This window comes from Chryseobacterium sp. SN22 (assembly GCF_008329705.1).
GTDB lineage: Bacteria > Bacteroidota > Bacteroidia > Flavobacteriales > Weeksellaceae > Chryseobacterium.
Genome location: NZ_VTSX01000011.1, coordinates 1 through 57,671, shown reverse-complemented (window position 1 = coordinate 57,671; position 57,671 = coordinate 1). Strand labels below are relative to the sequence as shown.

The window sequence follows — 57,671 nt, the reverse complement described above, 5'->3', positions numbered from 1 at the left end:
TTTCGAAGAAGAAAACAGCCTTAAAAACGGGTTGCCGTCCGTAAAATACATCAGTACGGAACTAAAGCAGTCGCAGCGATACCTGAGTGATATGCTGAGTTCACTTACCGGGCTGAATACCCAGCAATACATTCAGAACGCCATCATAGAAAAGGCTAAAGAAAAATTATCAAGGACCAATCTGTCCGTTTCGGAAATCGCTTATGGGTTGGGCTTTGAGCATTCACAATCTTTCAGCAAGCTTTTCAAGACAAAGACCAATGTTTCTCCCTTGGAATTCAGAAAGTCATTCGGGTAATAACCGGTATTTAAGTTTCCCTTTTGAACAGTTGGGTTATATTTTATAGAAGCGAAACCATACATTAAACCGTTTTTCAAACCACTTCATTTCGGGCCATTCGTATACAATAAAGAGCATGCTGCATATCAGATTTGGTGATATAAGGACTTACCGGATAGACTTTTAAAGCATAAATAACAGCTTCATGATCCGATGGATCTGTATTATATACGGCAGGTCTGAATCCTTTGGTGATACTAAGATAAGGAGTCCGTTTGCCGTCAATCTGTTTTTCCTCCCTGAACCACTTCCATAATAAATCTGCTGTTTTTTCAATAATTGTATTATGTTCAGCCAATGTATTCCGAAAATTTTTATCAGCCAGCTCCTTCTGATATTGCAAAGCGGCATCGGTACCTTCAGGATAAATTCTCAGTAATAGAACAGCACCGTTATCTGCTGTGTTTATACAGGTCATATCAGGATACGGTTCCAACTGTTCAAGCATATAGTGTTTATTTTTCAGCCCATGAGCCAGAACATGCTGGATGCCCTGAATTCCCAAAAATTTTAAGGTGGCCCAGGCAGCCATGGACCCTCCGGCAGAACGGGACACTTCCAAGGTATAATTATGAGGATTATAATCCCCCCGTTCCTGCAGGTAAGCTGAACTTTCGCGCTTCAGCAGGTCTTCAAACTCATACCTGTCTTTGTAAACGAAAACACTGCTTATTAAAGGAGAAAAATTTTTGTGAAAATCAACCCCAAATGCATCGGCATATTGAATTTCCCTGATGGCTTCACCATTTTTTCGGGCTGATTCCAGAACAGTCTCCGGAAAATTCTGAGGGTTGGCTGCGAAATCATAGTCTTTAAATGCCAGCCAGGACCATCCGATGACAGCATCACAGTATAATAAGGCTTTTCCGTATTCGGGATTGTTAGGATAGCGGTCGATCAGTTCCCTTACTTTTTTCACGGGATCAAAAGCGCATGCGTCGGTTGTAGCCATGGTACACACAACCGATGCAATCGGAACGTGGTTGTCCGAACATTCTTTGATCACCTGCTCCAGGTGTGTAATATCCATTGTGTTTGTATCCGGAAGTGTGTTTATTTTAATGATGTTATTCATGCCGAGCCCGGTCCAGTCTGTGCTGTTTAACATGGCGTAATGGGCCTGTTCAGAACATAATACTTTGGCATCTGTTCTGATTCCCTGTTGCCTTGAATCGGGCAGAACCCGGCTTAATGCGTATTTTAACTGATACATCCAACAGCCGGAACCTCCGTAAGTACATATACCCCCCGATTTCTCAGAATTCCAGCCTGCCATATCCGCTAACATAGCAGAAGACTCCAGCTCGGCAATGGATGTGTTCCAGGCATATTCCGCTTCCAGGATATTGGGTGAAAACATCTGAGTGAGCATTGATGCGGCTATGGCCGCATAATTTTCCTGCGGACAGATATTGGTCATGTTCAGAGGATGTCCCCAATTGGGTAAACCTTCGAATGTGGAGATAACATGATTCAATACTTCGGTAAAGGATTCGCCTTCCGGTCTTAAAACTGCTTTCCGGGCGTTCTCCCTTGTAACGGTAAGTTCGGGGTTTTTACCTAAAAATGCACTGCTGTTCCTGCCTGTGGGTTTTAGAGAGTTAATGCCTTTCATGGCTTCTGACATGATGGCAGCGAAAGTATTGTTGCTTTCGTCCTGAATAGGGGAAGCAAAAAACTTTTTAATATTAAAATCTTCAGTTTTGACATCATTTTCAAAATTATGTCTTGTTAGCTTATCCATATTTAAAGTAGGTTCAATAGTATAGCCGGAGGCTATGTTGGTAAAGATGTAGTGGTAAGGAAGAATTTTAAATTCATTTATAGCTTAAAGGTCAATAGTATAGGTAGTTTTTTTTGCATTGATACAATGGATGTGATGTGATGTTTTGATAGTTTCAAACGATATGCCATCCGGCATCGGGTCTTAGGTGTAAGATCATAATTCAGAAAACTAATTTTCCTTACCGGAATGAAAAAATAAGGCTCATTTCAGGGGAAAACTCAATACTGATGCTTAATAATTTTCAATGTTCCGGAGTGTAGAGGTAGGGAGGGTGCGTGGTCGGCGGTTACAACAGGAGATTAAGATCGTTTCACTTGCCGACTTGCTTAACCAAAGGGCTGTTGACTTAGTTTTATACTCCTGAACTGATGCTACTGATTATCGATAATAGATACCCGAATAAGAATAGTAATAATAAAAACGGGTTAAAAATTTTGTGTTTTCCTGACATCAGAATATTTCCATTCATTGTCGTTGTCCGCATCATGCATAATTATCTTTTATTAAAATTGCACTTATACGGTGATGCCAAAAGAATCCAGCGGTACCGATTTTTTGAATTAATATTTTAAGCGGGAAGTATGCGGGATTGATTTCTAAATTTTTAATAATCACAGTTTTATGACTTAAATGTTTATATAAATACTTTCGGCATTTATATTCAGGGATTTACCTGTCCGTATCATTTTCGATAACGGAAAAGTTGAAATATATCAGATTTATTTTAATGTTAAAGCAGTGACAACTCATTTTTTTTTGCATATTTTTGAAAAAAATTTGCAAAAATTACCATAATGAAAAGAAATTTACTACTGGCAGCTGTCCTGTCAGTTACTTTGTCGGTGCCTCGTATTAAAGCTCAAGTAGGGATAAATACGACTTCTCCCAGAGCGACCTTGGATGTTGCGCCCAAGAATACGGATGGCACCACTGCCGAAGGGGTAATCGCTCCAAGGCTTACCGGAAACCAGCTTACAGCTGCCGATTCCAGATATACCTCGGCCCACACCGGAGTAATTGTCTATGCAACCTCGGCACCATCAACATCCACTGCCAAAACAGCAAATATTACCGCACCGGGCTATTATTATTTTGACGGAGGGATATGGCGCGGCATGGGTGCGCAAAGTACGACCACCACATTAAGCATCAGTTCGGTGATCGACCCGAATATTCTTGGGTATGTCCCGAGCAATACCGCTACTGCCGTTAACAATGCACCCTCTACAGTTACCGTAAACGGCGTTACTGCAACCCGGACCGGTACTTATACGTATAACGGGCACAGCTATGCAGCTTATTCTGCGTCTGCAGCAGGGATTACGTGGTACAACGCCTATGATGCCTGCAAAAATATGGGCGGTTACCTGGCTACTTTTACCACCGATGAAGAGTGGAAGCAGGTAGAAACCAACCTTCTTAGTGCAGCAGCATTCGACAGCCAGCAGACATGGATCGGTTTTGCCAAATTTTCCTGGTTTGCCGGGGCAGCCCTTACTCCTGATCCCGAAGAAAAATGGATTACGGGAGAACAGCCGCTTCACGATTACAGTGCAGGCGGTACCAGTGCTGTAAGAAAGTCGAATTGGTTCAATACCGGAGAACCTAACAATTCAGGAGGAACGGAAGGATTCGTCATTACCTTACCAAAGAACAGCGGTACTAAAACATATAACGGTTATACTTCCACCCATACCTGGAATGATGTAGTAGCCAATACGACAGCCACTACCGGATTTATCGTAGAATTTCAACAATAACAAAGCTGAAGATCAAATGAAAAAATGTTTATTATGGGCAGCATTTGTCGGATGCAGCATTCCTGCTTATGCACAGATGGGTATATCGACTAAAAGTGTTCTCGCCACCGTTCAAATAGATCCTGTAAAAACCGACGGAACCACTTCCGAGGGGATAGGAATGCCACGATTGACCGGTGACCAGATCAAAAGTGCCGGATCAAAGTATACTGCTGCACAAACCGGTGCTATCGTCTATGCTACCTCAATTCCTACGGCTGCCGATACGAAAACGGCTAATATCACGTCGGCTGGATGTTACTATTTCGATGGCAGCATATGGAGAAATATGGGGAGTGTTACCAATACGACCGTAATCAGTTATTCAACATCGGTGGATGCCAATATTCTGGGCTATGTTCCGAGCAAGACGGCAACCGCTTCTTCGGCGCCTGTTACCCTTACGATAGGAAGCAATACCTATACGAAAGAAGGAGCCATCACCTATACGGTAAATGGCCACACCTATGCTGCTTATTCCGGAAGCGGAGCGCTCAGCTGGTTTGATGCCTATACTGCAGCAAAAAATATGGGCGGATACCTGGCTACGTATACTACCGATGATGAATGGAAGTATATAGAACAGAACCTTCTTACCAATCATGTCATTTTCGATACACAGAGAACCTGGATGGGCTTTGTGAAATTTTCCTGGGAAGCAGGATCTGCCCTTACGCCGGATCCGGAAGAAAAATGGATCACAGGCGAACAGCCTCTTCATGATTACAGCGCAGGAGGCCTTTCAGCTGTCCGGAAAATAAACTGGTTCTATAACAACGAACCCAATAATACAAATTCCGGCGAAGGCTTCGTCCATACTTATGGGAAAAATGATGGTGTAACTGCAACAAAAAATGGTTATATCTCGATCCATCCCTGGAATGACCTGCCGGCTGACAATGGCAGTATCAGCGGTTTTATCGTGGAATTTCAGCAGTAGCAGTACCTGCCTGATACAGAGAAATAAGGCGACTCTCAAAAGGGGGTCGCTTATTTTATGGTTTTTTCGTGAAACTATATAAATATAATAGGGCCATTTAAACATAAGTGAAGCCGTTTAGCTTTCTGTGAAAGACACGCTGACCCTAACCCAAATTATTTAGCAGGATATAGATAATATTTTAAAGGTATTATATGAGATGTAAGGTTATTTAAAATAGAAAGAGCAAATGCCCGGCTGGGTAATTTACTGATAAAGTTTGAAAGAATCAATAAAACTTGGATAAGCCTTCATCATCTTACTTTTTCTATTTTTTCCCAGAGAATAAAAGTTTAAACAGCTTTTCTAATAAAGCAAAAATTATAACCTTATCCACCTCTGTACACTATGATTTCATATATCATGTGGGACGAGATCATATTAACCTTAATTTAAAATAACCATATTATATTCAATATACACTTGATCAGTATAATTTAAAAGTTATCTTTGCGGGATTATTCTATCAAAAGGTTTCTATAATCTATAATTATACAATAATTTTCAAAATACAATTTTTACAGACATGAAAAAAAAATTATCTGTTGGAGCTGCGTTATTATTTTCAGCTGCGATATATTCACAGGTAGGCATTAATAACCAGGGCCCCAAAGCTACTTTAGACGTCACGGCCAAAAGCACAGATGGCAGCAAACCGGAAGGAATTCTAGTACCAAGGCTGACCGGAGATCAGATCAAAGCCGGAAATGCACAATATGGTTCAGACCAGAAAGGGACTATCCTTTATGCTACAGCAGCAGTTACCCTATCAGATAGCAAAACAGCTAATATTACTGCTGAGGGCTATTATTATTTTGACGGAAGCCTTTGGCAGAAAATGGGCAACGCTGCGGCAGCCACTAACTGGAACATGGCAGGTAACGCAGGTACGGATCCTGCTACCAACTTTATCGGGACCACAGATGCCCATCCGTTTGTTATCAGAACCAACAATAATTTAGCCGGTTACATCGGGACAACGGTTTTCGATAACCTTACCCTGGGGATTAATTCCGGAAAAACAAATACCACCGGTAACCTGAACGTATTTGTAGGTACTAATGCGGGGTTTGCCAATACACAGGGAAGTTCCAACATATTTATGGGACCTTATTCGGGGACTGCCAATACCACCGGAAACTCCAACGTATTTATGGGCTACAATTCCGGAAGCAGCAGCACAACCGGTGATGCCAATGCTTTTGTAGGAACGTGGGCAGGGAACACAAACACGACCGGAGGGTATAATGCTTTTATGGGCTATCAGGCGGGAAACAGCAATACGGCGGGAAGCGGCAATACTTTCCTGGGCTACAGCTCAGGAAGGAACAGTACTACGGCAAACAATAATGTCGCTGTAGGAAATATGGCAGGACAGGCCATTACTACGGGCGGAAACAATACCTTTATAGGAACCGGTGCAGATGCGGATACTAATAATCTTACCAATGCCACGGCAATCGGGTACGGCGCTAAGGTAGGTGCCAGCAACAGCCTTGTTTTGGGGGGGACAGGGGCTTCAGCAGTGAATGTGGGAATAGGAACGATTAATCCCAGTACCAAATTAGAAATCAATAATGGCTCTACTGCCGGAGCAATTAAAATTGTAGACGGTACACAAGGAGCCGATAAAGTACTTACTTCTGATGCTGACGGGGTTGGAACTTGGAAAACTAAGGGGATCGTCCCGGGTAATGCGGTTATAAATACGGTAAATATAACAAATGGTTCAACCTTTTATTATACCGGATCCTCCATTACTATTCCTGCAAATACTAAAAGCTGTGTAATATATGTACTGGCCCAGTTTACATTTCCGAACACAGGACAGCCAGCTATGCTTCTGGCTTTATCTGCATCTAATTCATCTTTTACCAATTATTCACCTTCTGGCCAAAATATTTTTAATCGGAATTACACACTCGCCGGAGCAAGCTTAACCTGTTCAGGATCAATCTATGATATTTCCAATACATCCGGAAGTCCGATAACTCTTTATTTGTGGGCATCATCTGATACATCCGGAGCAAAATATGATCCTAATAACACTACAAATGATCTCAGGTTTTACTGCGTTATCAATTAATCGCTTATTTGTACTGTTGATATTTAGCAATCCGGTAATATAATTATCTTCTCAGTTCCTGAGTATAGGTTGGCAGGCCATGGTTTCAAATATACAATTTGTATTTCTGCTAACATTATAGATGTTTTGTAGTTATCTATACCAGTCTGCTGATAACAATTCTATGTTAATCATATAAGCAACTATAGAATATGAATTTTCAAGAATATTCTTGTCGGAAATCTTATGGAAAAAAAGTTTCAGAAAGCGGGATCAAGCTATCCCGCATCTGCAACTTCATTCGCTGTACAGAGGAAGAAATATTTAACATGTATCATGCCTCATCCCATCTCTGGACACTGATATCCTGCTCCTGTACTTTTAAATTCATGTGCTTACCTATTTTAATTCCATTGTTATAATTTAAAACCATTTATTCTTGAACCTTATTATACTGTAGAATTAAGTTTTAAGAGAATAATTAGAGCAGATACCGTCTTTAAATTAACAAAACATTTAAATATTATTACCTGACCGCTAGCTTAATGAAACTCAATGTAACTGTTAAAAAGAGCTGATAGACGAAAACAGGAGTATTATTTTGGAAAATATGACAGGCGGCATTGTTAAGTAAAATGCACTTTCAATTCTTTCCGGCAAGGCATAAGGAAATGCGATAACGGGAGAATGAGAATCCGGTCCGGAACTGAAAATTTTTCCGGGCACAAAACCTGGGAGAATTCCTATTTATTCATCTTATTGATGATCAGACCAGGAAACACGATTGCCTGAGGCATAAAAAAATCCTCAGCTAAAAGCCAAGGATTTTATTTTCATATTAAGTGGTGTGATTGGTATTATACAATATACAATTAATATGCCACGCATAAATTATTTTTAATAAATCCGAAATTAATTTTCAATTGTCTATTGAAATTGTAGACTAATTTCTTATCTTTGCACCCGATTCTCATGTTTAATTGAGTTTTCATGGTTATTAGTTTTTATCCTCAGCTGCGGCTGGGGATTTTTATTTTAAACCTGATCCGTGCATAAGAATCTCCAATCAAATAATTAAAGTGGGTTATTTTATCAGTCATTTTGTAGAGGTTAAGCCCAAAACTTTTCTTTCATCGATGGATACTGCAGACTTTATATCGGCTATATACAGGGTCCAGATAAATGCAGAAGGATGTTGAATTTTAGAAACTGCTAAAGGCAGCATTCTGAAATGAATTTACCTTAATGCTTATCGGAAGGCATAAGGAAATAAGACAGCCGGCAACTGAAAATCCGGTTTGGAGCGGAGTCTTCACGGAAGCAGAACCGGAAAGAAATCCGGTTTAACCCATCTGATCTGTGACCATGAACTTGGCCACCTTTCAATCTTCGTTTTAAAAGTAAACCTTTTTTACCGCAGGTCCTCAATCAGTTCAGCAGATAAAAAATACTGTAGATCATACCCAGGTTAAATGCGGCATGACAGACGGTGGCTCCCCATAACGAACCTGTATTTTTCCGGCAGAAGTAGAAAATTATACTTACAGCAAACATACCGGAAACCCAGAGCAATGCCGGGATCGGTAAAAATTTCCATTTTCCGTTGATGAAAATCAACCCGAAGTGGGAGAGGTGGGTTATGGCAAAAGCAGTACCGTCAATAAAGGAAGCTTTTAAATTCCCAAAGGATTTCGCAAAGCTGGAATGGACGATGCCCCTGAAGAATAGTTCTTCCCCAATAGGGCTGAAGATCATCCCCGTAATGGCCATGATCATAAACATGATGAGCTTCTCATTCCCGATGATCCCGTCCCGGATATTGTAGGATTTCCCGATATAGACATACCAGTTCTCAAAGGAATGGCCGTACAGCGACACTCCCGCTATATACATCACCATACTTGAAATCAGTCCTAAAATAAAAGCGCATAATAGCAGGAATTTTTTTGTAGGTTTTGTCAGCCCTATTGTTTTTCTTCCGTGCTTACTGAGAAAAACAAACGGGGCCACAGCAGATATAAGCATAATCAGACCGATAAACCTATAATTTGCCGTTTCATTGGCATCAAGAACCAGCATGAATCTTGGGATACAGATTAACACGATCAGGAAGAGCCCGAACTTCCAGTTAAAGCCGAAAAATTTTTGCCAGAAGGGTTTTAATTCGTTTTCCATGTTCCTCAGTTTAAGAGAGCGAATATAAAACTTATTCTCTATTGTAAATCAAAACCGGGTGGAAAGTTTAAATTTCAACTACTTATGGCAGGGTTCATGGGTATCATATCATTCATATTTAATCTGATTCAATAAACAATTTAAGAATATTTTTGTCAGAAATTCCCTCGGCTATAATTAATACTTTTTGCCGGTTGAAATGCTTTCCCAAAAGAATGCGCAAAGCCGGCAGATAAATATAAAAGCCTTTCCTGAAATTTTGGCAACCGTTTCATTCCAATGTCTCCGGGCTGCAAAAATACATACAACCTTAAAATCTTCCTTTGTCTATCGGATAACTAATAATGTATGCGGAAAACGCCGTTAGGTATCGAATAAAAAAGGGGTATTTTTAAGATAGATTTGTTATTGCTATCATTACAGGAATATGAGTAAAAAGACATATTCAGGAATCTTATAATACATTTAAATTTTTATGAGGTTTTCAACTCATTTATAATTTCCGGACCGTATTCCTACTTTACAAACCGTCCGTATGAAGGCACGGCCAGTGTATCGAAATCATCAGCTAGCTTATCAAGGCCAAGTCTCAATTCTTCACCTTCCATATATTGCCCGTGTCCTGAAATCACAATGGATGGGGATAAATCCCTTAGTTTGGCTACGGTATCCCTGGCGGCGGCCCAGTCTGTGGTTAAGTATCGGGGAGGGCCCTGAACTTCACGTTTCTGAACCAGGACTTTGTAGAATGAATCCTGTTTTACCGTTACAAAAGCATCGGCTGAGATAAGGATGCGGTCTTTCTCGCGGAAGAACACCACCTGGCCGGGAGAATGGCCGGGCGCATGAATCCAGTGCCATTCGCTGAGGCCCGGCAATTCACCATGGTCCGGATAATTCGATACCCGTTCGGAAATATCTATAGGTTGGTGCGGATAAATGAAAGACAGTTTGGCCAGCAAGCCGCCTTCAACAGAAGTGTCAGGTTCAGGATATTCCTGTTTTCCGGTAATGAAAGGTATTTCCAGAGGATGGGCATACACTGGGACATCCCATTTTTCCAAAACCGTTACAATTCCACCGACATGGTCAAAATGGCCGTGGCTCAGGAATATAGCTACTGGCGGCCTGTCTTTGCCGTAGCGGTCTTCAGCAGCAGCGATAATTTCCTCCCCGCATCCCGGCATTCCACAGTCTATTAAAAACCAATCTTCACCGGGCTTCCCCAGCATTACCACATTCACGATCTGATTGGTATAATAATACACATCATCTGTTACCGATTTGCCGTTTCCGCTGGAAAAAGAAGTCATCGGAATCATTCTGTTGTCATCACTCTGCTTCATATTAATATTTTTTATGGTTTATATAATTTTATCCCTTAATAGATGTGGTGTGCATTCAGAGTGCTGTATGCACAAAAGGAGTGCTTATAACACATTCTGCATAAGTAACTGAATGACTATATGTTTTACAAACAAAAACCATACCTGAATGCGGCTTTCGATTGTCCTTATTTTAGCATAAAGTTGTAAAATTAGATCATGATTGCAAAGATTGTTGTATTGATAAGCGGTCTATTTACGTAACTTTATTTCTTTTGGTTGACGCAGTTTATACATTTGATATTAAAATAGCCCTATATGGGATCCTATAATACTTACGTTAAGATTTCTCTCCATATCGATTGTATGTGTCAGTGATTTATGAAAACTTCCGTTTGCTTGAATCAGTTTCAGATCCGCTGCAGATTGTTTTCTTATGTTGCAATTTTACCCAGCTGGCTGCTATCCCCAATTAATATAACCGGACTAAAATTAATTTACAGAAAGAAATAAATTTTATTGATGTTGAGTTTAGAAAACGATAGATTTGTGTAATATCCAATTGGTGCTAATTTCTGAAACAAAACACAGGTTCTATGAAACAGATAAAAATAGGTTTAGGATTTTTCTTTATTTTCCTTTTGTATGGCTGCTCGATTTCTACAGGATTTTTTATCCAAAATTTAACGTCATCGCAACAAATCATAACGATTAACTATCAAAAGAAGATTTCCGGGGATCTGGATGAAAAAAATGAGTATTTACGTTTCAATTACCAAGAGGGAATTGTAAAGCCCGGATATTTCAGGAAGAATAGAAACAATCTGAAATGTTTAGCTAAAACGGTTATTAACGACAGCAGCATAACGGTAGAACTTCCGGCTCATTCGACGACAAGGATTGACTATACATTCAACTTCAACTGGATACGGACCATCAGAAGTGTCAAGATCCTTAACCAGGAATATTCTGTTGAAGACCTCAATAATAAAGCTGAAAAGAAAGGGGCTAATTATATTTACAAAATCCAGGAACCCTAAAACATATGGGCGCATTACAATGAATAAAGAATTGAATTCCTTCTATTTAAATTCAATGGATCATGAGGATGGGTGTGGAATATCCGTTGCAAGAATAAATTTTAAAAAAAATAATTTCCCGGATGCCCATCGCGATGAAGGGCACACTTTTCATATTCTGGAGAAAGGGACCGTTGATCTGGAGATTGATTTTAAGCAGTACCGGATCTGTGCACCGTCTGTGATATACATGCATCCTGCCCAGGTTCATCGCATCATTCATTTTGAAGATATTACGATCTGTTCTTTATCAGTAAAAGATGAAAATCTGGATCCTGATTCAATCAGATTGCTCGAAGACATCACACCGACAGAGCCTTTGGTTCTTACTGCTGAAAAAAGTAATACACTTTTCAATGTTTTTGAAATCTGTCTGAATTTTTCTGTGCAAAAAAACAATAAGCTTCATGATGTTTTATTACGGCACAGCTGCAATACTGTGGTTGCATTTGTGATCTCGCAATTTTTGGATCAGCATAAGCCTGAAGCTGCGCTGTCAAGATCCGAAACCATTACGAAAGCATTCAGAAGGCTGCTGGAGAAAAATCACCGCATGACCAAAAGTCCGGGTGAATATGCGGACCAATTACATATTTCCACCGCTTATCTGAACGAATGTGTAAAAAATACGACAGGCGTTCCGGTTTCCCGACACATCCGGGACCGGATTATTCTGGAAGCAAAACGGCGTTTATACCATACTGACCGGTCTGTAAAGGAAATTGCTTTTGAGCTGGGATTCGACGATTATCCTTATTTTTCAAGGCTGTTTAAAAGGGCCACCGGCATGTCTGCCCTTTCTTTCCGGAATAAAAACCGCGATTAATCCAATATTTACCCTGCTTTCTGCTTTCCGGGTTCCGTTTTGTTGAAGAATTTTGCAACATAATTTAAATGACAGAAAAATGGAACCTAATCAAAAGGTGCTGGTATGCGGCGCCAGCTTTGCCGGACTTACAACGGCCTACCGCATGAAAGAAATGGGATATGAAGTTACGGTAATAGAAGTGGCTGGCCATCTTAAACCGGGAGGTACCCCCGTGGACATTAAGGATGAAACCGTCGGGATTATGGAAAGGATGGGGCTTCTTGACAAGCTGAAAGCCCAAAGGATCAGCCCTGAAAAATGGGAGTTTAAAAATGCTGACGATGTCAGCGGGCATACCGTTTTGCTAGGCGAACCTCCGGAAAATGAGTTTGAAATCGAAAGGGATGTGCTGCTCCATATGCTGTTTGATCTTGTAAAAGATACCGCAACTTTTATCTTTAACAATACCGTTGTGACCCTGGACGAGAACGGAGATGGGATAAAAGTCCGCTTCAGGGACGGTACTGAACATCTGTTTCAATTTGTATTTGGCTGCGACGGAGTCCATTCTGCGGTGCGGAACATCTGGTTCGGAGAAGAAACCCGATATGCCCGATTTCCGGGTCCCTATTTCTGCATTGCAGTTGCCGAGAGGTTGTTAATCGAAGAGGGAACGTATCAATGGTATGCCGAGCCGGATAAAAGCCTTTCCATGTACGCGTACCATAATAAAACCGATATCATTTTCATCTTCAGGCCGCAAAAAGAAATTCCCTATGATTTCCGTAACCGGGAGCAGATGAAGGAGATCGTGAATGCTCAGATGCAGGGGGTAGGCTGGAGAGCCGCCGAATTAACGGAAGAACTGTTAAATTCCGGTTCCTTTTACTTTGACCGCTTTTGCCAGATCAACATGCCTTCCTGGACCAAAGGGCGGGTAGCCCTGGTGGGCGATGCGGGATACTGCGCTTCACCGGCCGCAGGAATGGGCGGTTCGCTGGCGATCATCGGTGCCGATGCCCTGGCCGATGCTTTTGAAAAAAACCGTCACGACTTTCAGCAGGCTTTCCAAATGTATAATAGGGACTTGCGTCCTTTTGTTGAAGAAGTGCAGGCAAGGGCATTGCTGATGCTCGAAAAGCTGCTTCCGGCCACACAAGAGGAAATTGAGCGGCGGCATAAAAACGGCTTTGAATTTTAGCTTTAATCTGAACATGAATATTTATTAAAAATAGACAGACTTGTTCATTTTTTGAATTATTTGTTTAACTTTGCCGCATGGATACAAGAAAGAGGATAATAGATACAGCTGATTCACTCTTCTATTACAAAGGATATCAGTCAACAGGTATTAATCAGATTATAGCGGAAGCGAATGTTGCAAAAGGCAGTCTTTACAATCATTTCAAATCAAAAAGCGAACTTGGTCTGGCATACGTTGAAAATGCGAGTCATATATGGTTTGAAGAAGTTAGGCAGGAAATCAGCAACCATACAGGCCCAAAAGAAAAGTTATTAGCCATATTCACTTTTCTTTCTGGGCACGCAAAAAAAAATCACTACAATGGTTGCCGTATAATCAACATTATCACAGAAATTACTGATCAGGATGAGAAGATAACTAGGGGCGCAGTTGCTCACAAACAAAAATTCAGAGAGCTTCTTTACACTTTTACTTCACAAATTTATTCTGATATGCATAAAGCATCTGAAAAAGCAGACAGTATATATCTCCTTTATGAAGCTGCCAGTGTGGAAAGTAAAATTTTTAAAAAAAACTGGCCGATTGAAATAGCCATGAAAAACGCTGCTATATTATTACAGAACTAACGTATTTACAATAAATTATGAACATTAAAAAACAAACTGACCTGATTTTTGAACCTGTTAAGTTAGACCAGGATTACCCTTTTACACTGCCAGATCAATCGGAAAAAGTAATTATAAATATTGAATCAGGCATAAATCTACATGGTATCCATTTTACATATAGCAGCGAACCAACCCTGCTTCTGTATTTTCAGGGAAATGCTAAAAATTTACAGAATTTTCTTGATAACCATTCCGAAATACTTCATTGGAATTATAACGTGCTGACATTTGATTACAGAGGGTTTGGTAAATCAACGGGGCATATAGAAAGTGAAGAAAGCATGTATGCGGATTCGGAGAAAATATTTGATTATGCTCTGAGTCTGGGATATACCCCCGGGAATATAATTTTATATGGGTACTCAATGGGAACTTCACAAGCTGCGTATCTTTCAACTAAGCGAGAAGCAAAAGCGCTCATACTGGAAAGCCCGTATTCTTCAATTGCCGAGATCGGGATATTTGGTGACAATGCCCCGGATTTCATACTGAACACAGGACAGAGAGCAAAAGAGATTGATATCCCTACTTTAATTATCCACGGGGCATCCGATGATATCATAACTGTTGATCATGCGGAAAGAATACACTCAAATTTAAAAACGGCAAATAAGGAATTAGTAATTATAACCGATGGCGGTCACGGAAATCTAAAAAATAGAGATGAATATTCAAGTCATGTAAATAAATTTATAGCCGGTTTGATATAAAATAGGAAATGATAAACTCGTGACACAGACTGTTTATGAACGTTTCTTCATAAGGGGCAGGCAAATACCGTGATGCTGCCTTTACGAAAGTTAAAAAGCCAGATTGATGCAATGCGTAAATCTGAACTGCAGCGCATTTAAAAAAGACCGTTCATGACACAAAATATATTACGGAAATTAAAATGACAATAAGATTACTTATGGAAGAGGCTGTATGTTCATTTAACAATCACAAATACGCAAATGCAGTGAAAAGATTGTGATTTATCTTGAAGGACATAAAAATTCTCCTTCAACTTTTGTTTCGGGGATAGGATAATTTAGCTCTTAAGTCCAATACGGAAAAAGAAAAATGGTGCGTAGGTTGTCCGGATGATGGTAATTGGGTTGTATAAGTATAAATCTCCTTCACCTGATCATCAGCCATACCCGGTTAATGAGCAGCAAACTGTTGATATTAAATTGAATCGGCCGGCTGTTATGGCCGAGCTGATTCGATATTTTCTTTATAAAGATCGGAAACCGGAAGAAAGTACAAGTCCATACATTATTGAAGATGCATTGAGATTCCTTGAGATAATTGCATTGCCTAAATATAACATGAGTATGGAACCTTATTCATACTATATTACGGTAAGCTGGACAAGAGCATCAAAACACCCTGTCACAAGGTATTTCCAAAAGCAGGGCTGAAGGGCTTCAAATTGGGAATTTGTATAAGGCTCAGCATTGTATTCTCCTATTAAACTTTGGTGCCGGAAATTCCCGCCTTCGGCAATAGCCAACCGTTAAGGATGAAATCCATTCTCAAAAAACGATGAATGGGAAAATTATCCCCGCTAAATTACTTGTTGATTATTAGACAGATACCTAGTTGTCTTTCAACCGGTGCTGAGCGCTCCATTTCTTAGGTTTCATTCCGAAATGCTGCTCAAACAATTTCCCGAAATAACTCAGATTAGTAAAACCTAACTGATATCCGGTTTCAGAAACTGAAAGATGTTTTTCCTGCATCAAGCGGGCTGCTTCCTGCATTCTTAGGTATTGACCATACTCGTAGATGCCCTTCCCGAAGATTTGCGTGAAAAGCTTTCTGAGTTTAAGGATATTCATCCCGCTTATTTTTACAAGTTCATCCTGTGTCAGGGGATTGTCAAGAGAAAATGAAATCGCATCCCTGACACGGTAAACAGCTGCTATCTCATCACTACGGAGACTTTGATATTTGATATGCTGTCGCCGGGAAAGGTTTTTAAAGAGAAGATACAACAGTTCCAGTGCTTTTAATTTGTAATAAGCCTCAGAAAGTGTACCTGACGCCGGAGTTCCGGCAATCTCATTAACAAGGTCGGCCACCTCTGGTGACATAAACTCTTCGATCAATAATGTCTTTTCATCATTGAAAAGATAGCCGAATGTCTCCTGATCTTTGCCGATAAAATTTTTGAGAAAATCGAGCTCGATCAGTATCGTAATCTGGGTAATGGTAAGTCCTTTAGGAAATACGACTTCACTTTCCAGGTGAAAAGGTGTGATACGGATGTGAGGCCTTGCCTGGAGGGATTTTTCAGGATATTGATATACATGATCGTCGGAAGAATGACTAAATATATTCTGGAAAGAAAAAAGCAGGCCTCTTCCAAGATCATCAACAGGTTTTCTTCTGTATACAAATGTTTCTTCTGCAATCACAGACCGGATCATCAGCAGCATTTCCGGAAGCATATCGACGATATGGATCTCGTTCAGCCGTAACAGATCCAGAGTATCACTAAATTCGGATGCCGGCATTCCCAATTTCTCTGCCAGGTCAAGCATCTGCTTCTTGTTATCGGTTAAATTCATTTTTTTTTCTGGACTATTTTTATGACGAAAAGGACTATTTTATCCTTAAATGTAAAACTAATTTTGCAATAAGAATTTAAAAGTTAATAAAAATGAAAAAAAATATTTTGGTATCAGGCGGAGGAATTGCAGGACTGACTGCCGCAAAATTATTATCAGCACAAGGGCATCATGTGGTGGTGATCGACAGAGCTCCATCCTTTACGAAGGCAGGTTTTCTGATTTCCCTGAAAAGTTTCGGCGTCCGGATCATGGGAGAGCTCGGCTTGACGGAAGAACTGCAGGCGGCATCTTCTCCATCCGAGTCGGTAAGTTTTTTAGAAAGAGATGAGCAGGTTATCCAGCGGATCAGCTATGAGAAAATGAATCGGAATATTGAACGTTCGGTACTGATTTCCCGGGGCCGTCTTCATAACGTTTTATATGGCTGCTTAAAAGATCAGGTAAATGTACTTTTCAACACAACGATTTCCGACATCACTACAACAGGTGATACAAGCGAAGTAACATTCTCTGACGGGCGCAGGATGGAAGCTGATCTTATTATTGTTTCTGAAGGCTTACGTTCTCCAACACGGAAACGTTATTTCACAAATTCACAAATAGAAGATTTTAATACGCTCTATATGGGTGGAAGACTCCGGACTGCACACTCCTATAATGTGGGCGATTTTAAAATTTATATCGACGTGGATAAGATGCTCTCTGTTTACCCGATTGCAAACAATGAAATTGCCGTCCAGTGCTATATTCACCATACTGGTGATCTTGCGACAATGAAAGAAAAACCGGCGGAACTGTTGCGACGTTCTTTCAGTCATTATAGCGCAGAGGTAAAGGATCTGCTCAATCGTTTTGCTGAAGAAGGCATCATGTTCGTCGATAAGATGGGCATGGTAGAAGCTCCTGACCTGGTCAATGGAAATATGGTTCTGCTGGGTGACGCAGGATATTGTCCCACTGCACTGTCCGGAATGGGGGCATCGCTTTCAATCTATGGAGCGAAGGCATTGTCGCATTTTATCGGCCAAACACCTGATGGCCTGAGAGCCGCCTGCAACAATTACAATATACTGATGCAGCCTATCATCCATAAATTTCAGGATAATGCCAGAAATAATGCCTCCTCTTTTATCCCTGCTGATGCGCAGCGGCTTGATCAGTTTGTCCATACTTTCAGGGCAGCCTCTGACATCGAACTTAAGAAGATAATGACTGATCCGATCGTACTCACCGAAGATCAGCTGAATTTTAAAATCAGCTAAGTGATGAACTTCAAAAAAATATTTTCCATCATCATCGGATTTGGAACCATTGGTCTTTTAAGTTCGGTATTTGCCAAAATACAGGGCATTTTCTTTCCAGCTTCGATGCAGCTGTTTGACCGGGCTACCTGGACTTCTTACGATATCATTCAGCTTATCATCAAATTGGGGTGCGTTTACCTTAGCTGTATCGCAGGAGGTATTGTAATATCATTATGCGGCGGGGAAAAAAGGGAGCAGTATATAACGGGAACCAGCTTAATCCTGATCGTAACATGGCTGTGGATAAGCACTATTCATCCTTCATGGTTCTGGGTATCGCTGCTGGTTGGAATTCTCCCCTTTGTTCTGACCGGAAGTAAAATTAAAAGTATAGTAGCCGATACAATGAAACATAAAGACCGATGATGCCCATTATAAGATGTAAGAACTGGTCAAACTTTTGATGCTGTGCTTTTTATGACCTTAGAAACAGCAGGATTTATTTTAACGAAGATCGACAATCTCACCGGAGCAGGAGAGTGCGGTATTATCACTGAGGTATATTGCATCATTTCTCCTGATGTGAAATATAATCATGACCTACAAGGTGCTTAATGTGTAAAACTGATATTACTTATTTCTAATCAATAATATCTTCTAATACTTCTGCTTTATTTGACCTACGTAATTTTCTATTGAATTTTGTTGCATAGGGATACTTCATGATTAAATTTGCAATTCATAACTGGACCGGATTGAATGAAAGAACACAATAATATAAAATGGCATACCATGGCTCACGCAAGCAGAGAACGAATGGATACGCTAATTGGAAACGGAACTCCGGATACCGGCATAATGATAAATATCAAGTACTCTCATAAACAATAGTAGCAGGCTTTAGCTGTTCATAAGCATTATTTAAGATGGGCGACCAGGATACGAAACGTCTTTCAAGACTTACCGCAATTATTACACAACTGCAGTCAAAGCGGCTTATCACTGCAGCGGATCTTGCTGAAAGGTTCAACGTTAGTGTAAGGACGATATACCGGGATATCAGAGCGCTGGAACAGGCGGGTGTCCCTGTTTTGACTGAGGAAGGGAGAGGGTATACCATGATGGAAGGTTACAGAATCCCTCCGCTGATGTTTACGGAAAAGCAGGCCAATGCACTGGTTCTCGCAGAACAATTGGTTTTAAAGAACAGAGACCGGTCTTTTGTGCAGGATTATTGTGAAGCGATCGATAAAATCAAGGCAATCTTACGGGAGTCCGGCAAAGACAAGGCTAATCTGCTGAGCGACCGGACCCGTTTTAACCAAAATATAAACCGAGAAAGAAACAGCAGCTACATCTCTGAATTACAATATGCATTGACCAACTTTTTTCAGGTACGCATTAACTATGTAAACAAAGATGATTCTTTTTCAGATCGTATTGTTGAGCCGTTTGCATTGATCAGTACAACAGAAAACTGGCTTCTGATAGCCTGGTGCCGTTTGAGAAAAGAATTCAGGTATTTTCGGTTAGACAGGATGTTAAGGATACAGGTTCTGACAGAGAAATTTGAACCGCATAAAATGACCTTACAGCAATATTTCGATAAATTTTATTAGAGGTTTTACCCCTGACATAGGGCTGTCACAACTGCATTTTACCTTTGCTGCTCACAAATAAAAATAGCAAAATGCAAAAGACAACATTCGACCCTTGGGCTTGGGGTAAAAACACAAATTCTGTACAGGCCGTAGAAGTTAAACAGCCGGAAGGTACCTTGTACTGTTCAGGACAGGCAGCCATTGATGCTAACGGTGTCCCTAGTTCAGCGGATATGAGAAGTCAGCTAATACAGGCTATCGCCAATCTTGAACAACTCGTTAAAGAATCGGGGTATGAATGTAAAAACATGGTCAGATTAAATATTTATACAACTGACACCAACGGTTTTTTTAATACCTGTATGGACGTTTATGTGCCGTTTCTAATGAAATATGGCATACAGCAGGCAACCACATTGCTTGAAGTTAAAGGACTCTTTGCAACATTAACCATCGAGCTTGAAGCAACGGTCGTAAAATAACATTCGTAAAGCAGGCATCAAGCCAGGAGACTTTATGTCTGCTTTATTTTATTTACTTTTTTGTCTGCATGAGCCCGCAAGGTGACTTTAATACTTCCTTGACTTTTGGATCCTGAGCAATAACTTTTTCCAGAAAGTCCCGATTATCATCACCCCAGGCATTCATGGCATCAATAATCGGCATTAGAGACCAGCCTATCTCGGTAAGTGAATATTCAACCTTGGGAGGCAACTGTGGATAGGTTTTCTTTCTGATGATCCCATGGTCCTCAAGTTCTTTCAGTTGTACGTTTAAGACACGGCGGGTCGCCCCCGGAAGCATTCTCAACATTTCACTGGGCCTCTTAATATCTAATGAAATGGCATTGAGCAATGCCGGTTTCCATTTGCCGTTAAGGATTTCCCTCGTCAAATGTAGGCCGCAGTCAATCGTAAGCGGAATTTTTCTTTCGTACATAAAATGACATTTGTACAAAAATACGTCATATATCCGAAAGCTATATAGGGATAAATTTATCCCCAGGGTATTAATTTCCCCTATATTGTTATTTTATCGTTATTGGACGAATTTTGCCGCTGTTTAATAAATATAGAAACAGATGGAAAATACCTCACAACCTCTTCTGGAGGCATATCATTTAGGAGATCTCAAATTAAAAAACAGAGTGGTTATGGCTTCTTTAACCCGTGGAAGGGCTACCAATCCGGACCTGATCCCAACGGCCATGATGGCGGAATATTATGCGCAACGTGCTTCTGCCGGATTGATCGTATCCGAAGGCACCTGGGTAAATCCGCAATCAATCGGCTTTATTAACGTTCCGGGTATTTATACAGGAGAGCAGGTGGAAGGTTGGAAAACAGTCACCAAAGCCGTCCATGACAAAGGTGGCTTGATTTTTTTACAGCTGGGTCATATCGGTGCGGGAGCGCATCCCGATTTACAGGAAGGTAAACCTCCTGTCGGGCCATCGGCAGTTAATATAGAATCACAGTCATTTACTCCGGAAGGCTTTAAAGCAACCGTAACACCCCGTGAAATGACGGTCGCTGAGATCCATCAGACGATAGAGGATTATAAGCATGCTGCCATGAATGCAAAAGATGCAGGTTTTGACGGTATTGAAATCCATGCTATCGCAGGGATGCTTATTCCACAGTTTCTCAGTACTGCCACCAACAAGCGTACGGATGAATATGGCGGAACTATTGAAAACCGTGCCCGCATCATTTTTGAAATATTGGAGGCAGTCACTCAAGTTTGGGACAGTACCCGTATTGCGATAAAGTTCAGCCCCGTGATGCTGAGCAGTGTAGGGATTGTGAAACCCGACGAAGAAACCATTCCTTTATTCCGGTATATTTTACATCAACTGGACCATTATAATTTGGCTTTTGTACATATCGTAGGACCATCAGAAGATTTGACGGGTACACCTGTGGAAGCATTGCAGGATAATTATTTTGCTCATTTCCGCAGGCATTATCATGGAAGGATTCTGGCCAACTCAGGTTTCTCCAAGGATAGTGCCGATGCAATTCTAAGAGAGGGTAATGCGGATCTGGTATCTTTCGGAGAGCCTTTTATTGCCAACCCGGATCTGGTTGAAAGATTTAAACAGGGGGTACCTTTGTCAGAAAGTGACAGGGATACCTATTATTCAGGGGAGGAAAACGGATACATTACTTATCCTGAGGCAACCATTTGAAGCATCTTAATAGCTGTATCAGATATATAAAATGCCCGGAAGTATCATCATTTTACTTCCGGGCATTTATATATAGAATATCAAGAGACGGCATAAACTTTTAAGTCGCAAACCAACCATACATCTTAATATTTCCACAAATGAAAAATATCATACTGTCTTATTTTTACTTCTTCTAAATAAAAATTATTTTTGCGGAAATTTGCTGATTTAAGATGAAGAAATATTTTACTCCGGTCGTTTTGCTGATCTCAGGTGTTGTGTTTTCCCAAACCACTACAGACTCACTGGCTTCAGGAAATATTGAAGATGTAGTCATTGTAGCCTCCAGGAAACCTACGAAAATTTCGGAAATCCCCGGAACAGTCTGGGTCGTTCAGAAAGAGAAAATCCAGGAACAGGTCAAGAGCGGGCTTCCTATTAAAGAAATGTTATCTATTCTGGTTCCCGGTATCGATATCGGTCCTCAGGGCAGGACCAATTACGGGCAGAATATGCGCGGGCGGTCTGCTTTAATCATGATTGATGGGGTGTCCCTGAACAGCATCCGTACCATCAGCCGCCAACTGGATGCAATCGACCCTTTCAACATCGAAAGAATTGAGGTGCTTTCCGGTGCAAGTTCCATTTATGGAGGAAATGCGACAGGGGGAATCATCAATATCATTACTAAAATCCCTTCGAAAAGCGGGATCAGCGGAGAAACGGAGGTGGGTCTCCGCAGCGGCTTTATAAGCGGTGAGGACCATGATTTGCGTGCAGCGCAGTCCCTGGCCGTAAAAGGGAAGAAACTTTTTGGAAGACTGGGTATTGCTTACCAGCAGAATGGAGGGGCGTACGGAGCAGACCGGAAACAGATTTTTACGGATATTACCCAAACCGATCTTCAGTACAATCAATCATTGGACATACTTGCCACCGGAGGGTATAAATTTAATCATCATCATACGGTTACAGCTTCCGTTCAATACTATAATTCTAAATTTAACGGAGACCGGAGCTTATACTTAGGTCAGGACATTGCCGCTTTCAAAACGAAAAATGCAGGCCTGCTGGAAATGAGAGACGGTTTCTCTTCCGATAAAAATATCGGTACGGAACGGTATATGGGAACGGTAACATATAGGGGGAGCAACATTCTGGGGAATCAGGATCTGTATATTCAGTTTGCGGCAAGAGGTGAAAAATTAGGCTTTTATCCTTTTCCCGGAACAGTAAAGCTGCCCGCTAATACTTCTTACATGTCTTCTTCCCAGCAGAATACCTATTATTCAGGGGTAAAGGCATTATTGTCCAAATCCTGGAAAAGCCTGAACTTTACATATGGGGTGGACGTTGATCTTGAGCGGTTTGAAGGAAATCAGTCCGTATATGACCCGGATCTCACCATGTCCAGCGGCGGCCTGGTCAATCAGACGAAATACAGCCTCGGAAGATATCCTACGAACCATTCTGAAAGTTACGCAGGATATATTCAGGCAAAATATAATATATTACCGAAATTACAGTGGAACGGAGGAATCAGGTACCAGAATATTGACGTTAAAGTGGATGATTTTGTGGGGTCCCAGCAGCAGACTCAGGTCGCTATGGGATACGGCACATCTGCCTCTGCCATTCCGGGAGGAGAAAGTTCCTATAAGGTAACCTTATTTAATGCAGGGCTGCTGTATAGATTCAACGAAAAGCATCAGGCCTGGGGAACCTTTTCCCAAGGGGTAAGCTTAGCCGATCCTTCCAAATACTATGGAATCGGGGTGTATAAGCTTAACACCGCTACCGGAAACTGGGATATCACGTCAAGCATCAATGTACAGGAACAGCCTTTACAGGCGGTAAAGACGAATCAGTTTGAGCTGGGATACCGGATCAGCAGCGGTGGGTTAAAGGCACAGGTTGCCGGCTTCCTGAGTACTTCCGATAAAAATATTACCGTAGACCGAACTACATTACAGATCCTCGTCAGTGATCTGAAATTAAGGAATACCGGAATCGAGGCAGAAATTTCCTACAGCATGAATAACGGCGTCTATTTCGGTGCCAGCGGATTGCTGATTCAATCCCAGGTATATAATAAGGAAGAGTGGCAGAAACAGGAGATCTACAATGCGTCCCCTTCTAAATTGGTATCCTTTATCGGCTACAATATCAGCAGGTGGTCATTACGCTTCCAGTCCCTGCAGAACTTCAAGTTAAGGGATGACATCAATAATGAAATTGAAGGTTATAATACTTCTGATGTATTGGTGGGATATCAGTTCCATTGGGGAAAAATTAACCTTGGAATCCAGAACGTGTTCAACACGGATTATCAGACCATCTGGAGCAAGCGTTCGCAGGTACTGTACTCTTCGTACGGCCTTCCGGAATTATTCAGCTATAAAGGAAGAGGAAGGACATTCAATATCTTCTATACCTTTAATTTTTAATTTGAATGTTCTAAAAATGATGTACTAGCATGGCGCTCGCGTAAGCTGATTAAGTACAACTACGCTACATAAATAACAAAATTGAAAAGAGGGCTGATTCAGTCCTCTTCTATTTTGTGGTAAAAATATTTGAGGACAGGGCTGGTGAAATATGATTAGAAAAAGCAACTGATGCTTTAGAAAAGAATGTCATATTGCAAAAAAATGCACGGGCGGGACGCTCGGGCAAGCGGGGAGCATCTCAGAAAACGCTCAGAGGATAATAAGAAAAGCACCGGATTATCCGATGCTGTGTTTTAAATACCGTAAGCAGATATCAGCAAATATTCTTTTTTAACAGCTGACCGGTAAGTATACATCAGTGGCTTCCAATATACTCCCTGTTTTCGACTTTCAGATTTACCAATTCTTACCACGGACATTCATTGGTGCCGGAACCGTGATCCTCACTTATAAATTTCCCTGTCGGGACATTTTTATCCAGCACCGTATGGACGATCGTCGTTGCCGCTTGCTCAGGCGTACCGGTGCCCTGATTATTGGTAAGGTCAGTCTTTATGAATCCCGGGTCAATCAGATGAACCCTAAACTTTGGAAGTTGGTTGGCCAGCGAAATGGAGTACATATTAAGTGCGGCCTTTGAAACAGCATATACCATAAAGAGATTGGCGTTTTCATAATATTTCCAACGGGTATCGTTATGAAGCGTCAATGATCCAATACTTGAGCTGATATTAATAATATGTGGTTCCTGCGATCTTTCCAGCAAATCGGTAAAAGACTGAATGACCCTCAAGGTTCCGTATAAATTGGTATTGAATACTTCTTCAAATTCTGAAACTGTTGCACGGAGGGCGTCTTGCGGCATATTTCCGGTGATGCCTACATTATTGATTAGCACATCCAGCTTATCTGTCTTTTTCCCAAGCCGGATCCGGGCATCTTTTACAGACTCATCCTGGGTAATATCAATTTGTACAATTTCACTATGGGTCAGTCCTTCGGACTGTAACAGCTGCAAGGCCTCTAAGCCCCGTTCCTGGCTCCGGCAGCCGAGATATACGTAAAATCCTCTTTGCAGAAGCTGTCTTGCCGTAGCAAATCCGATTCCTTTATTGGCTCCTGTAATCAATACTTTTTTCATTTTTTATATTTAAAAGTTTAACATTACAAATCTGCCCCGATAAAAAATAAAATTTTTTCACATTTGTGAAAAAGTAATCACCGTATATTTTTTCTCACTCTGCTTAAAGACTGCTGTTTCATGCCCAGGTAAGATGCCACATAGGAAAGAGGAATGCGATTAACCATATTTGGATATTGTTCCAGAAAAGACAGGTATCGCTGAGTGTTGTCTTCTGAAATAAGGGAACTTCTTCTTTCCAGCTTTTTGGATTTATGTTTTATAATTATTTTTTGAATGATGGTATTTAATTCAGCGACAGCATCTAATAGTTCGCTCCAGTCTTTTTTTAAGAAAACGATACATGAACAGTCTGTAATGGCTTGCAGGTTGGCTATGGGGTGAACACTTTTATCCGGATGATCCCAATCTGAAAGCCAGTGATTTTCTTCAACAAAGTAATGGGTAAATTCATTACCCTCCTCATTGCAGTAATACACCCGGAGAATTCCGCTTGTCACAAACCCGACATATTTTGAATTTTTCCCCGTTTCCCAAAAATAAGTTCCTTTTTCAAGGTCTAAATTTGTTGATTTACTTTTGATCAAGTCAATGTGCTGTTGGGTAAGATGTCCAAATTGCAACAGGAAATTTATAAATTCATTCATTCTGCAAAGCTATCAAATCTCAGTAGACTACCCATAGGTATGGGCTGTAAACCTACACAATAATAAGCACAATAAGAGTTTCAACAATCTTCTTTTTTCAAAGTATTAAAGATTTTTATTTAAGCATCGGATGGTAAACTGAAGGTTAAAAGATAGCTTTTACTTTGATCTCAAATGACCATCATAAATACATTCTGAAAGAACGACAGGCATAATAACAAAGTTATTTTTTTATTTAAACCGTTCGGTTTAATATCGTGCCTTTGCAGGATCATGCCGAGAAAAAAAATTTGACTACGAAGAGAAGCTAGAGATCGCCATGCATCTTTTTTCCGATCAGGGTGGGGTTATATGATTTCCGCGGCACCCCATGCAAAAAAAATTGCCGACAGTCTCCAGACCTCATCCGGGAATTCAGGGGTGTCTTCAGGAACAGCCTTCGGGGGATTTTTATTAGCCGGTACGGAATATCAATTGCTCCCTGGATAGGAATAATATCCGGTGTTTTAGCTGTCCTTGCCCTGCTCTGGCGTTCTTATTTAGATAGATTTCACAAAAAATAAAGTATATTGATGCATATCATGTCCATTTTTTTAAATTAATTTGTTACTCATTATAAAATGACCTACTTTTAATCCCTGACCCTTAAACTGCTATTCAATGCCGAAAAAAATTATAAGAAATCTTCAGATAGGTGTGTTAATTTCTTTGATACTGCTGATTGCCAGTTCTGTAGCATCTTATATAAGCATCCGTAAGCAGATGGAGAACAGGGAAAGTTTATTAAAGAGTAAGGAATCGATCAGTTTGGTAAAAGATGTCTTAAATACCCTGTTAGATGCAGAAACCGGCAATCGGGGATATCAGCTCACCGGCCGGAACAATTTTCTTGAACCTTTCAATGAAGGCAGGAATGAATATCCGCTGCTTGCTTCTAGGATCACCAGGCTTAATCTCAGCGATAAACATCAGACTAAGGTCCTGCATGAACTGCTGCGTACTTCAGAAATGATGATGAAAGGGTATGCACTGCTTATCGGGAACCGTAAAAAGGGAATCCTGATAACCCCGGATAGACTTATACAGGACAAGAGAGCTATGGACAGATGCCGCCTGCTGGTTGAGAAATTCGTAAAATACGAGGAGGCTCAGCTTACCATAAAAAATAAATATCTGAACAGGTCTTCCAACTGGACTGTTTTATTCATCATCTTTTCTGCCTTAGCAGCCATTGGTACAACCGTTTTTGTCTATATACAACTAAAATCCGACCTTATCCGGCGGGCTAAGCTGGAAAAAGATCTGTCTTACACGAAGGAAATGCTTGAGGAAACAAGCTCGGTCGCCCAGGTGGGAGGCTGGGAAGTCAATAGAGAGACCGGAAAGCTCTTCTGGTCTCAATGTACAAGAGAAATTCATAAAGTAAAAAATAGTTTCCAGCCCACCTTTGAAAATGCCCTTGAATTTTATCAGGGAAAAAGCGGGGAGAGAATAAGACATCTATTTAACAGTGCAATACAACAGGGAATTGCTTTTGATGAGGAGCTTCAGCTTTTGCGTAATGACGGCATTACGATCTGGGTAAGAGTAAAAGGTATTCCCGAATTTGAAGGGGATACCTGCAAAAGGGTTTTCGGAACCATTCAGGATATTGATGCCTTAAAAAAAATGTTTCTGGAAGTCACCCGGAAGGAGGCTATCATGAAGTCCTTTGCCACTGATGTCCCTGTTCCTCTGGCCATGTTTGATAAAGACCTCAACTATGTTGCCGTAAGCAGCAGATGGAGAGAGGAATTCAGTATGAATAATGTAGACCTTATCAGTAATAACCTTTTCGCTATATCACCTGATATTCCCGGAGAAGGAAAAGAGATCTATAAGAATGCGCTGTTGGGGGAAACTTACATTAACAGTGATTTTACAATAAAGGTCGAAGGAAAAGAAGAAATCCAGCATTACGACCTTAAGGTCGGACCCTGGTATCTTACAAAAGACGAAGTAGGGGGGATCATTATTTCCGTACAGAATATTACCCATGCCGTAAAGATCAATGAAGAACTGAAAAATGCAAAGGAGACTGCAGATATAGCCAGCAAAGCTAAATCCGAATTTCTGGCCAATATGAGTCATGAGATCAGGACGCCTTTAAATGGGGTTATTGGTTTTTCAGACCTCCTCCTCAGGACACCGCTGAATGAAATACAGACTCAATATCTGAATTACATCAATGAATCAGGAGAAAATCTGCTTAACATCATCAATGATATTCTTGATTTCTCTAAGATAGAATCCGGTAAGCTGGAACTCCTGATAGAACCTTACGATGTGTATGACATGGTAAGCCAGGTGATCAATGTGATTCTGTACCAGTCGCAGAAAAAGAATATTGAGCTGCTCCTTAATATCGAGCCGGGACTTCCGAAAACCTTATTTTTAGATGGAGCAAGGCTGAAGCAGATTCTGATTAATCTTCTCGGCAATGCCGTTAAGTTCACAAAAGAAGGTGAAATTGAACTTAAGGTTGAAAAGTTGAACATTGACGAGCAGAATATTAAATTACGTTTTTCAGTAAGAGATACAGGAATAGGAATCCCGCAGGATAAACAAAAGTACATTTTTAATGCCTTTACGCAGGAAAACAGCTCGATCAGCAAGCAATATGGCGGAACGGGCCTTGGGCTCACCATATCAAACAATATTTTGGGGTATATGCAAAGCAACCTTTCCTTAATCAGCGCTTCGGAAAAGGGATCGGTATTTTTCTTTGACATAGAGGTTCCGTACGAAACGTCCGAAATAAAAGACGAAAATAAACTCCTTTCGATAAAACGGGTCCTTGTTGTTGACGATAATGAAGCAAACAGAATTATCCTGAAGCATATGCTTGCCTATAAGAATGTAGAATCTGTGCTTGCAGCGAGTGGTACGGAAGCACTGCAAATGTTATTGAGAGGGGAACGTTTTGATGTGATACTGATGGATTATCATATGCCGGTTATATCGGGTCTGGATACTATAGATAAAATTAAAGAGCTGTTCAGCCAACGCAATGAGGTTTCTCCTCTGGTCATTCTCCATACCTCTTCCGAAGAGCACGATGTCATCAATTCCTTCCGGAAAGAAGATAACTCTTACTTCCTGATGAAACCTATTAAATCCGATGAACTGTACAAAACGCTCAATCGTGTGGAGAAGAATAGTTTTAAAGATGAACCTGTTGTAAAAGATATGGGTACAGACAATGGATCTGTTTTTAATGAAATGGATGTATTGCTCGTGGATGATAACCCCGTAAATATGGTTCTGAACAACAGAATAATGAAAGCAATTTCGTCCCGTTTTGATCTTACAGAAGCGGTAAATGGACTTGAAGCTTTAGAACGGTGCAGAAAAAAACAATTTTCCATCATCCTGATGGATGTGCAGATGCCGGTAATGGACGGTATGGAGGCTACAAAACAAATTCGCCTGCTGCCAGGATACAAAGCTGTTCCGATTATAGGGGTTACAGCCGGAAATGTACTGGGTGAAAAAGAAAAATGCCTGGACAGCGGGATGGATGATTTCCTCCCAAAACCTTTAAAACAAAACGATCTGGAAGCAATGTTGAAAAAATATCTTCCTGTCATGGGTAAATCTGGCGGTACTGCAGGCCCAGTTGCTCTGGATGAATATATTGACATGCATATGCTCAATGGACAGATAGGCGATGATGTCGAATTTCGGAATTTGTTTCTGAACCTCGTTGTTCAGCAGCTGGATCAGGCAATGAAAGACATTAAAATTGCACACCGTGCCAACAATGGAGCAGATATAGGGGTAATTCTTCATAAGATGAAGGGGACCGCAGGAACAGCAGGGCTTTTCAGGCTATCGGAATGTGCGAAGGAATGGGAAATAAAATTAAGTAAGAATTTGGATTGTACATCGCTTGATAAGGAAATAAGTGAAGAAATAAGGATAGGATTGAAAATAATTAAGGGGTTGATACAATAAAATTACATAAGTTAAGCAGACTGGTTTTTGGGGAAGATGATGGGCAGATCTTCCTGTTCTGCCCGTACCAGGTTATTTCGCGCATCCCCCGGAGCCGTGGACGGAAAATCTGATAATGAGGTATACAATCCCCCCAGGTTCCTTGGGATGACAAATCGGAAAATAACAGGATGTTTACTGATTATACAGCCTGAGAATTTCTACCAATTCAGGGATGGACCGTATCTTCAGCTTCTCAAACATCCTGTTTTTATACGTGCTGATCGTCGATGAATGAAGATTCAGCTGATTGGAAATTTCTTTAAGGGGAAGGCCTTCTGCAAGCTTATTGGCAATCTGCAGCTCGCGGTCTGACAGCGCTTCGAAGGGAGAGTCTTTTGCCGCACCGGTTAATGATTCTAAAAAAACAGCTTCTTTTATATTGTCACTTATATATCTGCCCTTACTGAGCATTGCCGTTAAAGCAGCCTCAATGACTTCGGTGGAACTTTGTTTGCTCAGATAGCCGCCGGCACCCATTTTTAAGTAACGCATGCCATACAGCTCTTCGTCCTGTGAAGAAAAAATCAGGATTTTTAATTCAGGCTGGCGGATTTTTATATAATCTATTGCTTCCTGAACAGTACCGTTAGGCATATTAACATCCATAATCGCCAGATCCAGTTCTTCGTTCAGAATTACCCTGTACAGCGATTTATAATCCTCTACTTCGGAAATGATGGCATCGGGCCTGAGTCGTCGGATCGTTTGTATCAGGCCCATCCGGACAATACCGTGATCATCTGCTACCACAATACGGATATTTGATTTTAACTCCTTCATTCTATAAAATTAGGTAAAAAAAGGGAAACTGTTGTCCCATTATCTTCAGATGAAATGATGTCGATATTTCCGCCCATCAGGGAAATAAAATGTTTTACAATCTTCAGACTTAATCCAGCTCCTTTCTCGCCCGCAGTCCCCAGAAACACGGGATTATCATAAGTGTAGACTGCCGATAAATACTTTTCATTCATTCCCGTTCCGGAATCAGCCACGGAAAGAACGACCTGATCACCTTTGGCACCTCCTTCTAAATAAATGTCTTGTCCCGGCAGGGAGTATTTTACCGCATTGTCAAAAATTTTGTCTAAAACATATTCGAGCAGCACGCGATCGTTTGTAAGAACTGTATGGCGATCTCCCTTAAAATGAAACTTAATGTTTTTTTCTCTTAATCTGGCAGCGTATTTTTCTTCCAAATGGTGAAAAAGATCCGTCACCATCATTTTAACAGGTTTAATCTTAAAATCCCCGTATTGTGTTCTCAGCCAGGCAACGCTGTCCTGAACAGATTGCAGATTCTTCCGGGCATCGCTTTTTACCTGCGGCAGCAACTTAAAAAAATCCTCCTCACTTATGGTCTTTTCTTCCAGTGCTTCTATAAGCCAGAGAAAATTTCCAAACAGTTCCTTTGAGTCATGAGACAATATCGAGATCAGTGCGTTCTTGAAATTGATTTCGTTTTCCAGTCTTTCGATTTTTAATTGCAGTTCATTGATAAAATCATCCATAAATTCAATATCAAAAGCTAAAAATATACTATATTTTTTACATAATAGTTTATTATTTAATTTTTTTTTGATTTATATGCCAAACCATTCTTGAATTATCCCAGAGAGGGTATGTTTTAATAAAATTTGGTTAAAAAGCCTGGCCTTCCGGCTTGCAGGCATTTTTCTTTCTTACTTCTTTCTTACCGGGACAACTTCCCGCCGTCAGGCTCATAACAGGAATTTCGGTATTTTTTTCAGCCCTCTTATTTTTGGGTTGCATCAATGCCATTGAGACGGGCCTGAATATCCATTAAAATAAAACCACGATGCTCTTTATGGTATTATTAAACGGTAAAGGCTGTTTTAAACATGATGATCAAAGTTTAAGAAAGAATATCCTTTAAATTCGTTTTGATAAGAAGTACATTCATGTGAATTCGGAGAAAAGATAAGATTAAGGGATAGAAAAGGACGTTACATTAAAAATATAGGAGAAAAGAACAGCAAAAGCATCTGCCTCCTAGGGGCACCATGATCATTACCGCAGGTGGGATCCGGGGTCAACAAAAGCGGACGACAGCCCCCAGGCCCTGAAGGGGCGAAACCTGTCTGCACAAAGGGCGGAATGTAATATCGCAGGTTGTTGCCCGGGGCTGATAGCTCCCTTTTATGGCCGGATGAGTCCTTTAGTAAATCTAAAATATTGAAAATAAGCTGAATGCTATCGGATGCACGTTAGATTAAGTGAATAAGAAATTACCTTAATGTTAAAAATACATGTAGAGCCTGTTCAAATTTTATCTAATGATTTTTTACAGACTTAATATGCTTTATCCAAATAAACGAAGTTTATTCTAATAGTAAAAATCTCCGGATTCGGCGTAGCCAAATTCAGTCCTATTAAACGAAAAAAAAATAAGAAATCGACCTTAATGTTAAAAATGTATTTAGAATTTAAACACGCTCTAAATCGCCGTAAAGCTATAATAAACATTGACGGAGTAAGTGGTATTTTCCTTCCCGACCAAACTTTGGGCACCTGCAGGGGGTATGGTGTATCTTATGTTCAGTCCCCGGTCCAAAACCGGTGTTCCGTTGAAAAGTATTTTCTGAGGGGTCTTGGATAAGGGAACATTTGCAGAACCTCCATCCACGCCGATTTGTAATATGTTGGAATTGATGTCGGTCTGCAGGCCGCCTTTCTTGAAATAATTTTCGTCCGATTTTACATAGAGCTCAAAACTTTCATTATTGGACAATACAATTTGGTTTGGGATCATTTGTGACTGACCCTCATTGTACTGGGAAGCTGTATTAAAATTGAAGTTCACATTCCGTCCGGAACTGGGGATGGTGATCTCCGACAGAGGAAGCACCTTTAACTGAACAGCCGTATTTTGCAAATTGTTAATTGAGTTATCTGTACTTCTGGCATTGAAGTTCAATTCAAACGTATACGTTCCGGCTTCAAAGAAAAGGTTTTTAAAATCTTCCGCAGACACATAAAGCTCCGGACTGAAGTTGTTTCTGTTTCCTGCTGCAACACTGAAATTAGCAGCGGAAAAATTCTGGAAGTCGACAGATAAGGCTTTGGTCGTAAGGGCAGATCCATTACTGCCTAATTTAACGGTGGTTATATTTCTGGTTCCCGGAACCCCTTTTGAAGAAGTAAACTGAATATTGGCAGCAGCTTTCGCCCATAAATTAAAATCCACCGTATTCGCGATTTCCGCATTATCCAAACTCAACACCCGGGTGCCTGTAATTCGGTAGTCATTCAGAGAAGATATTTCTATGTATTTTGTTAAAGAAGTGGTGATCCATCTGATGGATGAAGGAATGACTAAAATCGTTTTAAAATTACGTGGCACAAAATCATTATAATTTTGAGTGATGTCCATAGAGTAATTCCCGGCCCGGTAAGCATTGGCCGTAAACTGGGCAGCCGGTATTTTAAATATGAAATTGATATTTCCCCGGTTGAATCCTCCTGCGAAAAAAATGGACCCGGAGGGCTCAAACCATCTTACAGCACTTGTGTTGAACGACTGAAAACCCGGTATAGAACCCGAATATCCGGTAGCAGGCGGTTGCCCGCCCATACTCTCCAACTGCCACAGAAGCGTGGAGCTGGGTAAAGTAGATGAGGAAGAGGGCTGGGTAAAATTGGGCCCGGATACGGAAGTAAATGTAGGAGCCACCGGTGCTAATCCGAAAAAAGTATAATCCCAGTTTGTTCTGTTGGCGTTCGTCATTACCCTTGTCGGAACCGAGGTAAATTCAATCCTGTTAAAAATATTATTTTCAGGAACCGACAGGTATACATCCTGAGCTTTCATGACTGCAGCGCCGCAGAATACGGTAAAAATTCCTGTTAAAAAAGCCCTTCTCTTTTTCATATTTTCTAAATTTAAAACTTTTTCACCTTAATGGTGGTGTCTTTTTTCTTATATTCAAAAACCACGGTTCCTGAATAACCGTCTTTTGTCACCTGAATGGTTTGGATGGGTTGTATATAACTGTATTTGTCATTTTCAATATAGAGATCGTATTTTCCGTCTTTCAGGAAAAACTCGAACTCGTTTTTCTGGTTAACGACGGCAGTATAGATCTTACCGTCTTCGCTTTTTGCATACACCACAATTCCGGTTACATCCGTTTCCACATCGTCGTAGGCTTGTTTGATCTCGCTTAATTTCCCGCTTACCCTGATGTTTTTTACCAGGCCTACTTTGCGGTTGATGTTGTTGTTCACCATAATGGCAGGATCCATCATCAGCCGGGCACCCGCACTTTCGTTTACCTTGAGGGTGTAAATGCCTTCAGGCACATTCTGAAAAACCACTTTTCCGTTTTTATCCGTCATCGCTACGTAATTGTCCAGTTTCACTATTTCATTGGCAAGTACCGGTTCCCCGGCCTCCAAAAGCCCGTTGAAATTTTTATCTTCAAATAGCTGGAAGGTCACTTTGTGATTTCCAAGGGTAGTAGCGGTGGTAAAATATTTTTTAATTCCCACTCTGAACTGGTAATAGCTGCCGCTGCCTGCATAATCAGCCATCGATTTATAACCGGAAAAATTAAAATAGCCTGTGGTGGACAAAGAAGGCGAAATCTTATATTCCAGGTTACCGCTCACATTGCTGTTTAAGTTTTTATAAAGTTCCGAATAGGAAGTTCCGGCTGAAAAAGATCCGGTCAGATTATTGTTCATCAGTTGGAAATTATACGAGGCGTATACATTGTAATTGGCAAAATTACGGTCTGTATCGTAATATGAAGTTAAATCAAAGACATTCGTTGCATTCCATTGGGCGGTTCCGTTCAGGGAGAAGGATTTGTACCTGTAAGACAACGTTGTTTTCAGACTGTTGAACCAATCGTCGCTGTTATCCGCTTTTGAATAAGAATATTCCGCCAGCAGATTCAACCCGTGAGCACCGAAGGTACCGCTGATGTTGGTCTCCAGCCGGTAAGAAAAAAGTTCATGCGATGTATAAAAATTCGCTGTTTTTTGCCTTTCAACCTTTGGAGCTAACAGGAAGTTCCACTTTTTTAAAGAAAACTGGTAACCTGATCCCAAAGCCTCTGTACTGTTGAAATAATAACGCAGATTAGCGGTATTCCCGGGCTGGATGGGCGTACTCTGGAAACTCAGGAACTCGGGGTCTATCTGCGAATTCTGATACTGTATAAAGGCGCGCTGAGAATCAGAGAATTGCCGGCCGATCCGCTGATTTGAGATAAAAGATCCCCTTTTGATCCCTGCATAACTTTTGGTGGCAAAGGAATTAATAGACTGTATATCCCATTTTCCTACTTTTCCCTCGTAATTCGCGCCCATTAAAGCCCCCTCGTTTTCATCTCTGTTCAAAAGGCCTTTTTCGTGACTCAGGCCCATCTCTGCGCGGATGGTGTGTTTATCGTTAATTAAAAGTGATGTTGTTGCGTTTGTCACCTGGGTTTCTACGTTGAAACGCGGGTCATGATCGAATAGATAGGACACTTTCCCATTGAAAGATTTAGCATTCCCAAAACTATATTTTGCTCCGGCCATGGTAGATCCCTCCGTCTGTCGGAAATAAGTACCGTACAGGTTATAATTGTTTTCCAGTGCCAGAATTTCGATCTGATTATTTTTACCAAACTGGGTAGAGATTTTCCCGCCTCTTCCGAAAACCGGGTAATCGTAATCGTTACTGTTAACATTTCCTACCCGTAACACCGTATTTTTTCTCTGCACTTCCAGCCAGGTATCATACAGGTTATAACGGCCGTCAAGATAGTAATCCGCACCCATATTGAAACGCGATTTCAAATTGTCGGTCACCCGAAACGCTGTGTTTCCCCTCAATTGAAGATAATTGAAACCTGAACTGTTTTCATTATAGCTGATTTCCGCAAAATTATTTCCACCCACGGCTTCGGTTCCCCGGGCAATTTGTCTGTTGTGCGATAAAATGACCAAGTAGAGCGTGTTGCTTCCCACAATTTTATTATCAGCCAAGTCGGTGGCAATCGCATTGATGTTGAATTCCGGGTAAAGCATATTCTGTTTTCTGACCGCAATTTTGATCTCAACCGTTTGTTTTTCCAAGCCTTCCAGGGATACGGTTGGTTGTCTCGGCATCATTTCCAGACCATCGGGAATGGATTGCAGATCAATCTTAACGGTTCGTTTACTATAGCCCTGGTTTTCTACAATTAGCAGAATTGAGGACTCGGGCAAAGCCGGATTAATGAAATTTTCGAACGTCTCCGTATAAATGGCGATGTTTTTATTTTCGCCTTTGTCAACGAAGAATGAAGCACTTTCAGTTCTGGTAACCGTTGGGGTGGTGTACGAAACCTGGAATTGGATCTCACTGGATCTCAGTTTCATAAAATCCAGGTTGGCGATCAGTTTCACAGGAAGGTTTTTAGATTGGCCCGCACCCAGCGTAAAGTCATTTTTGGGATAGAAAAGCAATCCCGGATATAATTCCTTAGGGATGATACTCTGAATGGCAACCTCTTCGGAACTTTTATTCTCAATGACCAGGAAATTAGTAAAAGTGGAACCTTTCTCAACAGCTATACGGTCATTTTCAAAATGGATCTGGATATCCTTCTTTTCCTGCGCGAAAGACAACGAAAAGTGCAGAAGAACAAATGCAAAAGTTAAGATTGTTCTTCTTAGGACTGATAACGATATTCCATTCTGTGGTTTCAAGACTTAATTTTTTAAAATTTAAAGTTTTTTTCGCCTACGCGTAAATCATTGGATTCTGCCATTTTGATAATCGCCACGCCAAGGAAGTTCCCTGAAATGTTCTCCGGCAAAGAAAATTGAACGGTCTGATTGGTATCGGGAAGCATGGAGATGGAAATGGCGGGTAATTTTATTTCCTTACCACTGTCTGTATCGGTTAGTTCAAACGCAACGGTGGCATCATTGATGGTATTTCCGTCATTATGGATGCTTACTGCGACTTTCCTGTTCGCTGCACTGTTATTGCTCACTTCTGAAATATTGGTAATATCCAGACTTTTTACATGGTTTCCCGGTGGCGTGTAAAAGAGGTGAAGCCCTACCTCAAATAAGGTGATAATACCAATACCGTTCTGAATACGTGCCTTATCTGCCTGCTGAGGAAGCTGGGTGAAAAACAACATGCTGTTGGTAACGGCAGACTTTGATGCGTTGGCCGGAATCTGCATGGTTACTACAACCTCTTTTGTGCTTTTCGCAGGAACTGTTACCGTATTTTCCAGGGTGGAGATCCAGGAAGCATTGGAAGTTTTTGAACTGCCCGGATCAAGATAAACCTTATTTCCGTCTTCTTCTCTGGCCCAATCTTTATAGTTGAGGTTAAAAACATAATCCTTATCCGAGCTGTTCTGAAGCGTGACGGTCTTTGTCACTTTCTCTCCCGGATTACCGGTGAAAAACAGGCGGGTAGGCGACATCGAGATACTTTGTGCCAGGATTGAAGAAGATCCCGTGAGGATAAAGAAAATCAAAAGATAAATAAACTTGCGCATGGTGTAAATTATTTAAAAATAAAGATTCCCAAAACTACTGAAAACGTAACAAAGAAACCTTTACAAACCAAAAAAATTTATTACAAAGCAGTTGCGGTATACGTTACGGTCTGCGTGTAGGTTCCTGCCGGTTTCCCTAAGATGTCGGAAGACGATGATTTCGCTGCGGGAATCGTGTAGTCCAGGTTCAGGGTCAATGCGCTTCCAAGCGGAGCGTTTGATACTAAAGTCTGGTCCGTTGCCGATAAAACGACAGCGCTTTTTGTTCCGCCCATGGTTCCGGAAGCGGTAGCGGCTTTGATGGTCAACACATTGACAGGGATCAGATTAACGCCGTTCATGAAATTGGCACCCCCTGCTTTTACCTTAACATTAAAATTCTTTGTTGAAGTCACTTTCAGGGAGTTGGCTTTGGTAACCGTCTGATCAGAGTTATAATCTGCTGCCGTAGCATAGTTGAAGTCAACCGTGTTCCCGATGGCCGTACTTCCCGCATCGATGGAGATGACATCATTTAAGGTAATGTTTACCGTTGTGGTGGCAGTTGTATTCTGAGCCTTGGCATTGTTGGTTCCTAAGATGAAGGCTCCGATAGTTAAGACTGCGATGGCGATTTGTTTTGTCATGATCGTATTATTTATTTTTTATTCTTATTTAGTTGTCCTCTTTTAACATTACAAATCTACGGCGGCGGTAAAATTTTCTTTGTAGTGGAACATGGAAGTTCGTGTAGTAAAATAACTACAGGATGATTCATTTGGCTTCAACAGAAAAGCCCCCAACATGTTACATGTTGAAGGCATATATAATTGTTGTGTTCTTACTATAATGCAGTGGCAGTATACGTTACGGTCTGCGTGTAGGTTCCGGCCGGTTTCCCTAAGATGTCGGAAGAAGATGATTTCGCTGCAGGAATCGTGTAGTCCAGGTTCAGGGTTAAGGCGCTTCCAAGGGGAGCGTTTGATACTAAAGTCTGATCCGTTGCCGATAAAACGACAGCGCTTTTTGTTCCGCCCATGGTTCCGGAAGCGGTAGCAGCTTTGATGGTCAGAACATTGACAGGGATTACGTTGGTTCCATTTATGAAATTCGCACCTCCTGCTTTTACTTTAACATTAAAGTTCTTCGTTGAAGTCACTTTCAGGGAGTTGGCTTTGGTAACCGTCTGATCAGAGTTGTAATCTGCTGCCGTAGCATAGTTGAAGTCAACCGTGTTCCCGATGGCCGTACTTCCCGCATCGATCGAGATGACATCGTTCAGGGTAATATTTACCGTTGTGGTGGCAGTCGTATTCTGAGCCTTGGCATTGTTGGTTCCTAAGATGAAGGCTCCGATGGTTAAGGCTGCGATGGCGATTTGTTTTGTCATGATCGTATTATTTATTTTTTTATTCTTGATTAATTGTCGTCTTTTGACATTACAAATCTACGGCGGCGGTAAAATTTTCTTTGTAGTGGAACATGGAAGTTCGTGTAGTAAAATAACTACAGGATGATTCATTTGGCTTCAACGAAAAAGCCCTCAACATTTTTAAATGTTGAGGGCTTATATATAATTGCTGTGTTTAATTACAATGCAGTAGCAGTATACGTTACGGTCTGTGTATAGGTTCCCTTAGGCTTTCCCAGAAGTACCTTCGATGCTTTTTCTGCCGGAATAGAATAGGCAATATTTAAAGACTGTTTTGCCCCTGAACTTGCGTTACTTACCAGGACCTGATCGGTTGGAGATAAGGTGACCTCATTCAGGGTTCCTGTTAAACTTCCGCCCGGTACTGCTTTTACCTGTAATATATCTACCGGAATTACGTTGGCGCCGCTTACAAAGTTGGCCCCCTCAGATTTTACTTTTACATCGAAATTTTTGGAGGAAATAATGACTAAACTATTCGGTACCGTTACGTTTTTTGAAGAATTATAGTCGGTTGTATTCACATAATTAAAATCTACTGTGCCTCCTGAAGCGGCAGTTCCTGCATCCATTGCAATCACATCTGCTAAAACAATGTTAACGGAAGTACTGGCCTGTCCGGAATTTTGTGCTGAAACCTGGTGGGTTCCTAAAGCAACTGCCCCCAGAAACGAGGCAGCAATAAGTATTTGTTTATTCATGACTGGTAAAATTAAGGTGTTAAAATGCTGTCATTCAAAATCAAGCATTACTTACAAATATAATTAAAAATAAGTCAATATGTATGCCTGGATTTTATTTGTAAAGAAATAAATAGATCTTTTTTTTAAAAATATCAGCTAAAACCCCTGTGATTGAAGAATACTGTGCGGCAGAATGGTATATCTGTGTTTGAAAAAGGCGGATCCGCTGGAAGCCATATATATCACTTAAGCGGATTCAATGAAAACCTATCATTTTTACAGACCGAATGCTTCAGCTAAATTTGAGGAACTGATACTTCGAGAATCAAGTGTCCAGGATTATTCAGATTATGAGGAGGACCGTTGTCGGCTAAAAAAAACCAGCTGCCATCTGGCAGCTGGTTTTTACGTTGGTTGTTGAATAAAATTAATCTTTTAAAATCTTTTGGGAAACAACTTTATTATCGATAACTCCTGTAACGATATAATTTCCTTTTTGCAGTTCGGCTATATTAAGTTTATCATTATTAATTCCGGAACCGGTCTTTATAAGCTGTCCTGAAAGGGTATAAACTTTCACCTCTTTCACCTCAGCACGGAAACTGATTTCATTATTTTTGACAAGCGTATTTTTTATGAAGTTGCCGGAAGCGGGACTGGATGATATATCGCTTACGGCTAAAACTCCGGCCTGTGGGGTGGGAAGGGTAACGGTAAAATCTACATTATTACTGTTGGTATCCCCTGAAACTCTTGTAATTGAATTTAATATGCTTGGAGAAGGAGCTGCTCCTGACCCTTCATATTGATTAGCCAGGCCATATCCTACAAAGTCTACTACATTTGATGCAGTTGGTCCGGTAACCTGTGTGGTATTGCTTGCCAGAGCAACTTTCCCCGAAGTAAGTGCAAGTCCCAGACCTAAGCCTACTGTAGGAGCGGTCCCGTTAAAATTAAACACTACATTCACAACAAGATTGGGATTGACCAGATTGATAATCCCGCCGCCATCAGAGCCTTCCTGAATTAAATAGGTCTGCCCGGGAGCCAAAGTAATATTGGGCAGGGTATGATATTGGGTGAACGGCCCGGAAACCGGTCCATACTGTATGGTTGCGCCACTAAGGGTAGATGTGGAAGTCCCGATATTCTTCAGTTCTATGAAATCATTGGTCAGCGTTGCTCCTAAAATTCCGCCTCCCGTATAAATTTCATTAATCACAATCTGAGCATTAGAAAATGCAACTGCCGAAACAAGTCCGATGAAAGTAAATACTTTTTTCATAATATTTTAAATTTGGTTTGGTATGTATTTTTGTACAATATTAATACCAAATTATCAATCATATACCACAAAAATTACGAAATCAATACCATATTTTGATCAAATATGATTTTATCAGAATAAACGTTTAAGTTAAATGCTGACTGTCTGAAGTATTTCTGAACTTGTCAGGCTTATCATGAGATAATACCAACCAGGCAAATCCTGATGGTTGGGTAAAAGAGCTTATGCTTTCAGGTCGGCGGGGACAGCGCCGAAATTAATATGAAGCACATTTCCGTTTGTTGTTACCAGGGCAGGAACCGATTGTACGCTTGCTTTCTCGGCTTCCTAAACCCGCTCAGGCGTTTCACTTAAATGTACGATTTCCACTTGATCACTACCTGTAAGATTAATGATATCCTGTTCGGCACTCACACAAACCGGGCAGTCGGTATGATAAAAAACTGATTTTGTCATTTTTTTTTGATTTTAATTATTAATGGCTTTATTGTTATGATATAAGTAAACTTATACTCCGGTACGGGTTACGGCTTGCCGGATCACCGTCATGTTAAAACAGTATAATACGGTTTTACCGTTATTGAAGATGATTATGATAATGAATTTCATTTCGGTTACTGCCTGTACTGCCATTATCCAGTTTTACCGCCCTTAAAAATTATGTCTATATCGGTACGATGAGTAAAGTGGTCGCCCCGGCCCTGCGTATAGGATATCCGGCATGCAGTGACAGGGGCCTGATTCGGAAAATCGGGAATTTGCGACAGATTATTGATGTGCAGGGCGATAATATAATGGAGTAGGCTATTCTGCAGCTCATTAAAGACGGCACTATAAAAAAGCATATTAGAAAAGCTATCCAGCATTATAAAGCGAAGAGAGATCTTACGGAAAATTTATTACGGAAACATATTAAAGATAAGGTTGGCTATACGGTTCCGGATGGTGGCCTTGCTTTCTGGATCGTACCTAGAAAAAGTGCAGACCGGCCGGAAATATCCGACACACTTATTGGTAAAGGTATCAAAATTACCACCCCCGATTTTTATAGCTTTAATGATTCAGTAAATGGGTTGCGCTTGGGATATGGCCTGCTCTCCGAAAAAGAAATAGAAGCAGCTGTTACAGAATTAAATAACCTGCTCTGAAGATACATCCTACATTTTCCAAAGATTCCACTCTGACTGTACGGCGCCTGGGTTAATTTCCTTTAACAGGGTATAAAAATTTAAAAAGTTCCGGTTCGAAAGGGAAAAATTATGGGCAAATTTAATAATGGTTTCCTGGTTTTCATGCATAATTTTTATCTGCCAGATCCGATTATTATTAATTCGGATTGAGGTCCTCTTAAGCTCTGTAATTTCGTGCAGGCCAAATACTGCAGCTTTACGTGTTTTATTAACTGCATAAAGTGAAGCCGTGTCAAAATACAGCTCATCACCGGAAATTATTTTTTTTTCCAGACCGAATAAAAAGGGTTTCTGTGAAATTTTATGTAAACCGCTTACCGGATGATCTGTATATTGAAGCGCTGCGGATGATGGGGATATAATCTCTGTGAAATATTTTTTATAAACTTCATGCATAATAAAAACAGTCAGCAGTAATCCTGTCGCAACGATGCTTATGATAAACCCTGCAGTATCTGACGGCACAAATAAAATGATCACAACAATGCCTATGGCATAAAGGAAAATCCCTGTTAAAATTCTCTTTATCATCATAACAATTTAATAATCATGTTGATTTGAATATTGTTTTTTAGCAAAACGTATTAAAATTTTCGCCTGTAAGGTGGTAAAAGCAAATATAATGCTGTCAATCGATCGAACTGCTTAATATTTTAAAACATGCACAGGGAATTCGAGTGATGGTGTCTTTTTCACTTCAAATCAACAGCTGGAAGAATGCTTAAAGATTATACCGGGCATTGGATACAAACGGATCCCGGAATCATTCAAGAACTTAAAATCATCCCCGTTATGTAAGGCAGTTCACTGAAATTCTGATCATGTTATGCTCCTGCCGAGGCCTCCATAAAACAATACCTCCCAATCAATATGGAGAGGTATTGTTTTAAAGCGATAAGCGTTGGTCTTCTGCCTGGGTTAGCGTATCAAGCATTCCTGTTTATGCACTCCGGACTTTGTTAAGTTAATCAGATTGCATGCAGTCTTAATCTCCTTTTTTATGCTTATGAGGCTTAAGAGAGGGATCATTTTTAGGTGTTTCCTTGTTATCCCTCTGGCGTTTATCCGTTTCACCGGTGGAGTCTGCTTTTTTCTTTGGTCCTGGCTTTATTCCCATAACTGATAATTTTAAGGTTAAACATATATAAACTGCTTATTAACAGGAGGGTATCCGGATTCTCCGGATTCACCTGCCTGTTTTATCCATAGTTTCCGGCAAAAGATAAGCCAAAAAGGATATAACAAACTTTAATCGGAGATTTATCGGGATATCAGGCAGCTCGGGTTTTTAAGGGATAAGTTCCAAACAGTAGATGGCTAAACTGCTTATTCATTGGGCTGCATAAAAACCGCACATTTTAATAATTTCTTCAAAAAAAATACCGCTTACACCGGTTCAGTTCCCTGGAATGAATAATCTTAAGAAATACGGCTTTTATTTATTAAAATCAAGCTGCAGATGTAAGATTCCGGAAGTCGGCTGCAATTGGTCTTGGGAAGAAATAAAACTTAAGAAAACAACCTGCTTCCGGCTCTGTCATCCGATTAAAAGATATTTTAAAGCAGCCATCCGGAAAACCGGTTAAAATACGACGCCTTTTGTCGCATAAAAGAGATAGCTTTGGAAAAAATAGGCAATGAAACTCATAGCGATCATCAGGGAAGAGGTACAGGCGGATGCCAAAAGCATTATTGTGGAATTCCGGGGAGACCCGAAAAAGCAGCATTTTGAAGTAAAGTGCACCTTCAATCCTTACCGGGAAGGCGTAAGGAAATGGGACAGCTGGGAACTGAAGATCCGGTTCGAAGCGGAAATCTTTACGGAAGCAAAAACCGGGGAGAAATCCTATTTTACCCATCTGGTCTGTGACCAGGCCAGGAAATACAGCTCGCCCGACGCCTAAAATAAAATCCTCAACTAAAAAGCCGGGGATTTTATTTTCGTATTAAGTCATGTGATTGGTAATATATAATACGCAATTAGTATGCCATACATAAATTATTTCAACAGATCTTATTATTTTTATAGGGGCTGATGCTTCTTCCTATGCCCGTATCAATTTTAAAAAAGGCGGTTTCATGATATTCAGGATACTCTTAGAGCAGGAAGCGCACGTATTGAAAATTATTACTGTTAAGATTCAGGCAGGATGTTTTCAAAGAATTTCACTATATTTTTTTTCAGCTTCTCAAAAGTAGAGGAAGTTCCAAATTCTTTATTGTCATACCCGATAGGAAATCCTTTCTCCACATACTGGTTATTTTTTGCTACAGTCAGGTTTTGAAAGTAACCGTTAACGGTCCCTTTTGCATCGGTGTGAATATCCAGGTATTTTACGGCCGCATTTTTAGAAAAATCCAGCTTGCTGAGGTCGATGGTCTTTACCTCTTTTTTAAGGTCGGATCTGAAGTACAGATTCATTTTTTTTGTATCAATAACGGTCTGCCATTCACCGGGGTGGATAGAATTTAAAACAGTCCAGGCATAATCCACAGGTTTTTTGTCATACCTATAATTCTTCAGTAAGTAATAGGCACGGTTATAGCGGTCTTCCCACTTTTTGTTCTGATCCGGATCAAACTTTTCATCTCCGCCAAGAAAATCAAACTTTTTAGCAGCGGCCAGATCTTTAGGGTACTGGCTGTTGCACAGCAAAGGCATTGGCATTTCCTTATTGGTAAGGACGGTATATTTACCGTTTAATAAGGCTATCGTTGCAGAGTTTCCTTTTGCATCGGTCAGGAAAAAATGACTTCCGGCCGCATTGGGCCACCAGTCTATGTTTGGTCCGTCATTCAGATGATCCACCACTTCTTTTACCGATTTGTAATTATCCAGCTGATACTGGATCCATTGTGCCCAGAACAGGTTGGGCTGTTTTGGGTTATACACCTTAGTGGTTTCTTCCAGATATAATTCAACTAAAAAAAGGCCTTTTTCATTGACCCCGTAGCAGGGAAAATCATATCCTAAAAGATTAAAGGTAACGGAACCGAATTTTGAGGTCCACTGTTTGTCGGGCCGCAGCTGATCAGTGGTCAGATGCTGCCAGCTGATGTTCCTTTTCAGAACGTCGCGTTTGTTGATCACGATCATTCCCGGCATTGTTTTCCAGTTTTCATTGAAACCAACGACATTATGATCTTTTCCGGTCAGTAAGAAAGCGGAGCAGGCTTTACTCTGGACGGAACAGGCGATGGAGAACATTACGGCAAGGCGAAAAAAGAGAAATTTCATAAAGAATAATTTATAGATTTTATTATTAAATGCAGACAGGGGATTCATCTACCGTACATTTAGTGATAGTATTTGATTTTTCCAGAAGACAAAATTGCTATAGAGGAAGGTCGTTCCCAAAATGAAATAGGTCAGGATGGCAATGCCTTTTGAGACCGCATCTGTTTTTGGGCCTGCATAGCAGAGGGCCAGAAGGCTTATGATATAGATGATGCCGGCATTGATCCATAGTTTTGATGCTTTGGGGGCATATTGTTTATTTGGTACATCACGGTCAGAATACAATGCTGCTATTCTGTGCTTATCCCAATATAGTAAAATAAAACCTGCAAACATCATCAGGCTCGTGATGATCCAGGTTCCTTTGAAAGGGAGGGAAATGGTGATCACCCAGATATTGCTGGTAATTGCTAAAAATAAAAACGTACCTATCAGGGCAAATCGCTGAGTCATCAGCAATATAGCTGTAATGATCTGGGCCAACCCCAAAAAATGGTAATACATGCCGGATTGGTACATCGCTTCAAAAAACTGTCCTACCGCTTCGGATTTTGGCAGCTGGGTAAATCGTTCGCCAATCAGTTTTGTAAATCCGGAAGGCACAAAGGCCAAAGCAATGAGATATCTGATGTGGATGATGATCCATTGAACTGATTGATATTGTTGGAGTTTATAGAACATAAATTAAAGAGTCCTTAGATATTGAATATTGGTCTGAAAAGAAAAATTCTTCCGATTAGGGGCTGTTGTATAATACCGCTTTTTAAAGCATATAAAAAATTCTGAAGACCAATCGCTTGATGTCTGAAGCAAATTTACTGCAATCGGGCAGATAAGGCAATGGTTATTTTTAACCAAAAAGAAAAAAAACATGGGGGAAATGCCAGGGCTTATCTGATGCCGGATTTCACAATTTGGTTCAGTCGGGCTACTTCAGAAATAAAACCGCTGACCCCGGGAGTTATTACGGTATTTACAAAAATGGTCAGCTGATCGCAGTTACCGGTGGTCATATTTTAAACGATATTGATGGGCTGATCCCAGGCATCGCACCATGGATATGCTGTATTAACCCTGACTATCTATTTTATGGGATTATATAGTTAATTAATTGTATATCAGTATTTTAAATTTAAAATATGCAGGTAATGACCGATTTTGGCAGGTAGGGTAGGGGTTTTCTTCGGGTCTTCTTCGGATCGGCTTCGGATCGGCTTCGGATCGGCTTCGGAAAAAGGGGGTATTTTCCGAAGGATTACCGAAGGATTACCGAAGCGCATCCGACGGAAAGGATCACTTTCCGGTTCCTGGCGATCTTCATCATTTGAATGTGAAAGCAGTCGATTTAGATCAATGTTGGGTGATTTAAATGGTTGAATTACAGAATGTAAAAAAAGAAGGCTGTAAAATATTTTAATTTTAATTTAAGTTTTTTCTGCATTTATTAATGTACATTTGCTGTAATAAAAAAGTGGGAGGAATTAATAAAGAAATTCGGTCCCACATTATAACTTAATTTCATTTCCAGACCTAACCGATTGTAAAAAATAATGACCATGCTCACCTCCAAAGACCATTTTTCAGAATATATCAAAGCTGAAATCGAAGCGTTTTATAATGTCAGGCTGCCGGAATGCCCGAAGCAGAACCAGTTGATGTATACGCTTTCCCGTTACTTCCTGGGGCTTTATGAGAAAAGGTTATATGTCAGCCGTTTATCCGGGGAAGTCGTGAACTACAAAGTATCCCATTATCTTTTTAAAATAAAGGTGGCCTGAAAGACACTGGATAGTAAAATACATAATCCGCAAGCATTCTGCGACAGCGGTTCCCGGGTCAAATAAAATAATTACTTTCCGGTCCCGTCAAAAAGGAGCGGTTCTTTTGGAACTATTTAGAGATAACCTGATCAGAATTGCTGAATATTTTCTCGATCAGGAGTTTTTACACTAATGAACATCGCCTGTCTGTAAGGAACCATATGCATTTAAACCTTTAAATACATATGGTTCCTTATCGGCAGAAAACCAAATGTTGATTCTTGCGGGCATCAGACCCTGGCTTCTTAATTTATTCTATTTTCCCCGGTCATCAAATCTTAACAGGATCTGATTTGCCCCCTCTTTACTTTTTTCAGATAAACTGACGGATTTATTTCTGATTTTAAGTCCTTTGAAAAATATTCCGGCGGTTTGCCCTTATAATTCTGTGGTGCCCTTCCAAATGTATTCAGCTGTTCTCTGCGGTTAATAGTCATCTGAGCATTAGTAGTAATACGCAGCAGGGCTAATTTTAATGGCGCTATTTTTAACAAATTCATATTCTTAGTATGTGCCATGATCTTCACTGCAAAACCAGGAATTGATTATCACTGCTTCTGACCGGTTTTGCCCGGTATTATTATACTTTTCTTCGGGCGTTCTTCGGATCACCTTCGGGTTTTCTTCGGAAAAAGGAGGTTTTTTCCGAAGGATTACCGAAGAACATCCGAAAGATTATGGGGAGAAAATAAAAATAATCAATCACCTGAAACAATTAATTATTGTTATTTGTTTGTAAAAACAATAGTAAATTGTTATTTTTTAATATATTTGTGTGGTAAAAGATTTAAAAACTCTTCATGGGTTTAATTTTTTCTCATTTCAGAAATAATACGTCATGTTTTGTCGCATTGCTGATATAGCTTTGCCAAACAATGATTTTGATATTAAATCGGTGTCATAAATCTTTTGATTGTGAGGTAAAAAGTATACTTTTGCAGGAATTATAAAAAAATTAATAATCAATTACTAAGGACATGAAAAAACTCTACATGAGCGCACTTTTTCTGTGCATATCTCTGGGCGTATCTGCCCAGGAAGTGGTCTGGCAGAAGGATATTAAATCCTCAACACAGGATTTCCTAAGTCAGGTCACCACCACTATTGACAATCAATATTTAATTACCGGCAGTTCCATCCACCCTTCGACAGGCTCAGGGACCACTCCTTCGACCCCTTCGAGAACCTCAGGGGCCATATTGGGAACTTCAGGGACCGCTCCTTCGAGAACCTCAGGGGCCGGCGCATCTTCAGCAGACAGCCCAAAACAAAACGCAGGATACAATTTTCACTTAATAAAACTCAACCAACAAGGGGAAGAAGTCTGGGAAAAATATTTCTCCGGTAAAAATCATGATTTTTTATCGGCAACGGTAGGTACACAGGAGGGCGGATTTTTAATGGCAGGAACCAGTTTTTCGAGTAAAGGCCTGGATAAGAAGGAAGAATCCAAAGGCGGCAGCGATTTTTGGCTGGTAAGAATCAACGAATTTGGAGATGAACTGTGGCAGAAAACCATCGGCAGTTCGGCGGATGAAGAAGCCAGGGCAGTGATCCAGACCACGGATTTAGGTTTTTATGTTGCCGGAAACACCACCCTTCGAGAGCCTCAGGGCGCTTTACAAGGCTACGGTTCTAAAGACGTGCTTGTCGTAAGACTGGACAAGAACGGAAAAGAACTCTCCCAGTTGGTATTAGGCGGAAGAGGACTCGATGAAGTGGAGAAAATGATTCCGACCCTGGATGGCGGAGCCTTGCTTGGCATTTATTCCAGAAGCAGTGTAGGAGGCTCAAAAAAGACCGAGAATTATGGAGATGGCGATTATTATATTGTTAAGCTTTCGAAGGATAACAAAGTAGAATGGGAAAAGAATTTCGGCGGAACCGGCGATGACCACTTAAGAACCCTGGCGATGACTTCCACCGGCTATCTGATCGGCGGGGAATCCAGATCAGAGAGATCCGGTAATAAAACGGTAGACATTGAAGAAGGAACCGACCTATGGCTCATCTCCGTAAACACGAGAGGCGAAGAAATCTGGCAGAAATCCTATAATTTCAAGAACCGGGATGTTTTGATGGGCATGAGCGTTCTGCACGCTTCGGATGATAAATCAACTAAAGGGATCCTGCTGGGTGGCTACACACAGGCGGAGGGAAAGATCGAAACGGATGATGAGAAGTTCTGGATGCTGTACCTGGACCGGAACGGCAACGAGCAGTGGCGAAAGCACGTGAAAGGAGAATCAAATAAAAGAGAAGAACGGCTTTCGGATATTAAGCTGAACCGCGACGGTTCGATCATCCTGGCCGGAACCAGTGCCGAAGAACTGGGCAAAGAGAACTGGAAGATCGTAAAGCTTGGGGATCAGCAGATCGACCAATTGATCGAGAAGCAGGATATCAAGATTTACCCGAATCCGGTATCGGATTATGCGTATGTTGAAATCGGAATTGATGAGGGCTCTTCAAGAGCCTCAGGGGCCGGCTTTTCCGCGGAGATTACGGTGTATGATATGGGCGGAAGGCAGCTTCAGAGCATCAGAACAAAAAACAAAGTAACCAAAATCAATACGCAGCCGCTGGTTCAGGGGGCTTACCTGGTATCGGTGAAAACGGAGGCAGGGCAAACGGCGGGTGCGAAACTGATTAAAAATAAAAACATACATAATGAAAAAAATAATCGCCTGTTCAGGCATTTTATTAGCCAATAGTTTTACTGCACAGACCGCCAATCCTGCTTCTACCTCTGTAAGCAGCCCTATGGACAATATTAAACAATTGTTTCCTGCAGCACCGACGTCAAATAACCTGATGAAATTTGAAGAAGTCCCGGTAAGTAATTACACGGGCATACCGGATATTGAAATCCCGATTTCGGCCATTCCTACCAATGAGGCAAAAATCTCCGTGAATGTTTCTCTGAAATACCATCCACTTAACGCAAAACCGGACGATAAATCCGGAGAAGAAGGATTGGGATGGAGCCTGTTTGCAGGAGGGAGTATTACCAGGACGATAAGAGGCAGTGCGGATGATCTCGTCTACGAAGGAACTGATAAAAAAGTAGGCATTCTTTACGACGAATATAATTATGCGGCCGGTGAAACAAATTATACCAGGAAATATCTGGACGAATCAGCTACCGGGGCTGTATACCATACTTCTCAATACAAAAAGCTTTTGTATGAAACGCTTTTTCTTAACCGTTATGATACCGAGTACGATCTTTATCAATATAATTTTATGGGTTACACCGGACGCTTTATTATTAAAAAATCTTCAGGTAACGATTTATATGTCGAAAAGCTGGATAAAAATAATTTAAAAGTGAGCATAGGTCCTGTTGATCCCAATAAACCTTTGCAGGTAATCTCCTTTGTAGTGACTGACGAATACGGGAATAATTTTATTTTTGATGTAACAGAGCGTTCCCAAAGATCCATCATTTCCAATAAGACAGGGCATTATGGAGCTTATAATACAAGTTTAAAAGATCTGGGTGAAAGTAATACGGCGTTTCATTTAAGTCGAATTACAAATGCATCCAATACAGAATTGGTGAAGCTGGATTATTATCCTCCGCTCCAGGTACAGTATACGGACACTTCAAATATAAGCAGGAATAAAATTACAAGTGAAAATGGAAATAGTTTATGGACCGCACAACATTTTGATAATGTGATTCCGGCTGCTTCCGAGAATAATATCACCACTTCCAATACCTGGGTACGAAGCTTAAAAGAGATAGAAGTAACGGGAAAGGGTAAAATCAGTTTTACCTATTTACAGGGAAGAGAGGATACCAATTATGTTGCCCCTCAACAATTACAAAAGCTAAACAAGGTAAGTATTACCGATCCATCCGGAAAAGTACTGGACACGTACGAGCTGTCTTACGGGTATTTTAATTATAATCTTGCAGGCGAAGATTTACCACATAAACAATTATCACTTTCTAAAATCACAAAATTTGATTCGGCTCTGAATAAAGCGTTTGATTATGTGTTTGATTATACGGGCAATGTACAGAACAGAACTTTGGGGAGAGATTCCTGGGGCTGGTTTAATTGCCCGCGTCCCAATACCAATTTCCTTTTGGCAAAATATGTTTCACCGGACTGCACCACCATCAATATCCTTAAAAGCATAAAACTTCCGTCAGGAGGCATAAGGGCTTTCGATTTCGGAGCAAATACGTACTCATCCGATCATACAGGATCGGCGATTACCGATTTTGATGATAATACTGAAAACTGGACCTACAGTACGACAACTCCTGTTACGCTGCAAAGTACCCTTTTCAATGACGCTGTTTACAGCCTGGGAAAGACATTCCAGGATAAAATACTGGTCATAGAAAACGGGCAGATTCTGAATAATGAGAACAACACCGGATTTTTATTCCTGGAAAAATTGAATCTGAATCAGCAGCTGGTGCAGTCCTACGGTATAAATGTTACGGATACGGAAATTAATCTGGAAGGCGGATTTTTTTACAGGTTCAAATTTACCTGGACCAACGCCAACGATCAGGGCACGGCAAACATCAACTATTCCTATAAAACAAGAAATCCCGTTCAGAAGCAGTGGCTCTACGGTGGTGGAATAAGGATAAACAATATCCGTTATTACGACAATCCCGGAGACGCGCTTGCGAAGAAAGCGGTTTCTTTTTCTTACAGCAGGTTTTCCGATCCCGCGAAAAGCAGCGGCGCACTGGTATTTCCAAAGCCTTTGCTGAACTATGAGTATGACTACAGCAATGCCTTTGTAGCCAGTTGCGGGGGAGGATCGAATACCTACTGTTCATACCCCTATCAAAATGGATTCAGAATCTATTCATCCGGGAATTTTCTTCCCGTGCAGAAAACCCAGGGTTCGGACATCGGATACCAGAACATCACGGTTTTTGAAACAGGTAAAGGAAAAACCGAATATTCCTACACCTCGCCGATCGATAACCCGAATCCTGATCCGGTATATATTTCTTTTGGACTTCCTCCTTTTCTTCCCGTAGATAATTACGATTATAAAAGGGGGCTATTGAAACGGGATGAGAAAAAGGACCATATGAATGTGAATTTATATCAGAAGAATAATGATTATACTACGTATGATTCGAAGATTCTTACCGGATTAAATATAAACTATATCAATTCACCGTATTCCGAATATGTGTACGGAGGTCATTTCAATTCTTATGAAACGTATGAAGCCGGCTGTATAAAGAATCAGAGTATGAATCTGTTTTGCGCCGACCGTACCAACGTCAGCAGCATGATGCGTATTTTGCCGGTACGGGAAATCATAGGAAAGGCCAATCCAACCCATTCGGAAACTACGGCCTATCTTAACGGTAAAATGTTAAAAACCTATGAAGACACCACCTTCAACACAAGGGATTATCCTACAAAGCAGGTTACGCGTTCTCAGAATTCCGGGATTACTGAAATAAGTTACCAGTATGCGCACGAAAAAAACAATCAGAAGCTGATCTCTGCCAATATAATTGCCATCCCGTTGGAGACTACGGTTGTTAAAAAACAGAATATTGATGATATGGGGAAAATTAAGATGAAAACAGAAATAAGATACGACAATTTGGGAAATAAGCATCCAAGTTCATTCTTATCTTTAGATCTCTCAAACAATACGCTGGCCACCGAACTCACTTATGACAAATACGATGAAAAAGGCAACCTGCAGCAGTACACGAAGGAAAACGGAAGCTCTGCCACCATTATCTGGGGGTACAGCAAAACCCAGCCGATCGCCATGGTGGAAGGCGCAAAACTTTCCGATATTTCCCAGTCTCTGATTGATTCCATTGTCAATGCTTCCGCGACGGATTATGCTTCGGCTACCGGAAACGACGAATCTGCTTTTCTCGCTGCGTTGGATGCTTTCAGGAAAGACGCAAGCCTGGCCGGTTACCAGATTACCACCTATACTTATGATCCGCTTATCGGGCTGAGAAGTGTTACGGCCCCTACAGGCCTGCGTGAAGTTTACATCTACGATACGGCCAACCGGTTAAAGGAAATAAGGGAAAATAATGAGAATGGTAAAATACTACAAGAATTCACATACAATTATAAAAACTAATACCGATGAAAAAATATATAATTCCCATAGGCACGATCCTTTTATCAGGATTCACCCATGCCCAGCTTACCGTTACAGAAAATTATGTCCGGAGCAGGACGTATCTGGAGCCTGTGACCACAAGCAGCCCTACGGCAAAACAGACAGAGACCGTACAGTATTTTGACGGGCTGGGACGGCCCAAGCAGGTGGTTAACGTAAAAGCCTCTCCTTTAGGGAAAGATGTGGTAACGCCCATTATCTATGACGCGTTCGGAAGACAGACCAGGGATTATCTGCCTGTTCCCCAACAGGGAACAAACAGTGGGGCCATCTACAGCCAGCAGCCTTCCGGGTATTTTCCCATAGGCGATCCTACCGGTGTATATACCAATGAAAAGCCTTTTTCGGAGAAAATCCTTGAAAACTCGCCTCTTGACAGGATCCTCCAGCAGAAGCAGGTAGGCATGGCCTGGGATACCAAGCCGGTACAGTTTGGCTACGATGCCAATACCACGCAGGATGCGGTAAAAAAATACACCACCGCTACCACCTGGGTAGATGGTGCTACGAGCTCTGTCTTAAGCCAAAGCATAAATTACGCAGCAGAACAGCTGTATAAAAATACCGTAACCGATGAAGACGGGAACGTGAGCATTGAATTCAAAAACGGGGAAGGCCAGCTTATCCTGGTCAGAAAAATGATCAGTGATACGGAAAAGGCAGATACTTATTATGTGTACAATGAGTACGACCAGCTCGCTTTTGTCATTTCCCCGAAAGCTGCTCAGGAAGCCGATCCCAACACCGTGCTTGGCGATCTTTGCTACCAGTACAGATACGATGGCAGGGGAAGGACGGTAGAGAAGAAAATTCCCGGAAAAGGATGGGAATACATGGTGTATGACAAGCAGGACCGCCTTATCCTTTCCCAGGATACCCTTCTGAAGACCACCACAACCAATGCCTTTGGCAAAAAAGGCTGGCTGTTTACCAAGTACGACAGGTTCGGGAGGGTGGTCTATACCGGCTTTTTTTCCAATACCGCTTCGAGACCGGTCCTGCAGAATTCGGTGAACAGCATGGCTGCGAATGCCGGAAATAATGAAGCAGGAAGCACAACTCCTTTTACGTTAAACGGGATGGATGTGTATTATACCAAAAATGCTTTTCCTACCGGAAGCATGACCATTCTCAGTGTCAGTTACTATGACAGCTATCCTCCGGGTGCTCCTGCCCGGCCTTCCCAGATCCTCGGACAGGAAGTGATGTCTCAGGATGCGCAGAATTCGGATGTAAGCACAAAAAGCTTACCGGTGGCTTCTTATGTGAAAAATATAGAAGATGACAGCTGGACGAAAAACTATATCGTGTACGATAAAAGAGGACGAACCATCGGTACCCATTCCATTAACCACCTGGGCGGCTATACCAAAACTGAAACCGAGCTGGATTTTGCGGGAGCAGTCAAAAGAACCCATACGTATCATTTAAGAAAACAGGGTGAAGTTGGGGTAACGCTGCAGGAACGATTTGTCTATGACGGCCAGAACAGGCTGCTTCAGCATTATCACAAAGTAGATAACCAGACTGAAGTGCTTCTGGCTGAAAATACCTATAACGAACTCTCACAACTATCCAATAAAAAAGTTGGAAACAACCTGCAGAGCATTGATTATGCATACAACATCCGGGGCTGGATGACCGGCATCAACCCGGATCAGATGCCGGTTGCTGATCTTGGCGGAAAACTCTTTTCCTACAGAATCAAATACAACGAAAAGGAAGGCATCAGTAATCCCAATTCGTTGCAGTTCCCGGGTAAAGAAGTAGCGGCAAAATACAACGGGAATATTGCCGAAGTGGATTGGAGAAGCGTGGAGAATATCGGGAATTATCCTTCTCTGACTCCGAAAAGGTACGGCTATGCTTATGATAAGCTCAACAGGCTGACGGCAGGATTTTACCAGACCCCGAACAACCCGGGCGTAGGAGAAAACACCGAATCCCTGGATTATGACCTGAATGGTAATATCACCAGACTTTTCAGAACTTCGGTTCTGGAATACGGCAACACCACCCCGACGAAAATCGATGATCTTGAATATATTTATGGTGCGCAGAATAAAAGTAACAAATTAATCACGATCAATGACAATTCTTATAACGCTACCGGCTATGAAGGCGGAGGCATGGAGATAAAGTATGATGTGAATGGGAATATGACCGAGATGCCGGATAAGGGCATCAATAAAATAAGATACAATTACCTGAACCTTCCCAATAATGTCAATTACAGCAAAAGTGGCAGCGAATCGGTAATTGTTAATACCAAATATAGTGCAGGCGGAGGAAAACTGCAGAAAGAGAATACAACAACTGTTTTTGGGATTAACGGTTCTACAACCACAAGGAAAGTGACGGATTACCTGGATGGATTTCAATACCTTTCTACCGTAAGCTCTTCATCTTCAGGAGGCGGAGGCTCGGAATTGATGATGATGGCCAATTCCGAGTCCGGAAGAGCCATGGAAAGACAGGCTTATTCATTTGATGACAGCTCCTCATCTGACCGTAGCCCGGTCCTAACAAAAAACCAGAATCTCCAGTTTTTCCCGACGGCAGAAGGATTTTATGATTATGCAAAAAATCAATATATTTATCAGTATAAAGATCACTTGGGAAATGTAAGGATCAGTTTCGGAAGAGACAGCTCAGGTAATCTGGAACTGGTGGATGTGAATGATTATTATCCGTTTGGGATGAATCACCTGAAGAGTGGAAATTCTTTTTTTGGGGTGAGTTCGTATAAGAATTATAAGTACAACGGAAAGGAACTGCAGGAAACCGGAATGTATGATTACGGAGCGAGAATGTATATGGCGGATGTCGGAAGATGGGGTGTAGTGGATCCGCTGGCTGAAACTTCCAGACGTTGGAGTACTTACAACTATGCTTTCAATAATCCAATACTGTTTATAGATCCGGATGGAAGGGAAGCTCAGTTTTCTGGAACATCTGCTCAGCAGGCCTTCAAAAACTATATCAGCCAGATGCCACCGGATGATTATATTGATACTAATGGCAAGTATTTAGGAAGCGATGGAGCGGCTACAAAAAATACCAGGATCATTTATGGAACAGATTGGAATAATATTACTTCTGAAAAAGGAGGGTCGCTTTCGTCGGAAGCAACAGCTTCTTTACAAGCGAGTAGTTCGATAATAACAATAAACGAAAATCAAATAAGTTTGGATATAAATAATGCTAATAATGAAACTATCGAGGATCAAACAAAAGAGAGGCAATTGTATTTAGGACTCAAAGTAAAAAGAGGTGATATACCAACTGCTGAAGTTACTTCTGTTAGGGGATTAGATGGAACGGATGGGCATGCAGATTTTCTTGTCGGTGAAAGAGTAGATCCAAAAACTAGGGACGTAATCAGATTAGTTACAAGTACTACAATGCTTCTTTTAGGTGGAGCACACACCCATAATTTAGCTAAAGCACCTATGAAAAATATTCCAGGAACTTCTGATGATGATATTGAGGTAGCGCGCGGATTTAATACCACAAACTACTCAATAGATTCTTATACTGGTAGACAAGTAGGAGGAAATGCAATGCATAGGAGAACAAGCAACGGAGTTTCTACCTTAAATGTAGGAACTACAATAAATCAGAACATCGGAAAGGATGCTCTCAATATATTTATTAATAAACAAAAGCCTTAATCTATGAGAAATGTAATAGTATTAATTATAATGACAGTCTTTTTATGCAATTGTCAAACTCAAAACTTAAATTCAGAGATTATTTATTTTCTTCCTTCAGATGTTGAAAAAGAATTGAGTAAAAATATAAGTTCTAAAGATGATAGCTCAATATTTTTCACTTTAGGGAATGATCAATCAGGTAATTATATAGTATATCTAAATACTAAACAGAACGCAGCATATAAATTTTGGTTAGATAATACCAATAGATTACTTTCATTAAATGGTAAATATTATCCTATTGTTTTTAAGACTGATGAGTTTTTTTCCTATCCGGAAAATAAACAAAGTATAATAAAAAAAATGGAAAACGGGGATGCAGTAACTAAAATAATAACAATACGAGAAAATACCTTTCATGTTAAATTTAGTCTTGACGGTAAAATTATTAACACTGATAAATAGTAGTATATTGTAAATTTTTATCATGAAAAAATATATATTCCTATTGTTCACTATCGTGATTTTTAGCTGTAAAGCACAAGAAACGAAATCAGATGTTCTTTATTTTCTGCCTGCTTCTGTAAGGGAAGTCCGTGGACCAATCAGAAAAAAGTAAAGTTTATCGCCCCGAGGAT

42 protein-coding genes and 1 pseudogene (1 of these 43 running past the window's edge) are annotated in these 57,671 nt (G+C 40.9%); 22 read left to right on the top strand and 21 right to left on the bottom strand.

From position 1 onward, the window contains the following. Positions 1–298, top strand: partial view of a helix-turn-helix domain-containing protein gene (locus tag FY557_RS09040; protein ID WP_149246925.1) — the final stretch only. It extends 617 nt beyond the left edge of the window; the window shows 298 of its 915 coding nt (coding positions 618–915); its start codon lies beyond the left edge, outside the window; it ends in the stop codon at positions 296–298. A 76-nt stretch (positions 299–374) separates the two neighbouring features. On the opposite strand, the gene FY557_RS09035 is transcribed toward FY557_RS09040, so the two are convergent. Beyond that, on the bottom strand, positions 375–2,084 hold the full coding sequence (locus tag FY557_RS09035; protein WP_149246924.1) for a pyridoxal phosphate-dependent decarboxylase family protein: 1,710 nt from the start codon (positions 2,082–2,084) through the stop codon (positions 375–377). Between the two features lie 836 nt (positions 2,085–2,920). On the opposite strand from FY557_RS09035, the gene FY557_RS09030 reads away from it, so the two are divergent. The 3 genes from FY557_RS09030 (at position 2,921) to FY557_RS09020 (ending at position 6,990) form a co-directional block, all read left to right on the top strand. Beyond that, entirely contained in the window at positions 2,921–3,886 is a 966-nt protein-coding gene (locus FY557_RS09030) for a C-type lectin domain-containing protein (protein WP_149246923.1), read from the top strand. Positions 3,887–3,902: 16 nt separating this feature from the next. Then, on the top strand, positions 3,903–4,865 hold the full coding sequence (locus FY557_RS09025; RefSeq protein ID WP_149246922.1) for a hypothetical protein: 963 nt from the start codon (positions 3,903–3,905) through the stop codon (positions 4,863–4,865). Positions 4,866–5,430: 565 nt separating this feature from the next. Continuing rightward, positions 5,431–6,990 carry a beta strand repeat-containing protein gene (locus FY557_RS09020; RefSeq protein ID WP_149246921.1) on the top strand — a complete coding sequence of 520 codons (1,560 nt, stop codon included), beginning with the start codon at positions 5,431–5,433 and terminating at the stop codon, positions 6,988–6,990. 1,407 nt (positions 6,991–8,397) lie between these two features. Here FY557_RS09020 and FY557_RS09015 read toward each other — a convergent pair. Both FY557_RS09015 and FY557_RS09010 read right to left on the bottom strand, forming a co-directional pair. Continuing rightward, positions 8,398–9,144: a CPBP family intramembrane glutamic endopeptidase gene (locus tag FY557_RS09015; RefSeq protein ID WP_149246920.1), complete on the bottom strand. Its 747-nt coding sequence runs from the start codon at positions 9,142–9,144 to the stop codon at positions 8,398–8,400. A gap of 515 nt (positions 9,145–9,659) precedes the next feature. Then, the gene (locus FY557_RS09010; RefSeq protein ID WP_228451749.1) at positions 9,660–10,490 is read right to left on the bottom strand and encodes an MBL fold metallo-hydrolase; all 831 of its coding nucleotides are present in this window, start codon (positions 10,488–10,490) and stop codon (positions 9,660–9,662) included. A gap of 575 nt (positions 10,491–11,065) precedes the next feature. Here FY557_RS09010 and FY557_RS09005 point away from each other — a divergent pair. The 5 genes from FY557_RS09005 to FY557_RS08985 all read left to right on the top strand — a co-directional run bounded on the left by FY557_RS09005 (position 11,066) and on the right by FY557_RS08985 (position 14,938). Beyond that, on the top strand, positions 11,066–11,509 hold the full coding sequence (locus tag FY557_RS09005; protein ID WP_149246919.1) for a hypothetical protein: 444 nt from the start codon (positions 11,066–11,068) through the stop codon (positions 11,507–11,509). 19 nt (positions 11,510–11,528) lie between these two features. Continuing rightward, the gene (locus FY557_RS09000; RefSeq protein ID WP_228451748.1) at positions 11,529–12,374 is read left to right on the top strand and encodes a helix-turn-helix domain-containing protein; all 846 of its coding nucleotides are present in this window, start codon (positions 11,529–11,531) and stop codon (positions 12,372–12,374) included. A 79-nt stretch (positions 12,375–12,453) separates the two neighbouring features. Beyond that, on the top strand, positions 12,454–13,557 hold the full coding sequence (locus tag FY557_RS08995) for an FAD-dependent monooxygenase (RefSeq protein WP_149246918.1): 1,104 nt from the start codon (positions 12,454–12,456) through the stop codon (positions 13,555–13,557). 77 nt (positions 13,558–13,634) lie between these two features. Beyond that, on the top strand, positions 13,635–14,186 hold the full coding sequence (locus FY557_RS08990) for a TetR/AcrR family transcriptional regulator (protein WP_149246917.1): 552 nt from the start codon (positions 13,635–13,637) through the stop codon (positions 14,184–14,186). 17 nt (positions 14,187–14,203) lie between these two features. Next, a complete protein-coding gene (locus FY557_RS08985; RefSeq protein ID WP_149246916.1) occupies positions 14,204–14,938 on the top strand; it encodes an alpha/beta hydrolase in 735 nt (244 codons plus the stop codon). A gap of 870 nt (positions 14,939–15,808) precedes the next feature. On the opposite strand, the gene FY557_RS08980 is transcribed toward FY557_RS08985, so the two are convergent. Continuing rightward, the gene (locus tag FY557_RS08980; RefSeq protein WP_149246915.1) at positions 15,809–16,783 is read right to left on the bottom strand and encodes a helix-turn-helix transcriptional regulator; all 975 of its coding nucleotides are present in this window, start codon (positions 16,781–16,783) and stop codon (positions 15,809–15,811) included. Between the two features lie 92 nt (positions 16,784–16,875). Between FY557_RS08980 and FY557_RS08975 the strand changes: the two genes are divergently transcribed. From FY557_RS08975 to FY557_RS08960, 4 genes are all read left to right on the top strand, one after another. Beyond that, positions 16,876–18,048 (top strand): FAD-dependent oxidoreductase, encoded by a 1,173-nt coding sequence (locus FY557_RS08975; RefSeq protein WP_149246914.1) that lies wholly within the window; start codon positions 16,876–16,878, stop codon positions 18,046–18,048. Between the two features lie 3 nt (positions 18,049–18,051). Next, entirely contained in the window at positions 18,052–18,456 is a 405-nt protein-coding gene (locus FY557_RS08970) for a hypothetical protein (RefSeq protein WP_149246913.1), read from the top strand. 500 nt (positions 18,457–18,956) lie between these two features. Further along, positions 18,957–19,649 carry a helix-turn-helix transcriptional regulator gene (locus tag FY557_RS08965; protein WP_149246912.1) on the top strand — a complete coding sequence of 231 codons (693 nt, stop codon included), beginning with the start codon at positions 18,957–18,959 and terminating at the stop codon, positions 19,647–19,649. Positions 19,650–19,720: 71 nt separating this feature from the next. Beyond that, complete coding sequence (locus tag FY557_RS08960) at positions 19,721–20,113, top strand: RidA family protein (RefSeq protein WP_149246911.1); 393 nt, start codon at positions 19,721–19,723, stop codon at positions 20,111–20,113. A 52-nt stretch (positions 20,114–20,165) separates the two neighbouring features. Here FY557_RS08960 and FY557_RS08955 read toward each other — a convergent pair whose 3' ends face one another. Next, the gene (locus FY557_RS08955; RefSeq protein WP_149246910.1) at positions 20,166–20,570 is read right to left on the bottom strand and encodes a winged helix-turn-helix transcriptional regulator; all 405 of its coding nucleotides are present in this window, start codon (positions 20,568–20,570) and stop codon (positions 20,166–20,168) included. Between the two features lie 142 nt (positions 20,571–20,712). Here FY557_RS08955 and FY557_RS08950 point away from each other — a divergent pair, with 142 nt between their 5' ends. Both FY557_RS08950 and FY557_RS08945 read left to right on the top strand, forming a co-directional pair. Beyond that, positions 20,713–21,822, top strand: coding sequence for an alkene reductase (locus tag FY557_RS08950; protein ID WP_149246909.1), 1,110 nt, complete (start codon positions 20,713–20,715; stop codon positions 21,820–21,822). 215 nt (positions 21,823–22,037) lie between these two features. Next, on the top strand, positions 22,038–24,251 hold the full coding sequence (locus FY557_RS08945; protein WP_149246908.1) for a TonB-dependent receptor: 2,214 nt from the start codon (positions 22,038–22,040) through the stop codon (positions 24,249–24,251). A gap of 409 nt (positions 24,252–24,660) precedes the next feature. Here FY557_RS08945 and FY557_RS08940 read toward each other — a convergent pair whose 3' ends face one another. Together FY557_RS08940 and FY557_RS08935 are read right to left on the bottom strand one after the other, a co-directional pair. Next, positions 24,661–25,395 carry an SDR family NAD(P)-dependent oxidoreductase gene (locus FY557_RS08940; RefSeq protein WP_149246907.1) on the bottom strand — a complete coding sequence of 245 codons (735 nt, stop codon included), beginning with the start codon at positions 25,393–25,395 and terminating at the stop codon, positions 24,661–24,663. Between the two features lie 77 nt (positions 25,396–25,472). Further along, positions 25,473–26,042 (bottom strand): Crp/Fnr family transcriptional regulator, encoded by a 570-nt coding sequence (locus tag FY557_RS08935; RefSeq protein WP_149246906.1) that lies wholly within the window; start codon positions 26,040–26,042, stop codon positions 25,473–25,475. A 660-nt stretch (positions 26,043–26,702) separates the two neighbouring features. On the opposite strand from FY557_RS08935, the gene FY557_RS08930 reads away from it, so the two are divergent. Beyond that, a complete protein-coding gene (locus FY557_RS08930; RefSeq protein ID WP_228451747.1) occupies positions 26,703–30,038 on the top strand; it encodes a response regulator in 3,336 nt (1,111 codons plus the stop codon). Between the two features lie 174 nt (positions 30,039–30,212). Here the strand turns inward: FY557_RS08930 and FY557_RS08925 are convergent, their stop codons facing one another. From FY557_RS08925 to FY557_RS20475, 12 genes and pseudogenes are all read right to left on the bottom strand, one after another. Further along, positions 30,213–30,860, bottom strand: coding sequence for a response regulator transcription factor (locus FY557_RS08925; RefSeq protein WP_149246905.1), 648 nt, complete (start codon positions 30,858–30,860; stop codon positions 30,213–30,215). Then, complete coding sequence (locus FY557_RS08920) at positions 30,857–31,591, bottom strand: sensor histidine kinase (RefSeq protein ID WP_149246904.1); 735 nt, start codon at positions 31,589–31,591, stop codon at positions 30,857–30,859. Before FY557_RS08920 ends, FY557_RS08925 begins: the two co-directional genes overlap by 4 nt. 130 nt (positions 31,592–31,721) lie before the next feature. After that, entirely contained in the window at positions 31,722–31,853 is a 132-nt protein-coding gene (locus tag FY557_RS20480; protein WP_262713535.1) for a hypothetical protein, read from the bottom strand. A gap of 685 nt (positions 31,854–32,538) precedes the next feature. After that, a complete protein-coding gene (locus tag FY557_RS08915) occupies positions 32,539–33,972 on the bottom strand; it encodes a hypothetical protein (RefSeq protein WP_149246903.1) in 1,434 nt (477 codons plus the stop codon). A gap of 11 nt (positions 33,973–33,983) precedes the next feature. Then, positions 33,984–36,785: a hypothetical protein gene (locus FY557_RS08910; RefSeq protein ID WP_228451745.1), complete on the bottom strand. Its 2,802-nt coding sequence runs from the start codon at positions 36,783–36,785 to the stop codon at positions 33,984–33,986. 11 nt (positions 36,786–36,796) lie between these two features. Next, on the bottom strand, positions 36,797–37,597 hold the full coding sequence (locus tag FY557_RS08905) for an Fn3-like domain-containing protein (protein WP_228451744.1): 801 nt from the start codon (positions 37,595–37,597) through the stop codon (positions 36,797–36,799). Positions 37,598–37,677: 80 nt separating this feature from the next. Further along, positions 37,678–38,223 carry a peptidoglycan-binding protein LysM gene (locus FY557_RS08900; protein WP_149246902.1) on the bottom strand — a complete coding sequence of 182 codons (546 nt, stop codon included), beginning with the start codon at positions 38,221–38,223 and terminating at the stop codon, positions 37,678–37,680. Positions 38,224–38,420: 197 nt separating this feature from the next. Continuing rightward, positions 38,421–38,966: a peptidoglycan-binding protein LysM gene (locus FY557_RS08895; RefSeq protein ID WP_149246901.1), complete on the bottom strand. Its 546-nt coding sequence runs from the start codon at positions 38,964–38,966 to the stop codon at positions 38,421–38,423. Between the two features lie 200 nt (positions 38,967–39,166). Beyond that, a complete protein-coding gene (locus FY557_RS08890; RefSeq protein ID WP_149246900.1) occupies positions 39,167–39,709 on the bottom strand; it encodes a peptidoglycan-binding protein LysM in 543 nt (180 codons plus the stop codon). Between the two features lie 409 nt (positions 39,710–40,118). Beyond that, a complete protein-coding gene (locus FY557_RS08885; protein ID WP_149246899.1) occupies positions 40,119–40,976 on the bottom strand; it encodes a lamin tail domain-containing protein in 858 nt (285 codons plus the stop codon). Positions 40,977–41,201: 225 nt separating this feature from the next. Beyond that, positions 41,202–41,435: pseudogene (locus tag FY557_RS08880) on the bottom strand (thioredoxin family protein). Positions 41,436–43,154: 1,719 nt separating this feature from the next. After that, a complete protein-coding gene (locus FY557_RS20475; protein WP_262713534.1) occupies positions 43,155–43,286 on the bottom strand; it encodes a hypothetical protein in 132 nt (43 codons plus the stop codon). Positions 43,287–43,806: 520 nt separating this feature from the next. Between FY557_RS20475 and FY557_RS08870 the strand changes: the two genes are divergently transcribed. Continuing rightward, positions 43,807–44,073 carry a hypothetical protein gene (locus tag FY557_RS08870; protein ID WP_149246898.1) on the top strand — a complete coding sequence of 89 codons (267 nt, stop codon included), beginning with the start codon at positions 43,807–43,809 and terminating at the stop codon, positions 44,071–44,073. Between the two features lie 230 nt (positions 44,074–44,303). Here FY557_RS08870 and FY557_RS08865 read toward each other — a convergent pair whose 3' ends face one another. Further along, entirely contained in the window at positions 44,304–45,407 is a 1,104-nt protein-coding gene (locus tag FY557_RS08865; protein ID WP_185151695.1) for a linear amide C-N hydrolase, read from the bottom strand. 48 nt (positions 45,408–45,455) lie between these two features. Further along, positions 45,456–46,088 (bottom strand): DoxX family protein, encoded by a 633-nt coding sequence (locus FY557_RS08860; RefSeq protein ID WP_185151694.1) that lies wholly within the window; start codon positions 46,086–46,088, stop codon positions 45,456–45,458. Positions 46,089–46,957: 869 nt separating this feature from the next. Between FY557_RS08860 and FY557_RS08855 the strand changes: the two genes are divergently transcribed. From FY557_RS08855 to FY557_RS08835, 5 genes are all read left to right on the top strand, one after another. Continuing rightward, entirely contained in the window at positions 46,958–47,185 is a 228-nt protein-coding gene (locus FY557_RS08855) for a hypothetical protein (protein WP_149246896.1), read from the top strand. 1,019 nt (positions 47,186–48,204) lie between these two features. Further along, positions 48,205–49,941 (top strand): T9SS type A sorting domain-containing protein, encoded by a 1,737-nt coding sequence (locus FY557_RS08850; protein ID WP_149246895.1) that lies wholly within the window; start codon positions 48,205–48,207, stop codon positions 49,939–49,941. After that, positions 49,898–53,335: a hypothetical protein gene (locus tag FY557_RS08845; protein WP_149246894.1), complete on the top strand. Its 3,438-nt coding sequence runs from the start codon at positions 49,898–49,900 to the stop codon at positions 53,333–53,335. The genes FY557_RS08850 and FY557_RS08845 overlap by 44 nt, the downstream gene beginning before the upstream one ends. A gap of 5 nt (positions 53,336–53,340) precedes the next feature. Beyond that, positions 53,341–57,051: a DUF6443 domain-containing protein gene (locus FY557_RS08840; RefSeq protein WP_149246893.1), complete on the top strand. Its 3,711-nt coding sequence runs from the start codon at positions 53,341–53,343 to the stop codon at positions 57,049–57,051. 3 nt (positions 57,052–57,054) lie between these two features. Next, entirely contained in the window at positions 57,055–57,498 is a 444-nt protein-coding gene (locus FY557_RS08835; protein ID WP_149246892.1) for a hypothetical protein, read from the top strand. Positions 57,499–57,671: the final 173 nt, after the last annotated feature.

What these genes read in the sequence shown, in the direction of transcription:
- FY557_RS08950 (WP_149246909.1), top strand. Translation starts at nt 20,713, where the DNA reads ATGGAAAATACCTCACAACCTCTTCTGGAGGCATATCATTTAGGAGAT.
- FY557_RS08935 (WP_149246906.1), bottom strand. Translation starts at nt 26,042, where the DNA reads ATGAATGAATTTATAAATTTCCTGTTGCAATTTGGACATCTTACCCAA.
- FY557_RS08985 (WP_149246916.1), top strand. Translation starts at nt 14,204, where the DNA reads ATGAACATTAAAAAACAAACTGACCTGATTTTTGAACCTGTTAAGTTA.
- FY557_RS08860 (WP_185151694.1), bottom strand. Translation starts at nt 46,088, where the DNA reads ATGTTCTATAAACTCCAACAATATCAATCAGTTCAATGGATCATCATC.
- FY557_RS08940 (WP_149246907.1), bottom strand. Translation starts at nt 25,395, where the DNA reads ATGAAAAAAGTATTGATTACAGGAGCCAATAAAGGAATCGGATTTGCT.
- FY557_RS08905 (WP_228451744.1), bottom strand. Translation starts at nt 37,597, where the DNA reads ATGCGCAAGTTTATTTATCTTTTGATTTTCTTTATCCTCACGGGATCT.
- FY557_RS08975 (WP_149246914.1), top strand. Translation starts at nt 16,876, where the DNA reads ATGAAAAAAAATATTTTGGTATCAGGCGGAGGAATTGCAGGACTGACT.
- FY557_RS08840 (WP_149246893.1), top strand. Translation starts at nt 53,341, where the DNA reads ATGAAAAAATATATAATTCCCATAGGCACGATCCTTTTATCAGGATTC.
- FY557_RS08925 (WP_149246905.1), bottom strand. Translation starts at nt 30,860, where the DNA reads ATGAAGGAGTTAAAATCAAATATCCGTATTGTGGTAGCAGATGATCAC.
- FY557_RS08900 (WP_149246902.1), bottom strand. Translation starts at nt 38,223, where the DNA reads ATGACAAAACAAATCGCCATCGCAGTCTTAACTATCGGAGCCTTCATC.
- FY557_RS09000 (WP_228451748.1), top strand. Translation starts at nt 11,529, where the DNA reads ATGAATAAAGAATTGAATTCCTTCTATTTAAATTCAATGGATCATGAG.
- FY557_RS08930 (WP_228451747.1), top strand. Translation starts at nt 26,703, where the DNA reads ATGCCGAAAAAAATTATAAGAAATCTTCAGATAGGTGTGTTAATTTCT.
- FY557_RS08855 (WP_149246896.1), top strand. Translation starts at nt 46,958, where the DNA reads ATGACCATGCTCACCTCCAAAGACCATTTTTCAGAATATATCAAAGCT.
- FY557_RS08955 (WP_149246910.1), bottom strand. Translation starts at nt 20,570, where the DNA reads ATGTACGAAAGAAAAATTCCGCTTACGATTGACTGCGGCCTACATTTG.
- FY557_RS09020 (WP_149246921.1), top strand. Translation starts at nt 5,431, where the DNA reads ATGAAAAAAAAATTATCTGTTGGAGCTGCGTTATTATTTTCAGCTGCG.
- FY557_RS09015 (WP_149246920.1), bottom strand. Translation starts at nt 9,144, where the DNA reads ATGGAAAACGAATTAAAACCCTTCTGGCAAAAATTTTTCGGCTTTAAC.
- FY557_RS08865 (WP_185151695.1), bottom strand. Translation starts at nt 45,407, where the DNA reads ATGAAATTTCTCTTTTTTCGCCTTGCCGTAATGTTCTCCATCGCCTGT.
- FY557_RS20480 (WP_262713535.1), bottom strand. Translation starts at nt 31,853, where the DNA reads ATGCAACCCAAAAATAAGAGGGCTGAAAAAAATACCGAAATTCCTGTT.
- FY557_RS08915 (WP_149246903.1), bottom strand. Translation starts at nt 33,972, where the DNA reads ATGAAAAAGAGAAGGGCTTTTTTAACAGGAATTTTTACCGTATTCTGC.
- FY557_RS08870 (WP_149246898.1), top strand. Translation starts at nt 43,807, where the DNA reads ATGAAACTCATAGCGATCATCAGGGAAGAGGTACAGGCGGATGCCAAA.
- FY557_RS09025 (WP_149246922.1), top strand. Translation starts at nt 3,903, where the DNA reads ATGAAAAAATGTTTATTATGGGCAGCATTTGTCGGATGCAGCATTCCT.
- FY557_RS08835 (WP_149246892.1), top strand. Translation starts at nt 57,055, where the DNA reads ATGAGAAATGTAATAGTATTAATTATAATGACAGTCTTTTTATGCAAT.
- FY557_RS09005 (WP_149246919.1), top strand. Translation starts at nt 11,066, where the DNA reads ATGAAACAGATAAAAATAGGTTTAGGATTTTTCTTTATTTTCCTTTTG.
- FY557_RS08890 (WP_149246900.1), bottom strand. Translation starts at nt 39,709, where the DNA reads ATGAATAAACAAATACTTATTGCTGCCTCGTTTCTGGGGGCAGTTGCT.
- FY557_RS08965 (WP_149246912.1), top strand. Translation starts at nt 18,957, where the DNA reads ATGGGCGACCAGGATACGAAACGTCTTTCAAGACTTACCGCAATTATT.
- FY557_RS20475 (WP_262713534.1), bottom strand. Translation starts at nt 43,286, where the DNA reads ATGGGAATAAAGCCAGGACCAAAGAAAAAAGCAGACTCCACCGGTGAA.
- FY557_RS08980 (WP_149246915.1), bottom strand. Translation starts at nt 16,783, where the DNA reads ATGAATTTAACCGATAACAAGAAGCAGATGCTTGACCTGGCAGAGAAA.
- FY557_RS09030 (WP_149246923.1), top strand. Translation starts at nt 2,921, where the DNA reads ATGAAAAGAAATTTACTACTGGCAGCTGTCCTGTCAGTTACTTTGTCG.
- FY557_RS08960 (WP_149246911.1), top strand. Translation starts at nt 19,721, where the DNA reads ATGCAAAAGACAACATTCGACCCTTGGGCTTGGGGTAAAAACACAAAT.
- FY557_RS08970 (WP_149246913.1), top strand. Translation starts at nt 18,052, where the DNA reads ATGAACTTCAAAAAAATATTTTCCATCATCATCGGATTTGGAACCATT.
- FY557_RS08850 (WP_149246895.1), top strand. Translation starts at nt 48,205, where the DNA reads ATGAAAAAACTCTACATGAGCGCACTTTTTCTGTGCATATCTCTGGGC.
- FY557_RS08990 (WP_149246917.1), top strand. Translation starts at nt 13,635, where the DNA reads ATGGATACAAGAAAGAGGATAATAGATACAGCTGATTCACTCTTCTAT.
- FY557_RS09035 (WP_149246924.1), bottom strand. Translation starts at nt 2,084, where the DNA reads ATGGATAAGCTAACAAGACATAATTTTGAAAATGATGTCAAAACTGAA.
- FY557_RS09010 (WP_228451749.1), bottom strand. Translation starts at nt 10,490, where the DNA reads ATGAAGCAGAGTGATGACAACAGAATGATTCCGATGACTTCTTTTTCC.
- FY557_RS08920 (WP_149246904.1), bottom strand. Translation starts at nt 31,591, where the DNA reads ATGGATGATTTTATCAATGAACTGCAATTAAAAATCGAAAGACTGGAA.
- FY557_RS08995 (WP_149246918.1), top strand. Translation starts at nt 12,454, where the DNA reads ATGGAACCTAATCAAAAGGTGCTGGTATGCGGCGCCAGCTTTGCCGGA.
- FY557_RS08885 (WP_149246899.1), bottom strand. Translation starts at nt 40,976, where the DNA reads ATGAAAAAAGTATTTACTTTCATCGGACTTGTTTCGGCAGTTGCATTT.
- FY557_RS08845 (WP_149246894.1), top strand. Translation starts at nt 49,898, where the DNA reads ATGAAAAAAATAATCGCCTGTTCAGGCATTTTATTAGCCAATAGTTTT.
- FY557_RS08945 (WP_149246908.1), top strand. Translation starts at nt 22,038, where the DNA reads ATGAAGAAATATTTTACTCCGGTCGTTTTGCTGATCTCAGGTGTTGTG.
- FY557_RS08895 (WP_149246901.1), bottom strand. Translation starts at nt 38,966, where the DNA reads ATGACAAAACAAATCGCCATCGCAGCCTTAACCATCGGAGCCTTCATC.